General features: G+C 65.1%; 58 protein-coding genes and 1 tRNA gene (2 of these 59 running past the window's edge). 33 read left to right on the top strand and 26 right to left on the bottom strand.

Features of this window, described 5'->3' with window-relative positions; translation table 11 throughout:
- Positions 1 to 283: the 5' portion of a hypothetical protein gene (locus tag C489_RS15200; RefSeq protein ID WP_006432202.1), read on the bottom strand. It extends 47 nt beyond the left edge of the window; 283 of the gene's 330 nt are visible here — the first part of the coding sequence; the start codon lies at positions 281 to 283; its stop codon lies off the left edge, out of view.
- Positions 284 to 542: 259 nt separating this feature from the next.
- Here C489_RS15200 and C489_RS21630 point away from each other — a divergent pair, with 259 nt between their 5' ends.
- Together C489_RS21630 and C489_RS21625 are read left to right on the top strand one after the other, a co-directional pair.
- Positions 543 to 1,175 (top strand): hypothetical protein, encoded by a 633-nt coding sequence (locus tag C489_RS21630; protein ID WP_152423169.1) that lies wholly within the window; start codon positions 543 to 545, stop codon positions 1,173 to 1,175.
- Positions 1,176 to 1,594: 419 nt separating this feature from the next.
- On the top strand, positions 1,595 to 2,332 hold the full coding sequence (locus C489_RS21625) for a hypothetical protein (RefSeq protein WP_152423168.1): 738 nt from the start codon (positions 1,595 to 1,597) through the stop codon (positions 2,330 to 2,332).
- Between the two features lie 566 nt (positions 2,333 to 2,898).
- On the opposite strand, the gene C489_RS15195 is transcribed toward C489_RS21625, so the two are convergent.
- Positions 2,899 to 2,973: transfer RNA gene (locus C489_RS15195), tRNA-Arg, on the bottom strand.
- A 373-nt stretch (positions 2,974 to 3,346) separates the two neighbouring features.
- Here C489_RS15195 and C489_RS15190 point away from each other — a divergent pair.
- Complete coding sequence (locus tag C489_RS15190; RefSeq protein WP_049890937.1) at positions 3,347 to 3,931, top strand: AAA family ATPase; 585 nt, start codon at positions 3,347 to 3,349, stop codon at positions 3,929 to 3,931.
- On the top strand, positions 3,928 to 4,341 hold the full coding sequence (locus C489_RS15185; RefSeq protein ID WP_006432199.1) for an RNA-binding domain-containing protein: 414 nt from the start codon (positions 3,928 to 3,930) through the stop codon (positions 4,339 to 4,341). Before C489_RS15190 ends, C489_RS15185 begins: the two co-directional genes overlap by 4 nt.
- A gap of 142 nt (positions 4,342 to 4,483) precedes the next feature.
- Here C489_RS15185 and C489_RS15180 read toward each other — a convergent pair whose 3' ends face one another.
- Together C489_RS15180 and C489_RS15175 are read right to left on the bottom strand one after the other, a co-directional pair.
- The gene (locus C489_RS15180; RefSeq protein ID WP_006432198.1) at positions 4,484 to 4,675 is read right to left on the bottom strand and encodes a hypothetical protein; all 192 of its coding nucleotides are present in this window, start codon (positions 4,673 to 4,675) and stop codon (positions 4,484 to 4,486) included.
- Between the two features lie 339 nt (positions 4,676 to 5,014).
- Complete coding sequence (locus tag C489_RS15175; RefSeq protein WP_006432197.1) at positions 5,015 to 6,019, bottom strand: hypothetical protein; 1,005 nt, start codon at positions 6,017 to 6,019, stop codon at positions 5,015 to 5,017.
- A 119-nt stretch (positions 6,020 to 6,138) separates the two neighbouring features.
- Here C489_RS15175 and C489_RS15170 point away from each other — a divergent pair, with 119 nt between their 5' ends.
- Positions 6,139 to 7,335, top strand: coding sequence for an outer membrane protein assembly factor BamB family protein (locus tag C489_RS15170; protein ID WP_006432196.1), 1,197 nt, complete (start codon positions 6,139 to 6,141; stop codon positions 7,333 to 7,335).
- 80 nt (positions 7,336 to 7,415) lie between these two features.
- The gene (locus C489_RS15165; RefSeq protein ID WP_049890924.1) at positions 7,416 to 8,672 is read left to right on the top strand and encodes an outer membrane protein assembly factor BamB family protein; all 1,257 of its coding nucleotides are present in this window, start codon (positions 7,416 to 7,418) and stop codon (positions 8,670 to 8,672) included.
- 41 nt (positions 8,673 to 8,713) lie between these two features.
- Here the strand turns inward: C489_RS15165 and C489_RS15160 are convergent, their stop codons facing one another.
- The 3 genes from C489_RS15160 to C489_RS15150 all read right to left on the bottom strand — a co-directional run bounded on the left by C489_RS15160 (position 8,714) and on the right by C489_RS15150 (position 11,666).
- Complete coding sequence (locus C489_RS15160; protein WP_006432193.1) at positions 8,714 to 9,328, bottom strand: PH domain-containing protein; 615 nt, start codon at positions 9,326 to 9,328, stop codon at positions 8,714 to 8,716.
- Positions 9,325 to 10,161, bottom strand: a complete 837-nt coding sequence (locus C489_RS15155; RefSeq protein ID WP_006432192.1) for a hypothetical protein — start codon at positions 10,159 to 10,161, stop codon at positions 9,325 to 9,327. Before C489_RS15155 ends, C489_RS15160 begins: the two co-directional genes overlap by 4 nt.
- A 110-nt stretch (positions 10,162 to 10,271) precedes the next feature.
- Positions 10,272 to 11,666, bottom strand: coding sequence for a signal recognition particle protein Srp54 (locus C489_RS15150; RefSeq protein WP_006432191.1), 1,395 nt, complete (start codon positions 11,664 to 11,666; stop codon positions 10,272 to 10,274).
- A 138-nt stretch (positions 11,667 to 11,804) separates the two neighbouring features.
- Between C489_RS15150 and C489_RS15145 the strand changes: the two genes are divergently transcribed.
- Together C489_RS15145 and C489_RS15140 are read left to right on the top strand one after the other, a co-directional pair.
- Positions 11,805 to 12,026: a type II toxin-antitoxin system HicB family antitoxin gene (locus tag C489_RS15145; protein ID WP_049890935.1), complete on the top strand. Its 222-nt coding sequence runs from the start codon at positions 11,805 to 11,807 to the stop codon at positions 12,024 to 12,026.
- A gap of 92 nt (positions 12,027 to 12,118) precedes the next feature.
- Positions 12,119 to 13,552: a dihydrolipoyl dehydrogenase gene (locus C489_RS15140; protein ID WP_006432189.1), complete on the top strand. Its 1,434-nt coding sequence runs from the start codon at positions 12,119 to 12,121 to the stop codon at positions 13,550 to 13,552.
- A 67-nt stretch (positions 13,553 to 13,619) separates the two neighbouring features.
- Here the strand turns inward: C489_RS15140 and C489_RS15135 are convergent, their stop codons facing one another.
- A complete protein-coding gene (locus tag C489_RS15135; protein ID WP_006432188.1) occupies positions 13,620 to 14,432 on the bottom strand; it encodes an aldo/keto reductase in 813 nt (270 codons plus the stop codon).
- A 73-nt stretch (positions 14,433 to 14,505) separates the two neighbouring features.
- Positions 14,506 to 15,309, bottom strand: coding sequence for a sulfurtransferase (locus C489_RS15130; protein ID WP_006432187.1), 804 nt, complete (start codon positions 15,307 to 15,309; stop codon positions 14,506 to 14,508).
- 278 nt (positions 15,310 to 15,587) lie between these two features.
- Here C489_RS15130 and C489_RS15125 point away from each other — a divergent pair, with 278 nt between their 5' ends.
- Complete coding sequence (locus C489_RS15125) at positions 15,588 to 16,445, top strand: sulfurtransferase (protein ID WP_006432186.1); 858 nt, start codon at positions 15,588 to 15,590, stop codon at positions 16,443 to 16,445.
- A 270-nt stretch (positions 16,446 to 16,715) separates the two neighbouring features.
- On the opposite strand, the gene C489_RS15120 is transcribed toward C489_RS15125, so the two are convergent.
- Positions 16,716 to 17,936: a polysaccharide deacetylase family protein gene (locus C489_RS15120; RefSeq protein WP_006432185.1), complete on the bottom strand. Its 1,221-nt coding sequence runs from the start codon at positions 17,934 to 17,936 to the stop codon at positions 16,716 to 16,718.
- 160 nt (positions 17,937 to 18,096) lie between these two features.
- On the opposite strand from C489_RS15120, the gene C489_RS15115 reads away from it, so the two are divergent.
- The gene (locus tag C489_RS15115; RefSeq protein ID WP_006432184.1) at positions 18,097 to 18,732 is read left to right on the top strand and encodes a ferritin family protein; all 636 of its coding nucleotides are present in this window, start codon (positions 18,097 to 18,099) and stop codon (positions 18,730 to 18,732) included.
- Positions 18,733 to 18,921: 189 nt separating this feature from the next.
- Here C489_RS15115 and C489_RS15110 read toward each other — a convergent pair whose 3' ends face one another.
- The 5 genes from C489_RS15110 to C489_RS15090 all read right to left on the bottom strand — a co-directional run bounded on the left by C489_RS15110 (position 18,922) and on the right by C489_RS15090 (position 22,822).
- A complete protein-coding gene (locus C489_RS15110) occupies positions 18,922 to 19,194 on the bottom strand; it encodes a DUF7553 family protein (RefSeq protein WP_006432183.1) in 273 nt (90 codons plus the stop codon).
- Positions 19,195 to 19,284: 90 nt separating this feature from the next.
- Positions 19,285 to 20,115, bottom strand: coding sequence for a hydroxyethylthiazole kinase (gene thiM / locus C489_RS15105; RefSeq protein WP_006432182.1), 831 nt, complete (start codon positions 20,113 to 20,115; stop codon positions 19,285 to 19,287).
- Positions 20,112 to 20,777: a thiamine phosphate synthase gene (gene thiE, locus C489_RS15100; RefSeq protein WP_049890921.1), complete on the bottom strand. Its 666-nt coding sequence runs from the start codon at positions 20,775 to 20,777 to the stop codon at positions 20,112 to 20,114. Before thiE ends, thiM begins: the two co-directional genes overlap by 4 nt.
- A 64-nt stretch (positions 20,778 to 20,841) precedes the next feature.
- The gene (locus C489_RS15095; protein ID WP_006432180.1) at positions 20,842 to 21,447 is read right to left on the bottom strand and encodes a GNAT family N-acetyltransferase; all 606 of its coding nucleotides are present in this window, start codon (positions 21,445 to 21,447) and stop codon (positions 20,842 to 20,844) included.
- Positions 21,448 to 22,057: 610 nt separating this feature from the next.
- Positions 22,058 to 22,822 carry a creatininase family protein gene (locus tag C489_RS15090; protein ID WP_006432179.1) on the bottom strand — a complete coding sequence of 255 codons (765 nt, stop codon included), beginning with the start codon at positions 22,820 to 22,822 and terminating at the stop codon, positions 22,058 to 22,060.
- Between the two features lie 163 nt (positions 22,823 to 22,985).
- Here C489_RS15090 and htpX point away from each other — a divergent pair, with 163 nt between their 5' ends.
- The 11 genes from htpX (at position 22,986) to C489_RS15035 (ending at position 38,527) form a co-directional block, all read left to right on the top strand.
- The gene (gene htpX, locus C489_RS15085) at positions 22,986 to 23,885 is read left to right on the top strand and encodes a zinc metalloprotease HtpX (RefSeq protein WP_006432178.1); all 900 of its coding nucleotides are present in this window, start codon (positions 22,986 to 22,988) and stop codon (positions 23,883 to 23,885) included.
- 24 nt (positions 23,886 to 23,909) lie between these two features.
- On the top strand, positions 23,910 to 24,560 hold the full coding sequence (gene pspAB / locus C489_RS15080) for a PspA-associated protein PspAB (protein WP_006432177.1): 651 nt from the start codon (positions 23,910 to 23,912) through the stop codon (positions 24,558 to 24,560).
- Positions 24,561 to 24,916: 356 nt separating this feature from the next.
- A complete protein-coding gene (locus C489_RS15075) occupies positions 24,917 to 26,542 on the top strand; it encodes a receiver/sensor box histidine kinase (protein WP_006432176.1) in 1,626 nt (541 codons plus the stop codon).
- Between the two features lie 100 nt (positions 26,543 to 26,642).
- Positions 26,643 to 27,848, top strand: a complete 1,206-nt coding sequence (locus C489_RS15070) for an outer membrane protein assembly factor BamB family protein (RefSeq protein ID WP_006432175.1) — start codon at positions 26,643 to 26,645, stop codon at positions 27,846 to 27,848.
- A 200-nt stretch (positions 27,849 to 28,048) separates the two neighbouring features.
- The gene (gene radA, locus C489_RS15065; RefSeq protein ID WP_006432174.1) at positions 28,049 to 29,080 is read left to right on the top strand and encodes a DNA repair and recombination protein RadA; all 1,032 of its coding nucleotides are present in this window, start codon (positions 28,049 to 28,051) and stop codon (positions 29,078 to 29,080) included.
- Positions 29,081 to 29,562: 482 nt separating this feature from the next.
- Positions 29,563 to 30,936, top strand: a complete 1,374-nt coding sequence (locus tag C489_RS15060; RefSeq protein WP_006432173.1) for a diaminobutyrate--2-oxoglutarate transaminase — start codon at positions 29,563 to 29,565, stop codon at positions 30,934 to 30,936.
- Positions 30,933 to 32,522 carry a pyridoxal phosphate-dependent decarboxylase family protein gene (locus tag C489_RS15055; RefSeq protein ID WP_006432172.1) on the top strand — a complete coding sequence of 530 codons (1,590 nt, stop codon included), beginning with the start codon at positions 30,933 to 30,935 and terminating at the stop codon, positions 32,520 to 32,522. Before C489_RS15060 ends, C489_RS15055 begins: the two co-directional genes overlap by 4 nt.
- Positions 32,519 to 34,432, top strand: coding sequence for an IucA/IucC family protein (locus C489_RS15050; RefSeq protein ID WP_006432171.1), 1,914 nt, complete (start codon positions 32,519 to 32,521; stop codon positions 34,430 to 34,432). The genes C489_RS15055 and C489_RS15050 overlap by 4 nt, the downstream gene beginning before the upstream one ends.
- Positions 34,429 to 35,094, top strand: coding sequence for a GNAT family N-acetyltransferase (locus tag C489_RS15045; RefSeq protein WP_006432170.1), 666 nt, complete (start codon positions 34,429 to 34,431; stop codon positions 35,092 to 35,094). The genes C489_RS15050 and C489_RS15045 overlap by 4 nt, the downstream gene beginning before the upstream one ends.
- Positions 35,087 to 36,628, top strand: a complete 1,542-nt coding sequence (locus C489_RS15040; protein WP_006432169.1) for a lysine N(6)-hydroxylase/L-ornithine N(5)-oxygenase family protein — start codon at positions 35,087 to 35,089, stop codon at positions 36,626 to 36,628. Before C489_RS15045 ends, C489_RS15040 begins: the two co-directional genes overlap by 8 nt.
- A 3-nt stretch (positions 36,629 to 36,631) precedes the next feature.
- Positions 36,632 to 38,527 (top strand): IucA/IucC family protein, encoded by a 1,896-nt coding sequence (locus C489_RS15035; RefSeq protein WP_006432168.1) that lies wholly within the window; start codon positions 36,632 to 36,634, stop codon positions 38,525 to 38,527.
- A 91-nt stretch (positions 38,528 to 38,618) separates the two neighbouring features.
- Here C489_RS15035 and sufU read toward each other — a convergent pair whose 3' ends face one another.
- The 7 genes from sufU to C489_RS15000 form a co-directional block, all read right to left on the bottom strand.
- Positions 38,619 to 39,041 carry a Fe-S cluster assembly sulfur transfer protein SufU gene (sufU, locus tag C489_RS15030; protein ID WP_006432167.1) on the bottom strand — a complete coding sequence of 141 codons (423 nt, stop codon included), beginning with the start codon at positions 39,039 to 39,041 and terminating at the stop codon, positions 38,619 to 38,621.
- A 204-nt stretch (positions 39,042 to 39,245) separates the two neighbouring features.
- Positions 39,246 to 39,695, bottom strand: coding sequence for a response regulator (locus C489_RS15025; protein ID WP_006432166.1), 450 nt, complete (start codon positions 39,693 to 39,695; stop codon positions 39,246 to 39,248).
- Between the two features lie 152 nt (positions 39,696 to 39,847).
- A complete protein-coding gene (locus tag C489_RS15020; RefSeq protein ID WP_006432165.1) occupies positions 39,848 to 41,095 on the bottom strand; it encodes an aminotransferase class V-fold PLP-dependent enzyme in 1,248 nt (415 codons plus the stop codon).
- A gap of 360 nt (positions 41,096 to 41,455) precedes the next feature.
- Positions 41,456 to 42,316, bottom strand: coding sequence for a sensor domain-containing protein (locus C489_RS15015; protein WP_006432164.1), 861 nt, complete (start codon positions 42,314 to 42,316; stop codon positions 41,456 to 41,458).
- A complete protein-coding gene (locus C489_RS15010; RefSeq protein ID WP_006432163.1) occupies positions 42,313 to 42,741 on the bottom strand; it encodes a DUF7521 family protein in 429 nt (142 codons plus the stop codon). The genes C489_RS15015 and C489_RS15010 overlap by 4 nt, the downstream gene beginning before the upstream one ends.
- A gap of 7 nt (positions 42,742 to 42,748) precedes the next feature.
- The gene (locus C489_RS15005) at positions 42,749 to 43,072 is read right to left on the bottom strand and encodes a DUF7521 family protein (RefSeq protein ID WP_006432162.1); all 324 of its coding nucleotides are present in this window, start codon (positions 43,070 to 43,072) and stop codon (positions 42,749 to 42,751) included.
- A gap of 5 nt (positions 43,073 to 43,077) precedes the next feature.
- Complete coding sequence (locus tag C489_RS15000; RefSeq protein WP_006432160.1) at positions 43,078 to 43,419, bottom strand: ArsR/SmtB family transcription factor; 342 nt, start codon at positions 43,417 to 43,419, stop codon at positions 43,078 to 43,080.
- A 102-nt stretch (positions 43,420 to 43,521) separates the two neighbouring features.
- On the opposite strand from C489_RS15000, the gene C489_RS14995 reads away from it, so the two are divergent.
- On the top strand, positions 43,522 to 44,505 hold the full coding sequence (locus C489_RS14995; RefSeq protein ID WP_006432159.1) for an ABC transporter ATP-binding protein: 984 nt from the start codon (positions 43,522 to 43,524) through the stop codon (positions 44,503 to 44,505).
- Entirely contained in the window at positions 44,502 to 45,377 is an 876-nt protein-coding gene (locus C489_RS14990) for an ABC transporter permease subunit (protein WP_006432158.1), read from the top strand. The genes C489_RS14995 and C489_RS14990 overlap by 4 nt, the downstream gene beginning before the upstream one ends.
- Before the next feature lie 59 nt (positions 45,378 to 45,436).
- Here the strand turns inward: C489_RS14990 and C489_RS14985 are convergent, their stop codons facing one another.
- From C489_RS14985 to C489_RS14975, 3 genes are all read right to left on the bottom strand, one after another.
- Positions 45,437 to 45,730 carry a DUF424 domain-containing protein gene (locus C489_RS14985; protein WP_006432157.1) on the bottom strand — a complete coding sequence of 98 codons (294 nt, stop codon included), beginning with the start codon at positions 45,728 to 45,730 and terminating at the stop codon, positions 45,437 to 45,439.
- A gap of 4 nt (positions 45,731 to 45,734) precedes the next feature.
- Positions 45,735 to 46,724 carry a tetratricopeptide repeat protein gene (locus C489_RS14980; protein ID WP_006432156.1) on the bottom strand — a complete coding sequence of 330 codons (990 nt, stop codon included), beginning with the start codon at positions 46,722 to 46,724 and terminating at the stop codon, positions 45,735 to 45,737.
- A gap of 88 nt (positions 46,725 to 46,812) precedes the next feature.
- Complete coding sequence (locus C489_RS14975; RefSeq protein WP_006432155.1) at positions 46,813 to 48,480, bottom strand: hydroxysqualene dehydroxylase; 1,668 nt, start codon at positions 48,478 to 48,480, stop codon at positions 46,813 to 46,815.
- 129 nt (positions 48,481 to 48,609) lie between these two features.
- On the opposite strand from C489_RS14975, the gene thpR reads away from it, so the two are divergent.
- The 5 genes from thpR (at position 48,610) to C489_RS14950 (ending at position 51,526) form a co-directional block, all read left to right on the top strand.
- The gene (gene thpR / locus C489_RS14970) at positions 48,610 to 49,167 is read left to right on the top strand and encodes an RNA 2',3'-cyclic phosphodiesterase (RefSeq protein ID WP_006432154.1); all 558 of its coding nucleotides are present in this window, start codon (positions 48,610 to 48,612) and stop codon (positions 49,165 to 49,167) included.
- A gap of 147 nt (positions 49,168 to 49,314) precedes the next feature.
- Positions 49,315 to 50,298 (top strand): hypothetical protein, encoded by a 984-nt coding sequence (locus tag C489_RS14965; protein WP_006432153.1) that lies wholly within the window; start codon positions 49,315 to 49,317, stop codon positions 50,296 to 50,298.
- 126 nt (positions 50,299 to 50,424) lie between these two features.
- Positions 50,425 to 50,577, top strand: coding sequence for a 50S ribosomal protein L39e (locus C489_RS14960; protein WP_004267621.1), 153 nt, complete (start codon positions 50,425 to 50,427; stop codon positions 50,575 to 50,577).
- Between the two features lie 2 nt (positions 50,578 to 50,579).
- A complete protein-coding gene (locus C489_RS14955) occupies positions 50,580 to 50,858 on the top strand; it encodes a 50S ribosomal protein L31e (RefSeq protein WP_006184873.1) in 279 nt (92 codons plus the stop codon).
- A 2-nt stretch (positions 50,859 to 50,860) separates the two neighbouring features.
- Positions 50,861 to 51,526 (top strand): translation initiation factor IF-6, encoded by a 666-nt coding sequence (locus C489_RS14950; protein ID WP_006432152.1) that lies wholly within the window; start codon positions 50,861 to 50,863, stop codon positions 51,524 to 51,526.
- A 152-nt stretch (positions 51,527 to 51,678) separates the two neighbouring features.
- Here the strand turns inward: C489_RS14950 and C489_RS14945 are convergent, their stop codons facing one another.
- Positions 51,679 to 51,990: an ASCH domain-containing protein gene (locus C489_RS14945; protein ID WP_006432151.1), complete on the bottom strand. Its 312-nt coding sequence runs from the start codon at positions 51,988 to 51,990 to the stop codon at positions 51,679 to 51,681.
- Positions 51,991 to 52,141: 151 nt separating this feature from the next.
- On the opposite strand from C489_RS14945, the gene rpl18a reads away from it, so the two are divergent.
- The 5 genes from rpl18a to C489_RS14920 form a co-directional block, all read left to right on the top strand.
- Positions 52,142 to 52,318, top strand: a complete 177-nt coding sequence (gene rpl18a, locus C489_RS14940; RefSeq protein WP_006432150.1) for a 50S ribosomal protein L18Ae — start codon at positions 52,142 to 52,144, stop codon at positions 52,316 to 52,318.
- Positions 52,315 to 52,761: a prefoldin subunit alpha gene (gene pfdA, locus C489_RS14935; protein ID WP_006432149.1), complete on the top strand. Its 447-nt coding sequence runs from the start codon at positions 52,315 to 52,317 to the stop codon at positions 52,759 to 52,761. The genes rpl18a and pfdA overlap by 4 nt, the downstream gene beginning before the upstream one ends.
- 28 nt (positions 52,762 to 52,789) lie before the next feature.
- Positions 52,790 to 54,445: a signal recognition particle-docking protein FtsY gene (gene ftsY / locus C489_RS14930; protein ID WP_006432148.1), complete on the top strand. Its 1,656-nt coding sequence runs from the start codon at positions 52,790 to 52,792 to the stop codon at positions 54,443 to 54,445.
- A 65-nt stretch (positions 54,446 to 54,510) separates the two neighbouring features.
- Positions 54,511 to 55,143 (top strand): hypothetical protein, encoded by a 633-nt coding sequence (locus tag C489_RS14925; RefSeq protein ID WP_006432147.1) that lies wholly within the window; start codon positions 54,511 to 54,513, stop codon positions 55,141 to 55,143.
- A gap of 313 nt (positions 55,144 to 55,456) precedes the next feature.
- A protein-coding gene (locus C489_RS14920; RefSeq protein WP_049890918.1) for a nitrite/sulfite reductase crosses the window boundary here: on the top strand, positions 55,457 to 55,747 show its beginning. Its footprint extends 1,410 nt past the window's final position; only the first 291 of its 1,701 coding nucleotides appear in the window; its start codon is at positions 55,457 to 55,459; its stop codon lies beyond the right edge, outside the window.

Genomic DNA, 55,747 nt, shown 5'->3' with positions numbered 1-55,747 from the left:
TGCCCACGAACGCGATCAGCAGGAGCACGGCGAGGACGGCGAACCCGAGCGACAGTCTGCGTCGGGCCGTCCTCAAGAGATCGAACCGGTCACCGGCCCAGTCGGTCGCGAACAGTCCCGAGAGCACCAGCGAGAGACCGATCGCGGCGATCCAGCCGCCGCCGAGCAGCGACGTCTGAACGAGCAAGACGCCGTAGCCGGCTATCGCCGCTCCGACGAGTATCGCCAGCACGGCAACGATACCGAATACCCCGCCGAACGTGGCAGATTCGTTGGTAGTCACGCCGAAACAAATGGCTGCAACCGATATAACCGTTGTGTAGCCGATGGTACTCGCTGAACGTGTAGGATAGTGACATAGAAGATTGTCTGCTCGAGTGAGGTCACGCTGTTGCGCTGGCACGGCGGCAGCAATCACCGCGGAACACGGCAGGCTGCGATCCCGATCAACTCTGTCTTTTAGATTTAATTTTCGAGCCTTCGCGGACTATACACTCTTTCCTACCGAAATGTCTTAGAAAACTGGGTCGAGATCAGTAGTAGTGAATATCCCTGACCGAAATCAGAACGAGAGCCAAGAGGAGAACAAACTATCCTTTGCACCCGTAATAACGGCAACCAACCGACTGAGTCAGTTTCTTGAAGACAATCATCATCTCTTCACCTTAGTCGGAGTATTTGGAGCGATATCTGTCTATTTAACACAGATAAGCAACCAAGGAGAAAAAGCACGCCTTTCGGGAAAGGTTGGGGCTGTTCTTGCGCTTCTACTAACTGGATTGATTTCAATAGTCATACTCTCAAATCTCCTTCAACAGATAAAGATATTCAAGACATATACCAACAAGACCACCAAAGGATTGTTCTTGACATTCGGTGTCCTATTTTATTCCTTATTTGGAATGATTTTCAACATCACTCTTGAGTTTGGAGAGGCATGGAACGCTCTTATCCCCTTATTCTCAATGATGCTATCATTGGTCACCTTACATATGATAGCAAACTTATTCCACACTTCATTCTACAACAATAGAACTGTAGTCAGTATTGAACGTTCGTACCTCCTAGGTGGATTATTACTGGCTGTCGTTTGCTCTGGTATATTATCCATTTTGGTATACAACGATCTGTTGATAATAAACCAGTTACTGAGCAAAACCCAACAGAATTTATAATGTACTCATTATTCATATACTCGTCATCCGGAACTATTATGGGGATTCTATTGACGATCTCGGGGGCAATAATCGAGTTAGCCAGATTTATTATATACTTCTCATTATCAATATTTGATGTTCGTGGGTCTGCGTAGTCGCCATCGGTTCTAATTCGCATATTCGTACATACGACCCCCCAATTCCTAGTTTTTCGGCTCACTGAACGGCCCCATTTCGGTTCAAAACCGACAGAACGTATCACCCATCTATAGAAGAACAGCGGCGCAAGCAATGGATCGGCTCGCGATATGCACACGACGAGTCGCAACTCATGTCCATATTCAGAAAACGGATTCTGCTGATGTACAATCCCGAGAGTCCAAGTAAGAAAACTATTAGACTAACCTCTATATGCCCGGAGTAACATTTTGAGTGAAATGAGAGATATTAATGAGGATTGGAATCTCAGGGGACAGATATGGCAAAAGATGAGGGATTCGTTACCAGAGGGGGTCTCTCGGATTGATGAGCTACCAGGTGATAAAACGATTGAGATAGAGTTGACTAAGGACGAGTTGTCTATTCTTGATTCAAGTACCCAACTTTCCACAGAACGTGATGGAGCATTTTCAAGCAGTATAACGTTAATCCGGTTAGCAGCGGAAATATTAGAGACGTATAAGAAAATGGAGGAGGGCGCAAAAGAAGCATTCTCATATGATTCGTCACCTGAAGTATCAAAAAGAGAAATTTATGAGATACAACAAGAAGCGTTAGAAAATGGTGTCCTCAAGGAATTGTCTGACGAGATTATCTTGTTTTTCACATTATCGTCCGGCGTTATAGAGGATTATTGTATAGATTTGATCAACAGGGAGATGATCGATAGTGAATATAGAGATTCTAATAAGACAGATACACTATTACAGAACAAACTAAATCAAAAAACCCGAGAAGAGTTGCTGTTAAGATGCGGAATTATAGAAAAGTCGCTTCATGACGAGATCAGATATATTCTTCAAATAAGAAATAGGCTCGTGCATGACGTAAAAGAACAACAGCAGCTCAATCCAGTTGAAGACGTTCAATCAGATATCAGGCGGGCGGTGAAAGTAGTCAATTCGCTATATGAGTTGAACGGAGGGGATAGCATAATTTGGCCGGAGGACATGTGAGAAGAACCTTAATCAGGTTTCCATATTGGGGCGCATTTCATGTTCTTCAACTGAAAAATGCGTACGGAGGCGGGGGCGGGGGCGGGGGCGGGGGCGGGGCGCTGTAATTTTTCGGCGCTGTCCCCTTGGGGACACCCGGCAAGGGGCGTTTCGCGCGAAGCGAGAAACCGACCCGCAGCAGTTCGGCACGACTGTGCCGCCGACCCCCTCCTCGAGGAATCGACTACAACCTAAGTTCCAGACGTAGCGGTGATAGTCAAGCAAACGTATAGAAAAAAGCGGGAACGACAGTGGTGCCACCGTCCGAGCCGATTCAGCGGTTGGCGACTGCGCCGACGAACCCGGTTTCAGTCTCGCCGCCGGGCGTCTTTCAGATCGCTTTGAGCCCACGAAGTGCCGTCGGATCGGTCCCCGATTTCGACCACTTCTCGAGGCGATAGTTTTCGCATGAGCACGATGGGATTGTGAACTACGCCCGAGAACCTGCGCTTCGCGCAGAACCTCGGTCTCGTTCAAATCCCATCTCAGTATACTGCTGTCGCTCACGGAGTGTTCGCGACAGCAAGCGGGCACGATGGGATTTGAACCCACGACCGTCGGATTAGAAGTCCGACGCTCTTTCCGGACTGAGCTACGTGCCCTCGAGTCAGAATCCACGACGGAACGGCATAAGCGGTTGGGATTTCCAGTCACAGTTCGAGCGGGTTGCAGAGCCGACTTGAGCACCGTTTCGGCGCGCGAAATCGACCGGCGGGTGGCCGATAGCCGACGGCTAAGGCGACTCGCCTCGAGCGAACCCAACGGCAGGCTTGTCTCCCGTCTCGAGGGCCGATTCGACCCGAAATGCGACACACAACAACGGTTCGGCGACCGTTGCAGTGAGAGAACGGAAAACAACGAGCGCGTCGGTGAGTCAGCACTCGAGACACCCGGAGACGGGCCACAGCGGCTCGCTCACGGACGGGTGAACGGCGAGCACAGCGTTTATGCACGTCTCGCCGGTAGATGAAGTCGATGCACGTCATCGGAACGGTGGGACTCCCCGGGAGCGGCAAGGGCGAGGCCGCCACCGTCGCACGCGAGGACGGGATCCCGGTGGTGACGATGGGCGACGTCGTCCGCCAGGAGACGGCCGACCGCGGGCTCGACCCCGCGAAGGATCACGGGACGGTCGCGCAGGCGCTGCGCGAGGAAAACGGCCCGACGGCGATCGCCGAGCGATCGCTGCCCATGATCGAGGACCGCCTCGAAGGCCACGACACCGTCCTCGTGGACGGGATTCGCTCGGGCGACGAGGTCGACGTCTTCGAGGAGCGGTTCGGCGACGCGTTCACGCTGGTCAGTATCGAGGCCCCCTTCGAGATCCGGGTCGAGCGGATCGACGAGCGCGGCCGGGACGCGGGCGAGGCCGACGGCGGCGAGGGGCTGGCCGCTCGCGACGAGCGCGAACGCGGCTTCGGAATGGACGACGCGATGGATCGGGCCGACGTCGTCGTCGAGAACACGGACACGCTCGCGGCCTTCCACGAGCGGATCCGCGCGATCGTCCGGAACGGAACCGATGGACGGAAACCCGCCGAAGCGGATGCTGACTCATGAGCGAAATCTACCGCGTTGACGTCGAAATCACGGCCCCGATCTACGACACCGAGGTCACGAACCGCGTGCTCGACGCTGTGGCGAACGTCTTCCCCAACGCCGACCTCGAGGAGGAGTTCGGCGAGGTCAGCGGCGAGACCCACACGCTCGATCACTTCTCGGAACTGCTTCACAAACAGGAGATCCTCGACACCGCTCGTGGCGAGTTCTTCGCCAACCGCGAGGGCGACACCTTCACCTTCGCGCTGAAGAAGCAGGCGGCCTTCGAGGAGTACGTAAACTTCTCGGTGGGGAAACCGGACGAACTCGGCGAGATCGCCGTTCGGGTCCGCGTCGAGGAGCCGACCCTCGAGGAGTACGTCGATCACATCGCGCCGCCGACGGAGGACGGGCGGCCGGTCGACGCCTAATCAACTCGAGTGTTTGCGGTTGCGCGTAACTGCGGTTCTCATCGAGCGTTGAATCGGCGATCCGAGTTCCAGTCCGGCTCGAGCCTCGTCTCGGAACGATACTGCGGAGTAAAGGGAGCGAACTGCCCGTAGCGTACACCCCTCAGATCTCGTCGTTGTCTTCCGTTTGGAGTTCGCGGACCTGTGTCTCTAACTCGTGACGACGGTAATATTGTTCACCCATTGAAAATCCAATTAGTAGGCTGAATGCAGCCCCGAGAACGTTAAAAATGACAAATCCGATGATCATACAAATCACGCCGGGAATGAGAATTGAATGGGTTTTCGAGGTCATATTTCAAATACTACAATTCGTGCATGTATTCGTTTCTGTATAGCGAGAAACCACTGTGGTATCTCACTTATCCCCGCGTGCGTTCGAGCAGTCGGGTCGCTACTGCGAACAGCTCTCAGCACGCGCCACACACGATGGGCAGTCGGGTCGACGTGAGACATGTATACCTCACTGACGCCGGCCGTAGGGTACCGACTACTGATAGGGGTCGGCCGCGTAGTGGAGTCAGATACACGACACGATACCCGTTTCGGAGGTCATGCTCGAGGACACCGTCACCCTGTCGCCGGACGCGGCGGCGAGTCAGACGGAGTTGCCGTTAGTCAGTCGAGATAGTCGTCAATTCGTACAGGTCCCGACGTTGTCGAGAGCGGTTTCGCCGTCGTCTTGCCGGCGTTTCGCGGTGACTGCGTCGCCGTCAGCCGCGGCTCCGGCCGACTCGGTGAACGCCGCCGCCGCGTCCCGCAGATGGCGAGTCTGACACTCCGCCGTTTCGAAATGACCCGCGAGCCCGTCGGGTGCGTCCGCGGTGCCGTCCTCGAGTCGCTGGCGCGCCGTCGAGAACGTCGATTCGGCGGTCTCGAACGCCGCCTGTGCGTCCTCGTACGCGCCGTTTTCGAAGTCGTCCCGACCCTGCTGGAGCGCGCCGTACCCCTCGTCGGGGTCGAGCGTCGCGTCGTAGGCCGCGGCGAGCGTCTCGAGCGAGGTGACGACGTCGCCGAGGGCGGCGGCTCCCTCCTCCAGGTCGGCGATATCGATGCCGGCCAGATCGTTGAGCCTGTCGCCACCGAGGTCCTGAATCGTCGCGTTCGCTTCGTCCCAGCGCTCGCGGGCGTCGGCCATCTCGGTGTGGCGTTGGCCGACGGTCTCGCTCGCTCCCTCGATATCGCCCTCGGTTTCGATCGCGGCGGTGACCTCGTCGATGTCTTCGGTGATCCCCTCGTCGGTGACCGTCGCCGTGACGGCGACAAGCCCCTCGAGAGCGTCCGCGTACGCCCGGAGCGTGTCGATATCGGCCTGCCGGTCGTCGCCCAGTTCGGACTCGGCGGTCTCGAGGTGGTCTCTGGCGTCGGCGATCCCCGTCCGCGACGCTTCGGGATCAAACTCGACCGCCTCGGGGTCCTCGAGGTTCCCGAGTTCGTTCAGCGGCTGGGCGGCCTCGTTTAGCCTGCCGGCGGCACGGTCGAGCGCGCGTTCGCCGGTCCGGCTGCCGGCGTCGCCACCCTCGGCGTCGTTCGTCTCGGACGACCCGCCGAGGTCGTCGAGACAGCCGGCAAGTCCCGTAAGAATTCCAACACTCGTACCGGCCGCGCCGGTCCGAGCGAGATACTGTCGACGGTTCATACCGGAGCATACCACTAGACGTTCTTGAAGATACTGTCCGACTGACCGACAGGACCCACACGGTCCCGTGACTGTCTGCACGGCGAACGTTTATGCGATGGCCACCGGAAGACGCCACTATGCGGCGACGAGACGCGTTGGCGACGGTTGGGACGCTCGCACTGGCGGGCTGTCTCGGGCTCGAGTCGCCAGACCAAAACGGGGACGACGAAACCGAGAGCAACGAAAGCGACCTCGAGATCGACGCCGAGGAGGAGACCGAGAAACTCGGCGGCGGCGATCACGAGAACGAACTCGAACTCGATCGCGCCTGGGCGACGGCGTTCGACGTAGAATACGGGGGCCGGCTCGTCGACGAAACGATCTACGTGGCTGGAGCGGTGGACGGAGACGAAGGGATCGTCGCGGTGGACCCGAGCGGCGGCGAGATCGAGTGGACCTGCGATCTCGGCGACGTACCGTATGGCTTCTATCTCTCTGCCGGACCCGAGCTGGTGTACGTCGGGTCCGCACAGCAAGACCGGATTCGCGCGATCGACCGCCGGAGCGGGACGATCGAGGCGACCGCAGAGTACGGAACGGCCGGCGGCGACAGTGCGATACACGACGGAACGCTCGTTACCGGGACGAGACACGCGGGCGAGAACGACGTCCTCGTCGGACTCGACGGTGGGACGCTCGAGGAGCGATGGCGGCGGTCGGCGGAACTGGCCGGCTTCAGCGGAGCCGTCGTCGCGGACGGCGTCGTCGTCGCGTCCTATCGAAACGGGGAGCTAACGGGACACGATCCCGCGGACGGGTCCGAGCTGTGGGCTACCGAGTTTTCGATCGCGGGACACGGGTACGGACCGTTCGTCGACGACGCGGGACGCGTGTTCGCGGTCGATTCGGAGCGGCGAGCGATCGCGAGGATCGATCCGACGAGCGGCGAGCAGTCGTGGACGATCGGGTTCGAGACGCAGACCGGAGAACTCCCGACGATAGGGCCGCCCGCGTTCGACGGCGACGCCGGCTGGATCGTGGCCGGGCGACGGGTCATCGCGTTCGACTCGGTCGCCGGAGACCGACGGTGGAGCATCGAGATCGACGGCGAAGTGACCTCGCCGGTCGCGAAAACGGGCGGCACCCGGTGGGTCCACGCGGTCGGTTCCGATTCCGGACGGCTCTACGGATTCGGCTCGACCGATGGAGAACTGCGCTACGCCGGTGAGGGACCGGCGGACGACAGCGATCACGAACTGTTCGCCGTCGAAAACCGGCTTGCCGCCCTCGAAAACGGAACGCTGGTCGGATACGACGTTCGCAGCCTCGAATGAGGCGACCGCTCCTCGAGTGGTAGCGAAGGGGAGAGTCATCGAAGCTGATGGTTTTTATCGATACCGTCGCATTGGCCGGTATGGAAGACCGATCGATCCGGGGATCGCTGTCCCGTCGAACGCTGGTAGGGTCGGTTGCCGTCGGACTCGCCGCGGGGACCGCGGGCTGTCTCCGACCGCTGCTCGAGGAGGGAGGGCAAACGGCGGGGAACGAGACGACCGAAGACGGCGCGAACGGAGCCGGTACCGAAACGGAAGCGTGGCCGGCGTTCGGCGCGGATCGGGGCGGGAGCGGCGCTGCCGACGTGACCCCGCCTGGAGACGATGTCTCGGACGTGTGGACCGCCGATCTGAACGGCGGGCGCGGCAATCCAGTCGTCGCGGATGGGACAGTGTACTGCGCCGCCAGATCGACAGTGCGCGCGTTCGAAGCCGATTCGGGCGAAGAGACGTGGTCGAGCGAGGTCGGTCTCACCGGCGGGCTGAGTCCCGCGCTGACGGTGGCCGGCGGCGTCGCATTTGCGACGCCGGGAGACGGCTTCCTCTACGCGTTCGACGCCGGCGACGGCGAACGGTTCTGGTCCGAATCCCTGACCGGCGGCAGCGGAAGTTCGTTCGCGTCGCCGCGGCTCCTCGACGACGTGCTCGTCGCGGCGGACGACGATCGTGTGAGCGGGCACGATGCGTCCTCGGGAGAGCAACGGTGGTCGAAGGAACTCCCCAACACCGTTCTGGGAACCGTCGTTGACGACGGAACGGCGTACCTCGGCATACTCGCAGCAGGGGCCGAACCGTCCGTGTACGCGTTCGACGCGGAAAGCGGCGAGCGGCGGTGGACCTACGACGGGGTGAGAAACGGGTCGAACGAGCCGACCGTCGTCGACGGGACCGTGTACGGTGGCGGGGCGGGCGACACCGGGACGGAGGGATACGTCTACGCGGTCGACGCGGAGAGCGGGGCGGAACGGTGGGGAACGGAACTCGAGAGCCCGATCGTCACGTCGCCGGCCGTGACCGACGGGAGCCTCTACGTGACCGACGAGGACGGCGGGTTCTACGAACTCGGAACCGAACGCGGAGACGTCCGGTGGCGCGAGAGCGTGTGGGACGAGTCCGACCGGGACGGGAACCCGCCGAAGATCTCGGCACCCGCCGTCGCGGACGGACGGATCCACCTCGGTACGTTGGACGGGCGCGCCCTCGCAGCCGACGCGAGCGACGGCAGCGTGACGTGGTCGTTCTCCGCGGCGACCGAAATCCGTGCTTCACCGGCGGTCGCGGACGGACGGGCCTATATCGTCGCGGCCGAGACCCTCTACGCGCTCGGGACGGCCTGACCGACCGCGGAAACGAATCCCCCCCGAGAGGGCGGTCGCGGCTACCCGTTGCGGATCGCGTCCCGGACGGTCTCCGGGTCGGGGACGTTGCTGAACTCGACGTAGCCCAGACTCGCGTTCGTTCCGCCCGTAAGCACCGTGACCGTGCCGACGCCGAACAGCCGCTGGATCCGGTCCCGCTCGAGTTGGTAGGCCCGGACTTCCGAACGCGGTACCTCTCGAGACCGCGTTCGGAACCACAGCGAGAACTCGTAGCGGATGCTCGAGGCCGTGATTGTGTACGTCGTCCGCGTCAGGACGTAGATCTGGGCGATCAGGCGGCCGATAACGGCGACGACGACGAACGCGACCGCCATCGCGGCGATGACCGCGAGCTGTCGGTCCGGAAGGCCGAGGACGTTCGCGAACAGCGCGACGGCGATCCCACCGCCGACGAGAACGGTGAGCGCGATCCAGGCGAGTTGGGGCCGGATCGTCGGACGGGCTCGGTGCTGGACGCGTTCGACCGGCCGATCGGCGCTCTCCGATCGCGGCCGGTCCGTCGAAGCGCCGTCGGCTGTCGCGGCCGAATCCGGGTGCTCGCTCGAGTCGTCGGGGACGGCGGATTCGGTCGACGGTTCGTCGGACTCCGGTGGCGCTGGGTGTGAGTTTGTCATAGCGGTAGTGAATCGATCGAGAGGGCGACCGTCGCGAGGGTGCCATCGGCAACGACCGTAGTCGCGACCGAGCCGATGACGAACAGGGCCGGCGAGACGACGACGAAACCGACTGCGAGCGCGCTCGCGAACCGGGACGAATCGTGATTGATTCTCGCGCCGAGATACAGCGAGTAGAGGTAATAGATCCCCGTCGCAAACAGGGCACCGAGAGCGACTGTGCCGGTTCGCGTCATCCCGTCGAGGCCGACGGCAGCCGGCCGGCCACCGGGCAATACGAGGTCCGTTCCCGTGAGGTCGATGACCGCATAAATGAACTCCGCCTGTACCCAGACGAGCCAGTCGCCCGCGACGGTGATCTCCGGCGAGGTCGACAGATACCAAGCGAGGCTGAAGATCGCGGCGAGGTAGATGCCGGTACTGTAAACGACGGTATGAATCGACTGGAGGACACCGAGCGATTCCCGCGTGAGCGAGACGCCGACGTGGAACGTTGCGAACGTCAGTACGGACGCGAGAAAGAGAAACGTGCAGTTCTGCACTGTCGCGAGGAGGAACTGCCACGTCGCGTCCGCGTTGGTACCGACGACGGCCGCAACTGAGGCGACGGCTGCGGGTGGCTCCCCGCCACTGGTCGTCCCGAACCCGGCATACGTGAGCGGGATCGCGTACAAAAAGAGGTTGAGAAAATAAAACAGGGAGAGCCGAACTGCCCGTCGAACCGTGGCTCGCCGGTCGAGAGTGTACTGGTTTTCCCTGCCAGAGACGATCGCAGCCGGGTCGAAGACCGCGTTGAACGCGTATCGCACGATCGAGAGCGGAGACCCGACCATCGTCCGCACTGATTGAACGTCAGTTTCTTAAATATATCGGAGAACGCGTCTATCCGAAGTGATCGACGGCCAGCGAGAACGGTTCGTCGGCAGTTCCGACGGTAACGAGGTTATCCGAACGGCCCCATCCCGCCCATGCCGCCGCCTCCGCCACCGCCGCCCTGTTGCATCTGTTGCATCATGCGCTGCATCTCCTGTTCGGAGCCCATCCCTTGGAACTGCTTCATCGTGCGCTCCATCATCTTGTACTGCTGGAGCAGTTCGCGGACCTGTTCTTCCTCGGTCCCGGAGCCGCGAGCGATGCGTTGGATCTGGCTCGCGCCGATGGCCTTCGGATACTCCTTTTCGGCCTCGGTCATCGAGTCCATGATCACCGTAAACGTCTGCATCCGCTCTTGGGTGACGTCCATGGCGTCCTCGGGGAGCTGGTCTTTGATCCCGCCGCCGATTCCGGGGATCATGTCCATGACCTGATCGAGCGGCCCCATGTTGTTCATCGCCTCCATCTGCTTTTGCATGTCGTTTAAGGTGAACTGGCCCTGCAGCATGTCCTCGGGGTCCCAGTCCTCTTCTTCCATATCCGTCTGCTCCATCGCGCGCTCGACGCGCTCGGCGAGCTGACTGAGATCGCCCATGCCGAGCAGCCGCGAGATGAAGCCGTCGGGCTCGAAGCGCTCGACGTCTTGGACTTCCTCGCCGGTCCCGAGGAAGGCGATCGAGGAATCGGTCTGGTCGACGGCAGTCAGCGCACCGCCACCTTTCGCCGTCCCGTCTAACTTCGTAATGACGACGCCGTCGATCCCGATCGACTCGTCGAACTGCTGGGCCTGATCCTTCGCGCCCTGCCCGATCGCCGCGTCGAGGACGAGCAGCGAGGTATCGGGGTCGACGACGTCCTCGATCTCCTCAATCTCGGCGATCAAGTCATCCTCGAGCGCGTGGCGACCCGCCGTGTCCACGATGTGGACGTCGGCATCGCTCGTCTCCTCGAGGCCCTCGCGGGCGATTTCGACGGGGTCCTCGCTGTCGGGGTCACCGTAGAAGTCGACTTCGGCGCGCTCGGCCATCTCCTCGGCCTGGTCATACGCGCCGGGGCGGAAGGTGTCCGTCTGGATGACCGCCGGGCGCAGCCCCTTGGTCGAGAACCACCACGCCATCTTCGCGGCGGAGGTCGTCTTCCCGGACCCTTGCAGCCCGGCAAGGAGGATCGTCTGTTCCTCGAGGGGTAACTCGGTCGAGTCGCCGATGAGATCGACCAGTTCCTCGTAGACGATGCGGAGCACGAAGTCCCGCGCGGGGGTGCCGGCCGGCGGTTCTTCCTCCAAGGCGCGCTCCTTGATGTTGTCCGACAGCTCCATCACGAGCGAGACGTCGACGTCGGCGGAGAGCAGCGATCGCTGGATCTCCTTGACGATCTCCTCGATGTCTTCTTCGCTGAGTCGCGACTTCCCGCGGAGCTTGTCGAGGGTGCCCCGCAGAGAACTCCCGAGATCGTCGAGTACCATTTGCTCGGTATACGGGGCGATGGCGTTAAAGGCTTTTTCTACGACCGACACGAACGGGCCGGGTCGAACGGGACCGAGACACGGCGGACCGCGTACGTCGTCGATGCGTATTTCACTCGAGCGGGCCAATCCCCGCCCATGAGTTCCGACGCAGACGTCGACCCCTCGGAGTACGAGGCCCTCGCCGATGCGGACGTGACGATGCGACAAAACGACCACGGGCTCCACATCGCCGACGACGAGGTCACCGGCGTCTCGAGTCAGGGGCAGACGCCGGCTGAGGCCCTCGAGAATCTCGCGGCGGCGGTCGAGACGTACACGGAAGCGACGAACGACGACACAGGAGACGACTGGCTCTAGGGGAAGCCGGCGGGCGCGAGGACCACTCTGTTCGTATCGCATTCCCATCGCAGGCTTTCGTTTTAGGCGGCCACCCGTGGTCGGGTGAGGATATGGACGCGTACGATATCGTCGTGCTCGGCGGCGGCTCGGGCAGTCAGATCGCGACCGCGGCGGCCGAGCAGGGTCTCGAGGCGGCCGTCGTCGAACCCGGACCGCTCGGCGGTGCCTGTATCACTCGCGGCTGCGTGCCCTCGAAGGCGCTCATCCACCGCGCGGATATCATGGAGGAGGTTCGAGGGGCCGAGAACTTCGGCGTCCCCGCGGCGTTGAACGACGCCGAGTACGGCGAGATCACGGCCTCGGTCCACGACACCGTCTACGAGAAGGCAGAGAACCAAGAATCGAGCCTACAGGACAGCGAGAACGTTACTCTCTACCGCGGTGAGGGGCGGTTCGTCGACGACCGAACGATCGCGATCGACACGGGAGACGGCGAGGGAGAGGACGACCGAATCCGCGGCGACACCGTCGTCATCGCCGTCGGCGGCCGCCCGATGGTCCCGCCGATCGACGGCCTCGAGGAGACTGAGTTCCTCACTAGCGACGACGCGCTCTTCCTCGCGGAGCAACCCGACGAACTCGCGATCGTCGGCGGCGGCTACATCGGGGCCGAACTGGGTTACTTCTTCGGCGCGCTGGGCACCGACGTGTCGATCGTCGGCCGCAGCGACCGGTTCGTGCCGCGGGAGGACGACGATGTCAGCGCCGCCGTGACCGAATCGCTCGAGAGCTACTGCGACGTCTACACCGGCTACGAGGCTGCCGAAGTCGAGGCGGGAGACGAGGAGGGGGTCGTCGTTACCGCGGAGCCAAGCGACGGCGACGGCGGTGAAACGGTCGAACTCACCGCAGACGAACTCCTGCTCGCGACCGGCCGGCGACCCAATACCGACACGCTCGACCTCGAGGCCACCGGGGTCGAGACCGACGACAAGGGGTCCATCGAGACCGACGAGACGCTCGCGACGACCGCCGACGGCGTCTGGGCGGTGGGCGACGTGCTCGGCGAGCAGCCGTACAAGCACGCGGCGGACTACGAGGCGAAAGTCGTCACGGCGAACGTCCTCGACGACGCCGGGCGAACGGTCGACTACGAGGCGATGCCCCACGCGATCTTCACCGACCCGCGGGTCGCCAGCGTGGGCCGAACAGAAGGCGACCTCGAGGCCGAAGGTCGCGACTACGACGCCGTAACGGTTCCCTACGGCACTGCGCCGATGGGGATGATCCTCGAGGCCGACGACGGGTTCGTCAAGGCCATCGCCGGCCCGGACGGCGAAATTCTGGGCTGTCACATCGTCGGCCCGCAGGCCGCGACGCTGCTCCACGAGGTGGTCGTCGCAATGGACGGCGGCGGCACCGTCGACGACGTGGCCGAGCCGGTCCACGTCCATCCCGCGCTGAACGAGGTGGTCTACGCGGCGTTCGACGACCTCTCGGACGCGGCGTACTCGACGGCACCGGACTGGCGAGACGTCTCGTGATCACCTCGGGAGAAGGCGATTCGAGGACGGCCGCTGACGGGTCCATCTCCCGGAGAATCGGCGCGGCCTACCAGTTCCACGGCCCGTGGTCGGGGTCGATCATGCGCTGCCGACGATCGATCGAGTCGATCAGTTCGATGTCGTCATCGTCGAGTTCGAGCGCCCGCGCAGCCAAGTTCTGCTCGAGGTGCTCGCGACTGCTCGCTTTCGGGATCACGGCGACGTTGTCGTGATCGAGGAGCCACGCGAGAGAGACCTGCGCCGGCGTCGCGTTGCGCCTCTCGGCGACCCGCTGAATTTCGGGCACGTCGAGTATCTCGCCGTTGGCCAGCGGCGAGTAGGCGACGAACCGGTAGTCGTGGTCCTGTGCGTGGGCGACCAGTTCCTCCTGTGGCAACAGGGGATGCATCTCGGCCTGATGGGCGAACAGCGGCGCGTCGAGGACTTCGAGCGCCTCGTCGATCAGGTCGGGCGTGAAGTTCGAGAGGCCCACGCGGCGAGTCTTCCCCGCCCGGTAGGCCTCGTCGTAAGCGGGCAGGACCGCCTCGTGGTCGTAGATCCCGGAGGGCCAGTGCACGTACAGGAGATCGACGGTCTCGACGCCGAGGCGCTCGAGGCAGTCGTCGATCGCGTCGGGAACGGCTCCGGGTTCGGGCGGGACATCGTGGTGGACCGTCTTCGTCGAGAGAAAGACATCCTCGCGGTCGACGGACGCGGATCGGAGCGCCTCGCCGACGTACCGTTCGTTCTCGTACACCTGTGCCGTATCGACGTGGCGGTAGCCGACGTTCAGCGCCGTCTCGACGGTGTCGCGCCACTGCTCGCGGTCGTCCTCGGAATAGGTGCCGAGGCCGATGCTCGGCAAAGAATCGCGGGCCATCGATGCGGCGTACTCGATACCGGTGGATGGGTCTTCCGATCACCTGCACGGATGCCCGCTACCGATTCGGGGCTCACTCGGACGCGACCGGGCCGCTCTCGACCTCGCCGTCGTTGGCGAGCCACTCGGTGAGGCTCCCCTCGTAGAAGTGGACGTTCTCGTAGCCGAGCGCTCTGAGCACGACGTAGGTGTGGCTGATCCGCCGGGCGGTGTTGCAGTAGAGGACGATCTCGCGGTCCGGCGTGATCCCGTGGTCGGCCAGTAACGCCTCGAGTTCGGCCTCGGGTTTCAGTCGTCGCGTCTCGTCGTTGACGACTTCGCGCCAGTCGAACAGCACCGCGCCCGGCAGGCGGGCTTCCTCGAACTCCTCCTGTTCGCGCGTGTCCACGAACACGGCGTCGCGCTCGAGGGCGTCCGCGACGGCGTCGTAGCCGACCAGCGGGCTCTCCTCGGGGGAGCGCGGGTCGGCTTCGTACTCGACCGGCTCGATCTCGGGAGTTTCGCTCGTGGTCTCGTGGGACTGGTTCCACGCGCTGTAGTCGCCGTCTAACAGGCGCACGTCGTCGTGGCCGTACTCGAGGGCGGTGAGCACGAACCGGGCGGCGAAGACGCCGTGGGTGTCGTCGTAGGCGACGATCGTGTCCTCGGGACTGATCCCCGCGTCACCGAGCAGGGCCGCGAAGGCTTCCGCACCGGGCAGGGTCCCGCGGTCGACATCGCTCTCGTCGCGGTAGCTGTCGAACGGGATGTTCACCGCGCCGGGCAGGTGCCCGATCCCGTCGAACTCCCAGGCGTCTCTGACGTCGACGACGCGGACCTGCGGATCGTCCAGACGCGATGCGAGCCAGTCGGGGGAAACGACGACGGAGTCGTCCATTAGGCCGTCGTTCGGAACGGAGACTCGAGTACGCACCGATTTCCGTCGACTTGCGGGTACCGGGACAGTGGCAACTCTTGCTTGTTTTTGGTGGGGGAGCTGACCTGTGTATACGCCTATATATCAAATGCCGCGCGAATCCGACGAATACAGCGCCTGTACGAACGGTGATTTCGATCGGTTTCGTCGAATGCGGCAAGTGTTTCCGTCAGAGTCGATCAGTGTCCGAATTGACCGGTTAAGTAGTCCCTTTGTGTGTCGCCATCGAAGGGGTGGGTATGGCAAACGACTACGCCAACGACGTACTCGTCACGGCCGATTGGGTCGCCGACCGACTCGACGACTTCCAGGACGACGATTCCGACCACCGACTGGTCGAGGTCGACGTCGACACGGAAGCCTACGAGAACGAACACGCACCCGGCGCAATCGGATTCAACTGGGAAACCCAGCTTCAGGACCAGACCCAGCGAGACATCCTCGACAAGGAGGACTTCGAGGATCTCCTCGGCAGTCACGGCATCAGCGAGGACGACACGGTCGTCCTCTACGGTGACAACTCCAACTGGTTCGCTGCCTACACCTATTGGCAGTTCAAGTACTACGGTCACGACGAGGTCTACCTGCTCGACGGCGGCCGCGAATACTGGCTCGACAACGACTACCCGACCACGGACGAGGAGCCCGACTTCTCGGCAACCGAGTACGACGCCGCCGGCCCGCGCGAGAGCATCCGCGCGTACCGAGAGGATGTCGAGAACGCGATCGAGCGCGGCGTCCCGCTGGTCGACGTTCGCTCGCCCGAGGAGTTCTCCGGCGAGATCCTCGCGCCCTCCGGCCTGCAGGAGACCGCCCAGCGCGGCGGCCACATCCCCGGCGCGAAGAACATCTCGTGGGCCGCCGTGACCAACGACGACGGCACCTTCAAGGACTACGACGAACTCGAGGAGCTCTACGCCGAGGAAGACATCGACGGCGACGAGACGACCGTCGCCTACTGCCGCATCGGCGAGCGATCCTCCGTTGCGTGGTTCGCACTGCACGAACTGCTCGGCTACGAGGACACCGTCAACTACGACGGGTCCTGGACCGAGTGGGGCAACCTCGTCAACGCGCCGATCGAGACGGGCGAGTAAGCGTAGCGCCGTCAGGTGAACCGCGGAACAGGCGAAACAACGGAATCGGCTTCGAGAGAGCATCGACACGTCGGAACCGCTATCCGAGGCAGCGCCGATTCCTGTTTCTGCTACACTCGAGCGGAGAGCCCGCAAAAAGTAATCTTCGCCCACAGTGGCGACTAACAGATACCAACCGAAGCACTCGCGCTGTTTGTGGCACCAGACTCCGTGCAAAATAGTACGTAATCCGAACCGGACCGCCTTCTCGGCCGATACCGTCTCGAGCGATTACGCGTCTTGGATGTAGTCCGAGGCGAGGTCGTCCGGCGTGATGACCTCGAGGTCGCCGGCCGACTCGAGATCGGTGAGCGTCGATACCATTCCCTCGAACGCGGCCGCCGAGTCGCCGGAGAGATCCGAGTAGGTGAGCGTCGTGATCGTCCGGAACTGGGCCGTCCACTCGAGGAGTTGCCGCGCCTCGTCGGCGGACGGGCTGACCGTTCGCGGCGCGAGCGCCGGATTCAGCAGGCTGCCGTGGCCGGCGTAGCCGCCGACGAAGCCGACATCGTGGGTCTCCTCGACGATGCCCAGCGTCGTCTCGTCGTAGCGGTTGAGCGGGTACGAGAAGTAGTTGGCACCGTCCTCGAAGCCGTTGTCCTCGAGCCACGCGACGGCACCCTCGATCTGGTCGCGCTGGGCGGACTCGCTGTCGCCGGCGAGCCCGCTGCCGGTCGTCGCCTGACTGCCGATCGTCCAGCCGTCGCTCTGGAGGGTCTCGAGTTGGTCCTGATCGAGGTAGCCGCTGCCCCCCACGCGGTCGGTGGGGACGAAGGCCGTCGCGGGGTAGTCGTACTCCGACAGCGTCGAGCGGGCCTGCGTGTAGGCCGTCTCGGTGCCGCCGTCGAACTGGATGAGGACTTTTCCCGTCTCCGGTCGGGAGACGAATTGGAGGTCGTCGACCCAGACCGTGATCGAGCGGTCATCGCTCGCCCACGCGGAGATTTTGATGTGTTTGATCGCGCTCAGGTCGAGATCGCCGACGGTGTCGATAACCCCGAGGTCGTGGTGTGCGAACGGGAGTCCGGGCTCGACGTTGCACTGGAGGAGCAGCCGGTTCCCGTCGGTATCGGAGAGTTGGACGACCGGATCGACGTCGTCTTCGGTCGCGAACGCCAGCGCGGGGAACTCGTCGGAGAGATTCCGCGGCGAGTCGAACCGGCGTTTGATCATGACCCGCTCTTCGGACTCATCGGCCGTCATGCGGCCGGACTGGTCGCCGACGTACGCCCGCTCCTCGTCGAGTTCCAGCGCACCCTCCATCACCTCCCACATCGAGAGGTCGTCGAACTGATCGAACGAGCCGGGTTCCTCGTCGATCGTGTCCGACGGATCCGATGAATCGGTCTCGTTCTCATCGTCGGGGTCGTCGGACGTTTCCGAATCGCTCAGGGCGGAACAGCCACCGAGGGTCGCCGCGGCGGCCGTCACGAGATACGCGCGTCGTTTCATTCTGCTCGAGGAAAGTCCAAGTACGGTAATTGTTATGCTGCCGTTGGAGTTCAATGGTCGAACAGTAACCGTCCCATATCGATGTCGGAGGCGGGGACGACGGTCGGATTCACGGACCCGTCACGATAAACCTAACCCGCGGCCGCCCGAAGCACACCCCATGACCGATTCGGAGACGTTCGTCGAGACCGTCAGCGAAGACAACCAGACCGCGCTCTCGCGGCTCGGCTCCTCGAAGTCGCTGTACGCCGACACCGGCGGCGAGATCGACACCGAACCCGTCCTCGAGGCGACGGCGGACGCCGAGTACGCCGCCTGGCAGACCTTCCTCGAGTGGGCCGACGACGAGGCCGACGACGAGGCCCGCGAGGCCTTCGAGGCCACGGCCGACGAGGAGCAAGAGCACTACGAGACCGTCGACAGGAAACTCGACGACGACGAGTACGAACCGGCGAACACTCCGCAGCTCCACGAGTACCTGCGCGCCCGCGAGGACACCGTCGAACGAACCGGCGCGCTCGTCGGCCGCATCCTCGCGAGCCAGCGCTCGAAAGAGCAGGTCGTCGGCTACTTCGTCGGCGACGCCGACCCCCAGACCGCCAGCCTGTTCCGCGGCTTCGGCGAGGACTTAGACGACCAACTCGAGCGCGCGACGGAACTGCTCGGGACGGTCTGTGAGAGCGCCGAGGACTGGGAGCGCGCACAGGAGGCCGCGACTGGCGCGATCCAGGCCGCCTACGACGAGTACGTCGAGACCCTCGAGGGGATGGGTGCGAACCCGAAGCCGGTCTGCTAACGCGGGAGAGATCCGTGTCCATCCGCGAGCGTAGAAAGCGGGCCGCTCGCGGCTGTCAGATGGACGCCAACGCCAGCGCAGACCCCTCTATTCGGATAGCAAGGCCGCGGGTCAGGGATCGAAGCTTCGGGGTCCGTCGCTCGGCACCCGCTATTCTCCGACCCGCGAAAGAAGATCGTTCTCGAGCCCTCAGACGCCTTCGAGCGTCGACCGGTGCTCGGTAATCGCCTCGAGCGCGTCGTCGATCGCTGCCGCGGCGTCGCCGCCTTCGTCGTCGGCGATGTCTTTCAGGATGTGTTCGTGGCGCGCGAGTTGGCCGTGATCCGGGCCGCTATCGGCCGTGGCGTAATCCTCGAACGTCGCCGCTTGGTTCTGAAGCCGGTCCTGTGCCTCGTCGTCGGACGCGGCCGTCGCCGCCTCCTCGATCGACTCGGCCGCGTTCTCGAGTTCGTCTCGAGCCATGGGCAACTGTTCACGCGGCGGTATTAAAACGGTTTCAGTACGCTCCCGGGAACTGGAAGTTCCGACGAGCCGACAGACTCCCGATCCGTTTCAGCGGACCCGTTCGATCCGCTCCTCGAGGTCGAGGTCCGCGACGACTTCGCCGGTGACGCCGGCGACGGCGTCGCGGAAGTTCGTCGAGTAGCTGCCCGGCCCCGCGTGCTCCATCTCGGCCGCGCGCTCGCCGGCGACACCGAACGCGAGCGTGGCGTGGACGGCGGCCTCGCGGTCGTCCTCGAGCGCGCCACAGAAGGTCGCGACGGTCGCGCCGAGCATGCAGCCGGTACCGACGACCTCGCCGAGCATGTCGTGGCCGGCGGCGACCCGCACCGCGCCGTCGGCGTCCGCAACGACGTCCGTGACGCCCGAGGCGACGACGATCGCGCCGGTCGACTCGGCGAGCGATTGCGCCGTCTGCTCGATCTCGTCGTAGTCGCCGATGGATTCGACGCCTTGCACGTCGGCTTCGACGCCGGCGAGCGCGCTGATCTCGCCGTAGTTGCCCTTGATGACGGCGAAGTCGATCTCCGAGAGGAGGCTCTCGGCGACCGCCTCGCGCGAGGGCGTCGAGCCGACGCCGACGGGGTCGAGGACGACCGGGATGCCGCGCTCGTTCGCTTTCCGGGCGGCCTCGTGCATGGCCTCGACGCGGGCATCGGGGACCTGTCCGATGTTGATCGTGATCGCGCGCGCGAGCTCGGCCATCTCGCCGGCGTCCCCGAAGGAGTCGGCCATCACCGGCAGCCCGCCCCAGTGCAGCGTCAGGTTCGCCACGTCGTTGATCGTCACCGTGTTGGTCAGGTGCTGGACGAGCGGCTCCGTCTCCCGAACCGCTCGAACCGAGTCCGCGAGGTCGTCGGCGGTCGCGTCTGTAACGCTCATCGTCCGTTCCCTCCGGCGTCGACCGCCTTCGTCGTTTCGGCGGCGCGAGCAAGCGCTTCGGTCGCACCTTTCGGATCCGGGGCTGCCGTAATCTCGGAGATGGCGGCGACGCCCGCCGCACCCGCGTCGACGACCGGGGCGGCGTTGTCGGCCGTGATACCGCCGATCCCGACGATCGGGATCGAGACCGCGTCGGCGATGTCGGCGATCCGTTCCGGCCCCACTCCGTTCTCGTCCGGCTCGACGTCCTTCGAGGACGTTCCGTAGACCGCGCCGACGCCGAGGTAATCCGCCCCCTCGGCTTCCGCGTTCCGGGCGTCCGCGACCGTCGACGCCGAACAGCCGACGATCGCGTCCGGCCCCAGCAGATCGCGGGCGACCGCGACCGACAGGTCGGACTGGCCGACGTGGACGCCGTCGGCGTCGATCGCCCGCGCGATGTCGACGCGGTCGTTGACGATCAGCTCGACGCCCGCCGCGGCCGTGAGCTCGCGCACCTCGAGGCCGAGTTCGTACCGCGATCGGGCGCTCGTGTCCTTCTCGCGCAGTTGGACGGCGTCGATACCGCCGTCAATGGCCGCGCGGACGATATCGGGCGTCGACCGGTCGGCCGACAGCGACGCTTGGGTCACGAGATAGGTCCGCCAGTTCGAGGGATTCACGGAAGATACCAGTGGGTGGTCGCACTAAGTGACTTCGGTCGAGACGTACCGCTCGGAGGTTGCGCTACGACCGCTCGAGCGACTCGAGACCCGTCCGCACGAGCGACTCCCAGTCCTCGTCCTCGCGAACCGCCGGAAACGGGCGCGGCCGATCGGGCGCGTCGGACTTCTCGGCGAGGGGGCGTCGCCACCACGCCACGTCCTGCCAGTGGTCTTGGGTGTAGCCGATCCGCGGGAAATCGACCAGTCGCTCGAACCCCATCCGCTCGTGGAACCGCTCCGTTTCGGGGTTCGGAACCGTCGTCACGGCGTAAGCGTCCCGGATTCCCTGCCGCTCGAGGACGGCGAACAGGGACTCGTAGAGCGCGCGACCCACCCCGGACTGGCGAGCCGACTTGGCGACGTAGACCGATAGCTCGACGACCCACTGGTAGGCGCGGCGCTTGCGCAGCGGGCCCGCGTAGGCGTAGCCGACAACGTCGCCGTCGATCTCGCAGACCAGCCACGGATGGTCCTCGAGGGTCGACTCGATCCGATCGGCCAGTTCGGCCTCGCCGGGCGGCGTCTCCTCGAAGGTGACCGCCGTGGATTCACAGAACGGGGCGTAGATGTCTCGGACGGCGGCCGCGTCCGCCGCGGTCGCGACGCGAATCCGCGTGTCGGACTCCATGGTCGCCGGTTCCCGCGGGCGGAAAATAAGTTCGCTGAAGCCGGCTCGAGGACTCGTGGAGAGTCGGCGCTGGACGGTGGTCGCCGCGACTCACAACGAATAGGATGCTGGACGCTGGTGGATCGTAGCTGCCTCGAGAATGGCCGCTCCTCCGTCGTATCTTCACCTTGTAACCAGAGGTACTTAAAGGGAGATCGTGGGGAGCGCGGACTTGCCGACTGAGAGAGAGAGAAAGCGTTGTGACTGCAGAAGTTGTGAAGTGCAGCCGAGAACGACGACCTCCCGTCATAGCTCCACCTTGTGACCAGAGACACTTAAAGAACGAGCGGTAGCGCGGACGAGATGGGATCGGACTCGAGTCGACTGCGACACGTCTCACAGCCCGCGATCGGTTCCGGCTCGGAACGGTCACGCCGCGCTACGCAAAACGGCGGGGTGTCTGGCAGAAGCGGCGGGCCTGTGTCATATACCACGCCGCTGTGCCGTCGTCAGACGTGACCGCGTCACGGGGTCTCCATCCGAAACGAAGGGGTTCGCGAGATCGGTTGTGAGCAGGTGTGTTCGGATCTCCATGAGGGGATCTGTCATAGACTTGCCGTCAGTACACCCTCTACTCTCGGACCGCCTCGCGCTCGGCTTCGATCCGTTCGACGTACGCATCGGTGACGGCGTCGAAAATCGCCTCGCCGGCGTCGGCGGTGCCTTCACCGGGATCGCCCAGCACGCCGTTCTCAGTGATCGACTCGAATCCGTCGCTGAGGAGGCGGGCGGTGGAGATGGCTCCCTCCGGCCCCGTCTCGAGTCGATCCGTCCGGACGAACCCCTCCTCGATCGCGAGGATCATGGCCGTTTCGGCGGCCCCGGCGTGGATCACGTCCTGTTGGTACTCCACGCCGGCCGCGCGGAGCCCCTCGTTGAGCAGTTCCATGTGGTCGTCGAGGTCCGCGAGGGCGATCACGGACGCGTCTATCTCGCGGGCGATCTCGGGCGCGACGGTCGAGACCGGCGCGAAGTTCCCGCCGTGGGTCGGGACGAGGACGACGTGCTCGAACCCGTGCTCGTCCAGCGACCGACAGTAGGCGTGGATCACGTCCATCAGCGTCTCCGGTGGCATCGTGATCGTTCCCGGGAATTCCATGTGGTGACCCGAGCATCCGGGCCGAATCGTCGGCGCCGCCAGTGCATCACCGAGTTCCGCGGCGATCCGTCGCGAGAGTTCGTCGCCGTCGAGAGTATCCATATTCAGCGGCAGGTGCGGCCCGTGTTGCTCGATCGAGCCGACCGCCACGATCGCCGTCCGCGTTCCGTTCTCGAGCGCCGTTTCGACTTCCGGCCACGCACACTCCTCGAGGAGTACCGAATCGGGGGAGGACATTCGTCGTTTCGACGGAACCAGTCAACACAAATATAACTCGGGGACGACTGCCGAGACGCCGCTCCATCGCTGATCTGTTTGAGGAATATTCGCTAGCAACGGTCGAGGGAGTCGAGAGCGTATCGTCAAGGTACTTATTTCTCCGGAGCCCGTTCGTCCAGGTATGAACTGGCAGGCGGACTGGGGATTGCGACTTCGAATGTTCGTGACGATGTTTCTGCTGTTCGCGCTGTACATCGTCTTCGCCGGGGTGCTTACGGCGTACATTGCGGGCGGTGCGAACCTGCTCATCTTCGGGATGCTCTTCGGCGGGTTCTCGCTCGTGCAGTACTACTTCAGCGACACGCTCACGCTGCGGAGCATGGGCGCGAAGACGGTCTCGGCCGACGAGTACCCGCAACTACACGCCTCGATCGAACGGCTCTCACAGCAGGCCGACCTCCCGAAACCGAAGGTCGCGGTCGTCGACTCCAAGGTGCCAAACGCCTTCGCGACCGGGCGCAACCAGCGCAACGCGGCCGTCTGCGTGACGACCGGGATCATGAACACGCTCGAGCAGGACGAACTCGACGGCGTCCTCGCCCACGAACTCGCCCACGTCAAGAACCGCGACATGATGGTGATGACCATCGCCTCGTTCCTCTCGACCATCGCGTTCATGATGGTCCGCTGGGGCGCGTTCTTCGGCGGCGGCCACAGCCGCGGCGGCGGCCGAGAAGGTGGGGGCGGCGGCATCATCGTCGCCATCCTCGTTTCGCTGGTCGTCTGGATCATCAGCTACCTGCTGATTCGGGCGCTCTCGCGGTACCGCGAGTACTCCGCCGACCGGGGCGCGGCCGCGATTACCGGTAATCCGTCGGCGCTCGCCTCCGCACTCCTGAAGATTTCGGGCGAGATGGACAAGGTCCCGAAAGACGACATGCGCGAGGAAGCCGAGATGAACGCCTTCTTCATCATCCCGATCAAGTCCGGCGTCATCGGCCGGCTCTTCTCGACACACCCGCCGACGGAGAAGCGCGTCGAACAACTCCGGAGCCTCGAGCGCGAAATGCAGACCTTCTAAGGGGTGGCCCTCGCTACTCGAGACATGGGACTACTGGACGGACTCCGCGCTATCCTCGGGTCGCGCGCCGAGACCGACGCCGGACGCGACGCCGATCCGGACGATCTCTTCGGGATGAGCACCGCCTACCTCACGATGGAGGCCGATCTCGGCTACGAGTCGCTCGACGTCGGCGCGCTCTGCTTTTCCGGCGTCGACTCGAGCGACTTCCGGGAGGCCGTCGACGAGGTCGAAGCGATCCTCGAGGCCGGCCGCGAGGAGACCGGCACGGAGTTTTCGGTCACCAGCGACGATCACGGCTACCACTGGGTCGTCCTCGCGGACGACGATCCCGAGGATCTGATCACCAGCATGCACTTCGCGACGGACACGTTCATCGAACACGGCTACGGCTCGCGGCTGCTGGCGGCCGTCTTCGCGTACGCAAAGCGCGGCGGCGCGTTAAGCACCCGAGACGACGGCGAAAGCACCAGCACGGGCGAGTCGGCGTACTGGATCTACTCGTTCCGCCGTGGGGCCTTCTACCCCTTCGTCCCGAAATCCGGCCGGGAACGGGACTCGAGCGCGGAATTTACCCTCGAGTCGGCCTTAGACGGCGAACTCGAGATCGAGCGCGAGAAGGAGTACTGGTACCCGCTCTGGCCCAGCGAGGGCGGGACCCATCCGTGGGAGTGACGGCTCGCGAGTCCGGCGTGTGGATTCGGCTCTGACGCGACCGGTGTTCCGTCTCCCGGTTTCGTCCGCCCGGCCGGCGGACTCCCAAATCGTGTAGGAGTCACCGGTATTGCGGACCCGCGCATACGGAGACGTACGCGGCAGGAAGCCACATCAAACCCACATCATCACAACTGCGCCATACACCAGTTGCTCCCGTTTCCTGCCGCCCTCTCATTTCCGACCAGTCCCGGACTCGGACAGCGTCATCCGGGTCCATCACAGAAAGTGTCGAGCCGACTGGTCGTTTATTTCACAGCAAGCCAGAGAGCCTATATTCGCGGCTCTATATATCCGATTAACATCCGAGGACTTCGATGACGGTCACTTCCAATCGGTTCGTCGGCCGGCTGATCACCGTGATCGGCGGCCTCCTCACCACCCTTCATCTCGTCAACGTCGTCAGGTTCGAGACGACGCCCGTGCGGGTGCTCATCGACGGTGCCCCGATTCTCCTCTCGATAGTCGTGGCGATCGCTGGCGCGTTGCTCGCTCGAGACCGACTGGTCCCGAATCAGTTCGTCGGCCGGCTGCTGGCGTGGGCGGGTGCCGGCGTGCTGGCGGTCTCGACGCTGGGCACATGGCTGCTCGGGTCGGCCGTCATTATCGGGATCCCGCTGGTCAATCCGTTCGTCCCGATGCTCAACGTCGCGACGTTCGGTGCCCTCGCCGGCCTGCTGGTCGGCGTCTACGACGTTCGGGGACTGGAGCGACAGCAGTCCATCAAGCGGCTGAATCGCATCAACGACACGATCCGAATCGCGACCCAAGAGGTAGTGAACAAGACCGATCGGGCCGACCTCGAGCAGGCCGTCTGTGACCGGTTGAGCGAGTCCGAGCCCTACGAGGGCGTCTGGATCGGACGGTACGAAGACGGCACAGAGCGCGTTCGCCCCGCCGCATGGGCCGGCTTGGACGACGAATACGTCGAGTCGATCACTGTCACCATCGACGACAGCCCGACCGGCGGCGGTGCCGGCGGTCGCGCCATCAAGACGGGGGAGATACAGTGTGTCCCCGACGTGTTCGCGGACCCGACGATGGAGCCGTGGTGGGACTTACTCGAGAGCCGCGGCGTGCAGTCGCTGGCGGTCGTCCCGATCGTCCACGGCGAGACCGTCTACGGCTTTTTCAGTATCTATGCGGACCGTCAGAACGTCTTCGACGAACACGAACAGGAGGTGCTGACGGAACTCGGCGAGACGATCGGCCACGCCGTCGCGTCGATCGAAGCCAGACGGCGGCTGGCAGACCACGAGCGCGAACTCGCCAGACAGAACGAGCGGTTGGACGCGTTCGCCGGCGTCGTCTCCCATGACCTCCGAAACCCGCTGAACGTTGCGACGGGACATCTCGAGCTCGCGCGCGAACAGCGAGACGGTGATGGGAACGGGAATGGGGAGAGAGTGGACGAGAACCTGTCCCAGGCCGCGGAGGCGTTAGACCGCATGGAAGACCTCATTCAGGACCTGCTAACGCTCTCGCGACAGGGGAAGACGGTCGACGAATGCCGCTCCGTGCCGCTTCAGCCCACCGTCGACAGGGCGTGGTCGACGATCGAAGCGTCCGAGGCGAGACTTCGGATCGACGGCGATCTCGGGACGATATCCTGCGACCAAAAACGGCTGCGACAACTGCTCGAGAACCTGTTTCGCAACAGTATCGAACACGCGGGCCCGGACGCGACTGTTACCGTTCGCCGAACGAGCGTGGGATTCGTCGTCGAGGACGATGGACCCGGAATCCCACCGGAGGAACGGCAGACGGTGTTCGAGATGGGGTACACGACGAACGACGACGGGACCGGGTTCGGACTCAACATCGTCCGAAGCATCGCCGACGCCCACGGGTGGGACGTCTCGGTCGGCGAAAGCCCCGAGGGCGGTGCCCGCTTCGAGTTCGCCGGCGTCGAGGAGGCCGACTCCCCTGTGCGCGCCGCCTGACGTCTTCGGTTCGACTCCCGACTCGATCGGCCACCGTCCGATCGTCGGCCCGGTCGCCGTTCCACATCCATTATACCGGTTCGGTCGGTACTCCCGGCCAGTGACGGAGTGGAACCAGTACAAGGGCGATTCGCGAAACTCGGGGCTCCGGCGCGACATCGAGGGACCCGCTCGGCTCGAGGAAGCGTGGACAGCCGACCTCGTCGGCCCGGTCGGCTCGCCGGTCCTCGACCGCGACACCGTCTACGTCGGAACGAGCCGCGGAAACTGCTACGCGCTCGAGCGGGAGACCGGTCGCCGTCGGTGGGTGTTCGAGACGCAAAGTGGGACCGACACAGCACCGGTCGTCGGCCGCGATCGGCTGTATTGTGCGACGGCGGACGGCACCGTCCGCGCGCTCGATGTCAGTACCGGCGAGACGGAGTGGCGGGCGGAGCTTCCGGGGGCGCTCGAGTCCCCGCTCGCGCTCTCGGAGAGTCGGCTCTACGCCGGCCACGGGGGCGGTCTCTCCGCGCTCGAGGCCGAGACGGGGACCGAACTGTGGACCCACGAGACCGAGTCTGCCGTCATCGGTTCGCCCGCGATCGCCGACGGGCGGGAGGGAGAACAGCGCCGGTCGGCACTGGAGGGAGCGGACGAAGACGTCCTCGAGTCGATGGATTCCGGCCTGCTCGCGGCCGAGCGCGACCAGGAGCCGGATCGTCGGTGGGCGGCGACGGAGGAGCGAGTCTTCATCGGGACCGCGGACGGGGCGGTGGTGTCGCTCGAGGCAACAACCGGCGAAGAAGTCTGGACGGCACCGGTCGGCGGCACGGTCGCGGCCGGGCCGACGATCGCCGACGGGCGGGTCTACGTCGGTGACGACGAGGGGACGATGGTCGCGCTGGATGCCGCCACTGGCCAGACGTGGTTCACCTACGAGATCCGCGACGGCTTTACCACCTCCGCGACCGTGCTCCCGGCCGCGGAGACCACCTTTATCGGGGCCGCGGACGGCTACCTCCACGTCACCGATACGACCGTCGGTCGGCGCAAACTGCGCGGCTGGCTGTTCTCGCGCAAAGGGATCGAACTCGACGGCGCGGCCAGTTCCTGTCCCGTCGTCGCGGGCGACGTGCTCTGTGTCGGGGACGCGAGCGGGTCGCTCTACGGCATCGACGTCACCGATCCCGACCCCTACTGGCACTTCGCCGCCGCCGACGCCATCAGGGGAACGCCAGCGATCGCCCCGGAACGGCTCTACGTCGGCAGCGACGACGAGCGCCTCTACTGCCTCGAGTGGGACGCCGACGAGCAACTCCACTGAGCCGCCAGTGATTCGCAGTCCGACACGAAGCCGCCACACCGTGCCGTACTGAGCGATCGGCTCCGAGACGCGTCGCCGACGCGCGCCTTTCCTTCTAAACCCACTGCTGCCGTCTCGGTTTCCCCCGCTGCCTGCCGGCACTTTCACTTTCACTACCCTGTTAACGAGGGTTTATGGGGGGTCCGGCACAAGCAGGGAGTATGCCCGAATCAGATCTCGAGGAACTCCCCGGCGTCGGACCGGCGACCGCAGACAAACTCCACGATGCAGGGTTTGACTCCTATCAGAGCCTCGCCGTCGCCGCCCCGTCGGAACTGTCGAACACGGCCGATGTCGGCGATTCCACGGCCGCAGACATCGTTCGCGCCGCCCGCGATGCCGCCGACATCGGCGGCTTCGAAACCGGCTCGACAGTACTCGAGCGACGGAACGAAATCGGCAAACTGAGCTGGCACATCGACGAGATCGACGACCTGCTCGGCGGCGGGATCGAGACCCAGTCGATCACCGAAGTCTACGGCGAGTTCGGTGCCGGCAAGTCCCAGGTCACCCACCAGATGGCCGTTAACGTCCAGCTCCCACAGGAGGTCGGCGGCCTCCACGGCAGCGCCATCTTCGTGGACACCGAGGATACCTTCCGCCCCGAGCGGGTCGACGACATGGTCCGTGGCCTGCCCGACGACGCGATTGACGCGACCCTCGAGGACCGCGAGATCGAGGGCTCGGCCGACGACGAGGAGGCAGTCGACGCGCTCGTCGAGGACGTCCTCGAGAAGATCCATGTCGCGAAGGCGTTCAACTCCAACCATCAGATGCTGCTCGCCGAGAAGGCGAAGGAACTCGCGGGCGAACACGAGGATTCGGAGTACCCCGTTCGACTCCTCTGTGTGGACTCGCTGACCGCCCACTTCCGCGCGGAGTACGTCGGCCGCGGCGAACTCGCGGACCGACAGCAGAAGCTCAACAAGCACCTCCACGACTTAGACAAGGTCGGCAACCTCTACAACGCCGCCGTCATCGTCACCAATCAGGTCGCCTCGAACCCCGACTCCTACTTCGGCGACCCGACCCAGCCGATCGGTGGCAACATCCTCGGCCACAAGTCCACGTTCCGGATGTATCTGCGCAAGTCCAAGGGCGACAAGCGGATCGTCAAACTGGTCGACGCGCCGAACCTCGCCGACGGGGAGGCAGTCATGCGGGTTCAGGACGAAGGCCTGAAGCCCGAATAGAGCGCGACCGGTCGCGGCGGATTCCTGATTTCGTTTGTTCTGCTCGAGAAGGCAATCCCCTCGAGCGAAAGGTATACCTGTAGTTACAGATCGCCGCGGTTCGACGCCACTCGCGTTGCGACCTAGTTAAACGAATCTCCCGTGTAGAGCCCATCCTATCAACCTAAACATATTTGTCTCTGGTCTCCGTTCCGGTCAGTTTCCGCGTATCGTCGCCTGTTCGTCCCGATATCGGAGTTGACACTGAGCCATCAGTACGCGATCAGCCGGTGATCGAGGCGTCCATCGATCGCGATCGCGACCGCCACACCGTGTCGCTACGCGCCGCATTCGGCCCGCTCAGTGCTCCGGGCATAAATTTTAGGTTAGCCTAAAATCCGATACGCTTTTATTGTTTTAGGTTGGCCTAAAGATCGCATGCCGCAGAGACAATTACCATTAGACCGAACCGCTGATCAGGCATCCGACGGTGGTGAGTTGCCGTGACCGATGGCGGGTCGTCGGCCGAGGGACTCCTCGCACAGCAGGCGCGGCGGGAGTCGAACGCACGGACCTATCCGCGCTCGCTACCGCTCGCGATCGAGCGCGCCGAGGGAGCGATCCTCGAGGACGTCGACGGAAACGAGTATATCGACTGCCTGGCGGGCGCGGGAACGCTCGCGCTCGGCCACAACCACCCCGCGGTCGTCGAGCGAATGGAAGCCCTACTCGAACGCGAACGGGCCGTCCACACGCTCGATCTAACGACCCCGATCAAGGAACGGTTCGTCGACCGGCTGCTCGAGAGTCTGCCCGACGAGTTCGCCGAGACGGCGAAAGTACAGTTCTGTAGCCCGGCCGGCACCGACGCCGTCGAGGCTGCGCTGAAACTCGTCAAGACGGCGACGGGAAACCGGTCGATGCTGGCGTTTCAGGGCGGCTACCACGGGATGACCACTGGCGCGCTCAGCCTGATGGGCGATACGGCAGCGAAGGAGCCGGTTCCGGGACTAATGCCGGACGTCCACCACCTGCCTTACCCCTACGAGTACCGCTGTCCGTTCGGGCTCGGGGGCGAGGACTGCTGGCGGACGAGCGCGGAGTACGTCGACCGCACGCTGTCGAATCCCGACGGTGGAATCGTCGATCCCGCGGGGATGGTCCTCGAGCCGGTCCAAGGCGAGGGCGGTGCGATCCCGGCACCCGCCGAGTGGCTCCGGGAGATGCGCCGGGTGACCCGCGAGCGGGACGTGCCGCTGATCGTCGACGAGATCCAGACCGGGCTCGGCCGTACCGGCGAGCTGTACGGGTTCGAGCACGCCGATATCGTCCCGGACGTGCTGACGCTCTCGAAGGCGATCGGCGGCGGGCTCCCGCTATCGGTCGTCGTCTACGACGAGTCACTCGACGTCTGGGAACCCGGCGCACACGCCGGGACGTTCCGGGGCAACCAGCTCGGGATGGCCGCCGGTACCGCGACGATCGAACACGTCCTCGAGCACGACCTCGACGAGCACGCGGCGGCAATGGGCGACCGGCTCCGGGCTCACCTCGAGGAGACGGCCGCGACGTTCGAGGCGGTCGGCGACGTTCGCGGGCGCGGATTGTTGCTCGGAATGGAGGTCGTCGATCCCGCCGGGGATCCGGACTCGCTGGGTCACTTCCCCGCCGACGGCGATCTCGCGTCGGCCGTCCAGTCGGCAGCGTTCGATCGCGGGCTCGTGATCGAGACGGGGGGCCGCCGCGGGAGCGTCGTTCGGTTCCTCCCGCCGCTGACGATCTCGGCGTCGCGGATCGACGAGGTCGGCGAGATCGTTCACGAGAGCGTTCGCGCGGCCGTCGAGGGCGGGCAACGCCGGGCGGAGGCACCCGCATGACGGGTAACGAGTTTGCAGGCCGGGTCCGTTCGGACCCTGACGAACCGACGCCGCCGGACGCCGCGAGCGCGTTCCTCGGCGACGAAGCGGGCAACGCCGCCTACGAGGACGCGATCGACCGGGCGCGCGAGCATCTCGTCGAGTCGTTCGCAACCGCGACGGACCCCTACGAGGGGACCGACCACGAGACGCTGCGCGAGCGCATCGACGACCTCGCGGTCTTCCCGGACGAGGGCGACTCGCTCGAGAGCGTCCTCGAGACGGTCGCCGACGAGGTGCTTGGGGATTCAGTTCGGGTCCACGACCCCGGCTGCATCGCTCATCTCCACTGCCCGCCAGCGATCCCAGCGCTGGCCGCGGAACTGCTGCTTTCGGGGACGAACCAGTCGATGGACTCGTTCGATCAGGCCCCTGCGGCCTCGGTCCTCGAGGAGCGCGTCGTCGACGCCTGCTGTGCGCTGTTCGGGTATCCGGCCGGCGCGGACGGCGTCTTCACGGGCGGGGGCACGGCGTCGAACTTCCTCGGGCTCTTGCTGGCCCGCGACTGGTACTGCGAGACGGAATTCGACCGGACCGTCCAGACCGACGGACTGCCGCCCGAGGCCTCGGACCTTCGCGTGCTCTGTTCGGACGCCGCCCACTTCACGGCCGAGCAGGCCGCCCACCACCTCGGGCTCGGCGAGGACGCGGTCGTCACGGTACCGACCGACAGCGACCGCCGTATCGATCTCGTGGCGCTGGACGAGACGCTCGAGCGCCTCGAGGCCGACGGCCGGCACCCGTTCGCGCTCATCGGCACCGCCGGGACGACCGACTTCGGCAGTATCGACCCGCTTCGCGCGCTCGCCGATCGGGCCGCCGATCAGGGCCTGTGGTTCCACGTCGACGCCGCCTATGGCGGTGCGTGTGCGATCAGCGACCGCCTCCGATCGAAACTCACGGGCATCGACTGCGCCGACTCGATCGCCGTCGACTTCCACAAGCTGTTCTACCAGCCGATCAGCTGCGGCGCGTTTCTGTTGCGCGACGGCGACAAGTATCGGTTCCTCGAGCGCAACGCGGCCTACCTCAACCCCGAGCGCGACGACGCGGCAGGGGTGCCGAACCTCGTCTCGAAATCGACGCAGACGACGCGCCGATTCGACGCGCTGAAGCCGTTCGTGACGTTCAACGCGCTGGGCCGGGCCGGCGTGGCCGACTGCGTCGAGTACGTCTGCGAACTGGCCGACGCGGTCGCCGACGAGATTCGAGCCGAGCCGGCGCTGGAACTGTGCTGTGAGCCCGAGCTGAGCGCGGTGGTCTTCCGGTACCGCTCGGACCGGCTGACTCGAGCGAGCGAGGCCGGCGGGCGGGACGCAGGAGACGAACCTGCCACCCCGCCCGTCGACCGCGTGAACCGCGCGATTCGCGACGAGCTGTTGGCCGACGGCGAGGTCGTCCTCGCTCGCACCGAAGTCGACGGTACCGCCGCGCTGAAGTTCACCCTTCTGAACCCGAAGACGACCGTTTCCAACCTCCGCGAGGCCCTCGATTCGATCGTCGACCGCGGCGAGGCCCTCGAACGCGAGGTGATCGATTCCGCATGACACAACCACATTCACCCACACCGACGACGGCGACCGACGAGCGCGATGTCGACGCGACGCGAGTCGCCCGCGAGGCGACGGTGCATAGCTTCCTGAACTGCTACTGCCACGAGACCGGGACCGGCGAGTTCGTCGCCGCCGTGGACGTTCCGATCGACTGCCAACCGGCGAGCGGGCTCGTCCTGCGGTGCCCGCTGCCGAATCAGGGGATCGAGCTATTCGTTCCCGTCGCGTACCGCTCCCCGACTGGCCGCCATCTGTTCGAGCTTCCCGCGTCCTATCGGGCCGGTGGTAGCGGCGAGCCGGTCGAACTCGACTACGCCACGCTCGCGGCGCTCGCGACGAAGGAACTCGAGATCGAACGCGGCGCGGACGGGAGCCGCGACGATCTCCTCGAGCGAGTGGTGCGATCCTGTCGGAGCATCGAGCGGTACGTCGACGCCCGTTCGGGGGACGAAGACGCTCTGTACGGCACCGACTTCACGTTCCGCGAGGCCGAGCAGTCGCTCGTCTTCGGCCACCTCCGGCATCCGACGCCGAAGAGTCGTCGGGGGATGGAGCGCGACGCCGAGCGCTACGCGCCGGAACTCGAGGGCTCGTTCCCGCTGCACTACGTCCGCGCGGCTCCCGAAATCGTCGAGAGCGAGTCCGCCCGCGAGGACTCCGCGGCAGAATGGGTCCGCAAGGCGCTGCGAGAGGATCCGGCCGTCGCCGAGTCCGTCCTCGACGGATACCTCGCTGAGGACGACGTTATTCTGCCCGTGCATCCGTGGCAGGCCGAGCGGCTATTCGAGCGCGACGCAGTGCAGGAACTGGTCGCCGCGGGCGAACTCGAGTCGCTGGGGGAACTTGGCCGGGAGTTCTACCCGACGACGTCCGTGCGGACGCTGTACGCGCCAGACTCGCCGTTCATGGTCAAGGGCTCGCTCGCCGTCGAGATCACCAACTCGTTGCGGACGAACAAGCGCCCGGAACTCGAGCGCGGGGTCGCGATCTCGGACCTGCTGGCGACCGACCTCGGCGACGACCTGCGCGAGCGATACCCCGGATTCGACGTGGTCCGAGACCCGGCCTACCTGACGATCGATCCGGACGCGCTGGGCCTCGAGGGCGACGAATCCGGCTTCGAGATCGTCCTCCGGGAGAACCCCTTCCGCGGTGCGGACGCCCGGCGGGCGACGCCGGTCGTCGCGCTCTGTCAGGACGGGATCGGCGACAGCGACTCACGGCTCGGCCGCGTCGTCCGCGCCATCGCCGACCGCGAGGGTCGCGACGCCGCCGCGGTCAGCGAGGAGTGGTTCCGGCGCTATCTGTCGATCTCGGTGCGGCCGCTGCTATGGCTCTACCTCGAGCGGGGGATCGGCCTCGAGGCCCACCAGCAAAACAGCATGCTCACGCTGGACGAGGCGGGCTACCCCGACGAGTTCCGCTACCGGGACAATCAGGGCTACTACTTCCCCGAAAGCGCGTACGAGCGACTCGAGTCCCTGCTGCCCGGCGTCGGCGAGCGGGCCGGCAGCGTCTGTCCCGACACGGTCGCCGACGAGCGGATTCGGTACTACATCATCCTCAACAACGCGTTCGGTGTGATCAACGCCTTCGGGACCGCGGGACTAGTCGACGAACACCGGCTGCTCGCCGTCCTCCGGGCGGAACTCGAGTCGCTCCGGGAGTTCGACCGGCCCGGCACGTCGATTCTGGACCCGCTGCTTGAGTCGGCGACCGTGCCGTGCAAGGCGAACCTGCTGACTCGCTTCCGGGGGTTAGACGAACTCGACGCGCCCTCGCTCGACGAGCAGTCGGTCTACGCCGACGTACGGAACCCGCTCGTCGACGCAGAGACGCCGGAAGCGGCGGAGTCACACGGTTCGGCCGCGGCCGACGACGCCGGGACGGAGGTGAGTCGATGACGGCGCGAGAGCCGTCCCGCGGCCCGCACGCCACGGTCGTCTCGGAATACGACTTCGAGTACTACGACGAGACGATCGACCGCCACATCGGCTTCCGGCCGGTCTCGCTCGAGCGTGATCTCGGCCGGCTGCACGCGTGGCTCGGCTCGGATCACGTCAAGCCCTCGTGGGATCTCGACGAGCCGTTACCCGCGTTCCGCGAAACGTTCCGCGAGAAACTCACGGACGACCACCAGACGCTGTATATCGGCTGTCTGGATCACGTCCCGGTGAGCTACTGGGAGCGCTACTGGGCCGTAGAGGACGAGCTGGCGGCGTACTACGACGCCGAGCCGGCCGATCAAGGGGTTCATCTCCTGTTCGGTCCGCCGGAGTACGTCGGCGAGGGGTACGCGGTGGCCCTCCTCCGCGCAATGGTGGCCTTCCAGTTCGGCCACCCCGAGACCGATCGGGTCGTCGGCGAACCCGACGCTCGCAACGACGCGGTCCTCGCGACCGCGGAGCGCTGTGGCTTCGAGTCCCGCGGCGAGTTCGCGTTCCCCGAGGAGTCGAAGACGGCGAATCTGATCGTCTGCTCGCGCGAACGATTCGAACGCGAGATCTGGCCACCGACCGCCGACGGCGAAGCGACGGACCCCGCCGAGGTGAGCGGCAATGACTGAGCAGGGCAAATCGATCGCCGTCGTCGACGGCGATCGAGACGACGGGGACGCCGTCGACCGAGACGACTCCGACACCGTCATCGACCGCGGCCGCTACGACGTGCTCGGCGTCGGCCTCGGCCCGTTCAACCTCGGCCTCGCGGCGCTGCTCGACGGCGCGGACCCGGCTCTCGACCTCGACGCGATCTTCTTAGAGCGCGACCCTGAGTTCGCGTGGCATAAGGGGATGCTAATCGAGGGCGTCACGCTCGAGGTGCCGTTCATCGCGGATCTGGTGACGATGGCCGATCCCACGAACCCCTACAGCTTCCTCAACTACGTCCGCGAGCGCGATCGGATCTACGAGTTCTACTTCTACGAGACGTTCCAGCTCCCGCGCCGGGAGTACGACGAGTACCTGCGCTGGGTGGCCGAGACCGTGCCGACGACCCAGTTCGGACGGGAGGTGACGCACGTCGAGTACGTCGAGGCGGGCGCGAGCGGCGGACGTGACGAGTCCGACGGGACGGAAAGCGACGGAACGGACGACGACGGAATGTTCATCGTCGAGGCCGTCGCCCCCGAAACGGGCCAGCGCTATCGCTACCGCGCCGATGACCTCGTGATGGGCGTCGGCTCCCGGCCCGCCGTACCCGAGTTCGCCCGCGAGTACACCGACGCCGACGTGCCGGGAGACGATCGCGTGTTCCATACCGCCGACTACCTCGAGCGCCGCGCGGACGTCCTCGCGGCCGACTCGATCACCGTCGTCGGCTCCGGGCAGAGCGCCGCCGAGGTCGTCCTCGACCTGCTCGAGCGCCAGTCCGCCCGCGACTACCGGCTCGACTGGCTCACCCGTTCGGACGGCTTCTTCCCGATGGAGTACTCGAAGCTCGGGCTCCAGCACTTCACGCCCGAGTACACGGCGTACTTCTATGATCTGCCCCAGTCGCGCAAGGACGACCTGCTGGCCGAGCAGGACCTGCTGTACAAGGGGATCGACCCCGAGACCAGCGAGCGGATCTACGACACCCTCTACGAGCGGTCGATCGGCGACCGCGACCCCGACTTCGGCATGCTCGCGACGACCGCGGTCCGCGACCTCGAGCGAATCGAGGGCAGCTACTGGCTCGAGTGCAAGCAACGACAGCAAGAACAGCAGTTCGCCCTCGAGACCGACGCCGTGATCTTCGGCACGGGCTACCAGCGACCGACGCCGACCTTCCTCGAGCCGATCGCCGACCGGATCGCGTTCGACGACCGGGGCCGGGTCCGCGTGACCGAGGACTACCGCCTCGAGGGCGAGTTCGGCGGCCCGGACGGCGGCGGCCGCGTGTTCGTCCAGAACGCCGAGATGCACACCCACGGCGTCGGCACGCCGGACCTCGGACTCGGCTGTCACCGAAACGCGGTGATTATCGATCGGCTCGCCGGCCGCGAGGTGTATCCGATCGACCGCGACACCGTCTTCCAGGATTTCGACGTCGAACAGTTCGCCGACCACGCGCCGGTTCGCACGGACGAGGCGCGACCGCGACCGCTCGATACGGAGTAATTCATGCAGAACACACCACACACTATCGACCAAGACGAGACCGAGTACGGACTCGACGGAATCGACACGCTAGACGACGTGCTGACCGCGGACCGCTGGGCCGACGCCGGGCGGGAACTGCTCGCCAAGATCCTCCGGGAGTTTACCTACGAGGACATCCTCGAGCCGGAACGGATCGCGGACGACTCGAACGACCCGGCTGCCTACTCGACGGAGTGGAGCACTTACGAAGTCGACCTCGAGGGAACGCGCTATCGCTTCGAGGCCGTCGAGCGGTTCTGGGACAGCCTCAGCGTTCGCGTCGACTCGATCGAACGTGACGCGGGCGACGGGTTCGAACCCGCCGACGATCCGCTGCAGTTCGTCGTCGACCTCGAGCCGACGATCGACATGGACTCGATCACGGCCAGTCACCTCGTCCGCGAGTACACGAACACGCTGCTCGCGGACGCCCACATCGACGCCGAGAACGCCGACAACGGCGGGGATGGCAGCTCAACCGACGACGGTAAATCGGTCCTCGACATGTCCTACCCCGAGATCGAGGGCGAGATGACCGGTCACCCGTGGCTCACGTTCAACAAGGGCCGGGTCGGCTGGGGGTACGACGACTACCGCGACTACGCGCCCGAGCGCGGCGAGTCGATCCGGCTCTCGTGGTGTGCCGTCTCGCGCGAGGCCGCCGAGTTCGTCAGCGTCGAGGGGCTCGATCACGAGGCGCTGCTCGAGTCGGAACTCGGGAACCGGTACGACCGGTTCCGCGCGGAACTCGAGGGCCGCGACCTTGACCCCGACGAGTATCTCTTCTTGCCGGTCCACGACTGGCAGTGGGAGAACGCCATCGTGCCGCTGTTCGGCAGAGAGCTCGCGACGGACGACATCGTCCCGCTGGGCGAAGGGCCGGACGACTACCTGCCCATGCAGTCGGTCCGAACGCTCGTCAACGCCGACGAGCCGGCGAAGCACAACGTCAAGCTCCCGATGCAGATCATCAACACGCTCGTCTGGCGGGGGCTGCCCGGCGAGCGGACCGAAGCCGCGCCGCTGGTCACGGAGTACGTCAAGGACGTGCGGGACTCGGATCCGTTCCTGCGCGAGGAGTGCGAGGTCGTCCTCCCCGGCGAGATCGCTGGCGTGAACTTCGATCACCCGACGTTCGACGCGCTCGAGGCCCCGGCCTATCAGTACAACGAGCTGCTGGGGTGTGTCTGGCGCGAGAGCGTCACGGACCTGATCGACGAGGGCGAGCGCGCGATGACCCTCTCCGCGCTACTGCACGTCGAGGACGGCGAACCCGTGATCTCGAAGCTGGTTGAGCGCTCCGACCTCGAGCTCTCCGAGTGGCTCGACGAACTGTTCGCCACGATGCTCCCGCCGCTGTTGCACTACCTCTATCGGTACGGAACCGCCTTCTCGCCCCACGGCGAGAACACGATCCTCGTTCTCGAGGACGACCGGCCGTCGCGGCTCGCCGTCAAGGACTTCGTCGACGACGTCAACGTGGCCGAAGCGCCCCTCGAGGAACTACAGGGGCTTCCGGAGGATCTCGAGGACGTGTTGCTGTCCGTGCCGCCGGAGGAACTGCGCCTGTTCGTCGTCTACGGCCTGTTCGTCGGCGTCTATCGGTACCTCGCGGACCTGCTGGCCCGCCATCACGACTACCCCGAAGAGCGCTTCTGGGAGCAGGTCCGGGACGCCGTCAAGGACTACCACGCGCAGTTCCCCGAACTCGAGGACCGGTTCGAACTGTTCGACCTGCTCGAGCCGACGGTCCCGAAGCTGACCCTGAACCGCAACCGGATCGTCGACATCGGCTACGGCGACCGCCCCAAGCGCCCCCACGCGGTCGAGCACGGCACCGTTCCGAACCCGCTGTACGAGGTCCGTCCTGAGCGGTAACGGCACCAGCAACGCGCTTCGAGATCGGCAGCGACGATCGGGAAAAGAGAACGCGGCTCTCGATTTTGGTTGCCGCCGGAGACGAGCGGCGTCAGTCGTCTTCGGTCGTCGTCTTGTCCACGTCGAGGTCGCCCTGGTAGATCTCCGCGCCGTCCTGTGCGACCTTCTCGGCCAGCACCGCACACTTGACTCGCATCGGCGAGATGTCGACGCCGAGCATGTCGATCACGTCGTCGCGATCCATCTCGTGGAGTTCCTCGAGGGTCTTGCCGGCGAGTTTCCCCGAGAGCATGCTGGCGGAGGCCTGACTGATCGCACAGCCGTCGCCTTTGAACGCGACCCGCTCGATCGTCTCCTCGTCGTCGTCAAGGACGACGTCCATGCGAATCTCGTCGCCGCACATCGGGTTTTCGCCGATGTGGGTGAAGGTGGGATCCTCGAGTTCCCCGTAGTTACGGGGGTTCTTGTAGTGGTCGAGGATCTGCTGTCGGTACATATCGGAGCCCAGTCCCATCGTTGGAAACGGATAGGTGAGTGAATTGTAAAAGGGTTCCGGGGGGCGACACGGGCGGTCACGTCACCTTCTGCGGCGTCAGTATCCGCCCGCGATGTCCGGACTCCGACGGTCCGGTTAGCGGTCACTGGACTCGGATTCATCGAGCGTGGCAGGAGGTTGTCGGTTCGTCCGAGCAGGTACGGAAGACGAGTCGACAGGGTACTACGCCGGCTTCTGCACGATCGCGAACCAGAAGTCCTCGATCGACTGCACGAACTCGACGAAGTCCTCGGGTTCGACCGGCTTCTGAATGTAGGTGTCCGCCTCGAGGCCGTGGGACTGAACGATCTTCTCGCCGGCGTCCGAACTCGTGAGCACGACCACTGGGATCCCGTCGAGCGTCGGCTCGTTTTTCAGTTCCGAGAGGACGTCGATCCCGCTCTTCCCGGGGAGCTGTGGCTCGAGGAGGATGATGTCCGGGCGCGGTTCGTCCGTATACTCGTTTCGCTGGCGGACGAAATCCAGCGCGGACTGCCCGTCGGAGACGGTGTGGATGGTGTTCAGGAGTTTCGCGTCCGTGAACTTCTCTTCGAAGAGCCGACTGTCGCCGGGGTTCGGTTCGACCAAGAGGATATCGATCGGTTCGTCCACCTGTTCGTCTTCCGTAGTCATCTGCACCAGTTATCGTATCCGGAGGTAAAACGCCGATGTAATCTCCAGTGAACAGTCCGTTTTCTCGATGCTGTGAGAGCGTGTTTCCAAAAGAGGGGTGCTCACTTCGGTCGCGAAGACATCATCGACAGCTCCTCGCAGTCAGTGTTCGCTTACGCGAACAGCTGACGCGCGTCGTCGATGGCGTCGACCAACTTGTCGACTTCTTCTTTCGTGTTGTAGACGTAGAAAGACGCTCGAGCCGACGCGGCGACGCCCAGCTTGTCGTGGAGCGGCTGGGTACAGTGGTCGCCAGCGCGGATCGCGACCGCGTGGTCGTTCATGATCGAGGCGAGGTCGTGGGCGTGGACACTCTCGAGGTTGAACCCGACGAGTCCGCCGCGTTCCGGCCCCGGTTCGGGGCCGTAGACCTCGACGTCCGGTTCCGCGGTCAGCCGGTCGTAGGCGTAGCGGGCGATCTCCTCCTCGTGGGCCTGAATGCGCTCCATGCCGATCTCCTCGAGCCAGTCGATCGCGGCGACGAGGCCAACGGCCTCGGCGATCTGAGGGGTCCCGGGCTCGAATTTCCAGGGGAGGTCGTCCCACGTCGAGTCCTCGAAGGTGACCTTGCGGATCATGCCGCCGCCGTAGAGGTAGGGCTGCATCTCCTCGAGCAGGTCCCGCTTGCCGTAGAGCGCGCCGATGCCGGTGGGACCGGACATCTTGTGCCCGGAGAACGCATAGAAGTCGGCGTCGATGGCCTCGACGTCGACGGGCCGGTTGGGGACGGCCTGTGCGCCGTCGATGAAGGCCAGCGCGTCGTGGTCGTGGGCGATGTCGACCAGTTCGGAGACCGGGTTGACGGTGCCGAGGGTGTTCGAGACGTGGACCGCCGAGAGCATCGCGGTGTCGTCGGTGATGCACTCGCGGGCGTGGTCCATGTCGAGGCGGCCGTCTTCCGTGACCCGAATATACTTCACGTCGGCACCGGTGCGCTTGCCGATCTGTTGCCACGTGACCAGCGAGGCGTGGTGTTCCATCTCGGTGAGGACGATCTCGTCGCCGGGGCCGAGTTCGTTCAGGCCCCACGAGTAGGCGACCAGGTTCTCCGCCTCGGTCGTGTTCTTGGTGAAGATGACTTCCTCGCGGCCGCCGCTCGCGCCGATGAACTCGGCGACGCGGTCGTGGGCCTCCTCGTAGGCGACCGAAGCCTCCTGGCTCAGGTGGTGGATGCCGCGGTGGACGTTGGCGTTGAACTCCCGGTAATAGTCGCTCATCGCATCGACAACCGAATCGGGCGTCTGCGTCGTCGCCGCGTTATCGAGATAGACGAGTTGCTCGCCGTTGAACTCCCGCTGGAGGATCGGGAACTCCTCTCGGATCGCCCCGACATCGAGCGACTCGAGGTTCTGTTGACTCATTGGTGAGTACCACGGACCGCACACAAAACACTCCTTCGGTCCGAACGTGGCCGATTTTTCCGGAATCGCGTCGAACCGGCTCCGCTTGCCTCCGCGAGCGGAGCCGGACGACGGAGCGGGTGCTACTCGAGCGCGAAAACGGAAGGGGTGGAGTGGGGAGGGGAGGATGGGGATGGGGAGGTCAACGGCAGGGGGGGAGTGGTGGGGGTACCCTGGTGGGTGCCCTGCCGCAATAGGGACTTGGAGAGCGTCGGGGAAACCGGTATCTCCAAACAAGTTTGGTATCCGCCAGTCGGACAGCAAGTAACTACTGGCCGTGACTCGACTCGGACCGCAACCCGTGGGAGTCACTGCGACGCGTTACGTCGGCGGATCGGTAAAGAGCGAGGGCTGTGTGTTCCGAAGCAGGAGTGCCGTGTACCGCGCGTACAGCCACGCGACGGCGTTGAACAGGTGGAGGACGACGAGACCGACGAGGACGCCGACCGCCGAGACGGCCAGTGCCGCGCCGAGCGAGTCGACGTACAGCGAGATCAGTTCGCCGTCGGCGACCGAGAGCGTGACCGGGGCGATGTCGATGATCCAGCCGTCGTGTTGGTACGTGAGTTCCGGGACGAACTCGATCGGGTCGCCGATGTGGATACCGACCAACTGGTTCCGGTAGTGCAGCGGCGCGGCGACCAATGCGTACGTAAACGCAGCCCCGAAGGCGAGCAGAACGAACGAGGCAATTCCGAGCACGAATTTACTGAACAGGTACCCGACGCCTTTCCACGTCCCCCGATCGAAGACGAGTCGGCGAACCCGCTCGCGGATGCTCGTGGCCGGCTCGGACAGCGGAATCTCGAGCGCGAGCAACCGATCGGCGAGGACCCGCTCGAGGGCGGTCAGTTCGATCGAGGCCAACAGGACGATAGCGACGAGCGGGCCGCCGATACACAGCAGGACCAGCAACAGCGGAATCCCGGCGAAAAGCAGCGCGAGCGGCTCCGAGACGGCCATATCAATGAACGCGAATCCGAGCCCGATCGGGATCGCCGCGCCGGTCACGAGGACGGTGAAGTAGCCGATCCCGAGCGGGAACGACAGCAACAGGTACGCGATGTTGGCGTAGGTCTGCTTACGGGCGACGACGCCGAAAAACCAGCGGCTCCACGCCCGAAGGCGGTCGAAAACGGTTCCAACGGTGTCGAGTGACGATGACGTAGGCGTTGATTTCATGTCGAATCAGGCCTCCTGAACGAGCGGACGATCGCGAGCAGTCCGAGCAGATGACAGACGGTGACGACGAGCAACACCGACGCGTCGGTCGCGTCGGTCGCCTGGTCGAACGCATGGGAGAGCGCGAACGGGACGACGGTGAGGAAGGCGACGCCGACGGCCAGAAACAGCATCGGCCGGCTATCGTTGCGGGTATAGCCACGGTAGGCCGTCCACGCCACGACGGTGCCGAGCGCGGCACTGGCCAGGCCCGCAAAGAAGATCGTCGTCGTCTCGTCGAGACCGAGCACCGTCGACATCGCCATCTCGAGGACGGCAGTTGGGTCGCCGCCGAGTCCGCCGACACTCGCACTCATCTCCTCCACCTCGAGCGCGTTGGGCGCGCCGTGGTCGACCGGTCGTACCTCGATATCAGAGGGCCGCACCTCGATGTCATGGCCGGCCGTAGACCGTATAGAGGATCGCCACGAGGCCGGCGATCTCGCTGCTGCTCGCGAGAACGGTCGTCGTCACCGACGACGCACCGAGCAGCGTCGGCAACAGGAACCGAAGGACCGTCGGCACCGCGGCGAGCAGCGAGATGCCGAGCGCGAGCCAGAGCAACGAAGGCCGGCGGGCGTCCCGGTAGCCGTCGTAGGACCGCTTTGCGATCCAGCAGGCGATCACGAACGCGGTCGCCTGTCCGAGGAAGACGGCGACGGCGATCGTCGTCGACCCACCCTCGCTCTCGACCGTCTGCAGTAGGGGTCCGAACATGGCGATCACAGGTCCTCGAACAGCCGGGTAAACCGGTCGGCCGGATCTTCGTCGCGGCGGTACACGTCCATCTCCATCGAGCCCTCGGCGATCTCGATCGCCACGTGCTCGAGTCGCGTGCTGTAGGTCTTGTAGTGGTGTCCATCGGGATCGAGCTCTTGGTACTCCTCGAGGAACCCTTGGTCCGCGAGCCGCTCGATCCGCCGGTAAATCGTCGGCGGCGACGCGTTACAGCGGTCGGTGAGTCGGTCGACGGACATCGGTTCCTCGCTGGCGGCGATGAGGATGCGACGCGCATACTCGTCTTCGAGCAAGGCGAGCACTTCTCGGTCCTCATCGTCTGGCATTGCGTCGTTCGTATGACAGGACGATATAAAAGACCCCACAATTTCCCGCGGTGAAATCGTGGCCCGTGGATTATACAGCGGGATGGTGAAGGGGTTCTCGAGATGTCCGCGATTGAAATATCCGGCTTGACGAAGGAGTACGGCGACCTCACGGCCGTCGACGACCTCGACCTCACCGTCGACGACGGCGAGGTGTTCGGCTTTCTCGGCCCGAACGGAGCGGGGAAGTCGACGACGATCAACATGCTGCTGGATTTTACCCGTCCGACGGCGGGGTCGGCGACGGTGCTCGGCTACGACGCACAGGCGGAATCGGATTCGATCAGTCCTCGCGTCGGCGTGCTCCCGGAGGGGTTTGACATCTACCCGCGGCTGTCGGGGCGACGCCACATCGAGTTCGCGGCCAAGACGAAAGCCGCCGACGACGATCCCGAGGCGATCCTGCGCCGAGTCGGGCTCTCGGCCGACGACGCCGACCGCCCGGCCGGCGACTACTCCAAGGGGATGCGCCAGCGGCTCGCGACCGGCATGGCGCTGGTCGGCGACCCTGACCTGCTCATCATGGACGAACCCTCGACCGGGCTCGACCCCCACGGCATCCGCGAGATGCAAGACCTCGTCCGCAGCGAGGCCGAACGCGGCACGACCGTCTTCTTCTCGAGTCACATCTTAGAGCACGTCGAGGCGGTCTGTGACCGCGTCGGCGTCTTGAACGAGGGGCGACTCGTCGCCGTCGACACGATAGATGGTCTCCGCGAGGAGATCGGCGGCGGCGCGACGATGACGCTGACGCTCGCCGATGGGACGGCCGAGGCACGGGAGGTCGCCGGCTCGGTCCCGGGAGTAACCGAAGTCACCGCGTCCGGGCGCACGCTCGAGTGTACGATCACCGATCCGGCGGCGAAAGCCGAGGTCGTGACCGCGCTCGCGGGCGCGGGGACGACGATCGAAGACGTGCGGATCGAAGAGGTCTCCCTCGAGTCGCTGTTCACCGCGCTGACCAACGGCGACGAGGCCGACGCGGCGGGCGATGCCGAGGGGATCGGTGCCGGCGGGCCGGAGACGGAAACGGAGGTGGCCCGATGAGTTCGCACATCCCGATCGTCGCGCGCAAGGAGTTCGACGACGCCGGCCGGTCGAAGCTCCTCTGGTCGCTGATCGGACTGCTCGTCGGCCTCGTCGTGATCGGCTACACCGCGATCTGGTACACGGTCGACGATGTGACCGCGGCCGAGGCGCTCAGCTTCGTCGGGACGCCGCTGCAGGTAATCATCCCAATCGCGGCGCTGATCGCCGGCTACATGGCCGTCGTCGGGGAGCGGCGCTCGGGGAGCATCAAGCTCCTGTTGGGGCTCCCGCCGAACCGGACCGACATCGTCTTCGGCAAGCTGCTCGGCCGCACGGCCGTCGTCGGGCTCGCCGTCGGCCTCGCCTTCCTCGTCTCGCTCGTCCTCGGGGCCGTCTTCTTCGGCTCGGTCCCGTTCGTCGACTGGCTCGGCTTCGCCGCGGTGTCGGTGCTCTTTGGAACGACGTTCGTCGGACTCGCCGTCGGCGTCTCCGCCGGTGTCGCCACGCGGGGAAAATCGATGGCCATCGTCGTCGGGCTGTACATGGTGTTCGTCGCCCTCTGGGAACTGCTCACCGCCGGGCCGTACTACCTCATCTACGACGAAGGACCGCCGGTCGAACCCGAGACGTGGTATCTCGTTCTCGACCAGTTCAATCCGATCTTCGCCTACACCAATCTGGCCAACACCATCGTCGAGGGCTCGATCTTCCCCTTCCAGTTCCAGTACGGACTGCAGTCGACGGAAGCCTACGGGCTGACCCCCGCCGAGCGCTATCCGGGCGACGCGCCGTTCTACCTGCAGGACTGGTTTGGCGTCGTCGTCCTGCTGTTCTGGCTCGTCGTGCCCGTCGCGATCGGCTACTATCGGTTCCAGCGAGCGGATTTGTAGGTCACTCGAGTCGAGTGCGAAAAATCAATCGCCGGCACTCGCGGCGCGGTCGGGCCGCCTTAGGACATCCGCAGCAACTGCGCGTGCAGCGTCTGGCCCACCTCGAGGACGTTCGCCTCGTCGACGAACCCCTCCTCGACGGCGAGTTCGACGGCACGGGTGCCGACGATGTTGGCGACCGCTGCCCGGGCGAGGCTCTCGACCACCGCGTTCTCGTCGACCGTCTCGCCGCCGTAGAACTCCTCGGTGACGGTCAGGGAGAGGTCGTCCTCCTCGAAGGTCTCGCCGAGGACGTCCTCGTCGCAGACGGCGACCAGCAGCCCTTCCTGTGTCTCGCGTTCGTTGACGATCATCCGATTACTCGCGTTCCCGCTCGCTCTCGTCCTCGTCGTCGAGATCGATGCCGAGGTCGGCGACGCCGAGGTCGTCCAAGCCGATGTCACCCCCGCGAGGCGACTGGCCGCCCATGCCGCGGCCGCCGGCACCGGCACCGCCGCGTCCAGCACCACCGCGACCGGCTCCAGCACCGCCGCGACCGCCGCGTCCAGCGCCAGCGCCGCGGCCGGCCCCGGCACCACCAGCGCCCTGGCCTTGGCCGTACATCTCTTCGCGGTCGTCGATCATCTCCTGTTCGGCCTGCTCGCGCATCTCGTTCGCCTCCTCGGCGATCTCTTCGGCCTCGTCGAACTCGCCGAGTTCCTCAAGGATCTCGGCTTTCGTCTCGAGGACCTTGGCGTTGCGCAGCCCCAGCCGGATCGCGTTGTCGACGCAGTTCAGCGCCTCCTCGGAGAGGCCGCGCTCCGAGAGGAAGAAGGCGCGGTTAAACCAGCCCGCGGCGAAGCGCTCGTCGATCTCGATGGCCTTCTCGGCGTGCTCTAAGGCCTCGGTCGTCTCGCCGAACTCCCAGAGGGCGTAGGCGAGGTTTGTCTCGGCGGTCGCGGCGTGCTCGCTCGAGTCGTCGATCCGCAGGGCCTCGCGGTGAGCACCGATGGCCTCGTCCCACTCCTCGAGTTCGCCGTGGGCGACGCCCTTGTTGACCCACGCCTCCTGCTCGAGTTTCTCGTCCTCGGCGTAGCTGGCAGTCCGGTCGAAGGCGTCGGTGGCCTGCTCGTAGCGGTTGATCTGCATGTAGTTCAGGCCGACATCGAGCAGTTCGCTGGCGTCGACCTCGTCCTGGTCGATGTTATGCTGGTCGAGCGTGTCGGTGACGACGCGGGAGTCGACGGGGTCGACCTTCGACGGGTCGACGCCGAGTTCCGGCGGATCCAGATCGAAATCGTCGTACGGATCGCCGAATCCCTCTCCTTCGGAGAAGTGATGGTCGCTGTCGTCGTCTCGGTCAGTCATTATCCGAATGTGGCGGTGACGACTGTTAAGGCCTGCGACCCGGGTAGCACCGCGTTGTGTCGGCGTTCGGATCGGCCGCCGAGAGCACTTACACCCGCCCGCCGAGGCGTCTGGTGACGCCCCGTAACGACTGTGTTACTTCCGCCGGGTGGGGAAGCCCGAGCCGATACCGAACCCGGTCCTGCCGTTTGAGCGGCTCGAACACCGCGGGTTCCTCGAGGTCCCAGATCGCCGCCCGGTCCCGGACCCCGCGGCGCTCGAAGATGGCGTTCGCCGCGCGCCGGCCGGCTTCTGCGGCCGACTCCATCGAAGCAAGATCCGAGTTCGTCCGCACGTAGTCACTTGCCAGCGTGAGATTCCCCACGCCGACATCGGCCGGCGGCCGGTTGCGCAGCGAGCCCACGGTGTTGATCAGCAGCGGCGAGCGGTTCTCGACGCCGGCAGCGTCGACGGCTGCGCCGTCTGCTCGTTGCGTCTCCGACGCAACGCTTTCCACGATCGACGGATCGAGGAACCACTCGACGAGCATGTCGTCGCGCAATCGGTCGTCGGGCCCGTTCAGATGAACCTTCAGTTGCGCCCAGATCTCCTCGGCAATTTCCTCGCGCGTACACGCTCGAGCCGGCTTCTCGTGGACGATACCCGGCGTGTCCCAGTCCGAAGCGATCACCGAGAGGACACCCTCGACCGCGTCGGGGCCGCGGTTCTCGAGGTCGACGTCGGTCCAGAACTGCCGCTGTGAGATCGAGGTCAGCGCCCACGGGGAATCGGTGTAGACCTGATGGCCACGAGTCAGTTCGACGTCGTCGGTGAGATAGAACTGGATCCCGTTCATCCACGCCGTCTCGAGCCGGTCGATCCGAGCCAGTTCGGGTGCGGCCCGTCCCAGTTCCGGCGTGACGAAGTCGGGGGCGACCTCGACCGGCACCGCGAGGACGTAGTCGTCGGCCGTGACTGTCTCCCCGCCCGCCAGCGTGGCACCCGTGATCCGCCGGCCGTCGAACTCGAGCCCTCGTGCAGGGGTGTTCGGCCGGAACTCGACGCCGAGACCCTCGAGGTAGTCGAGCCACGGTTCGATCCACGCCTCCGACGTCGGCGCGTTCAAGACGCGCTCGGTCGGCGAGGTCGGATCGAGCTGGCCGAACAGCAACTGCAGGTAGATTGCGCCGACCGTGCGGGCGCTGCCGACCTGCGGCCGGAGCGCGACGAGGGCCTGCGTGGCGTAGGCGAGCCGGTCGCGGAACGCCTGCGAGCGGTGCTCGGCGTCGATGAACTCCCACCACGAGACATCGTCGAGTTCGCCCTCCCGGCGATCGTCGCACGCGGTCAGCAGGTAGAGGAGTCGCTCGAGCAGGAAGCGAACGTCCTCTCGAGGCAGGTCCTCGGCGAACGCGGGGCGAAGCGCCTCAAGCCAGCCCCGCACCGTGTCGGGCGTGCGCGTCTCGGCGATCCGGCTCGGTCCCGTCGAACTCGCGATCAGCGTCGCCTCGGTCTCGACGAGGTTGTCCGCGACGGTTCCAGTGCCGTCCGGAATCCGCTCCATCGTGTCGATGACGTGCCGGTAGAACGCCAGAAAGAACCGGAAGCCGTGTTCGCCGTGTAACGCGGTCGGCTCGTCCGCGATCGGCATCGATCGGGCCTTCCCGCCGAAGCGGTCGTTCGCCTCGAAGACGGTCACCGCGAACCCGCGCTCGGCGAGTTCCTGCGCCGCGGAGAGCCCGCCGATTCCGCCGCCTAGGACGACAACGTCGGTCATTGACTGTGCTCGGCACGCGACGGAAATAACGGGCGTCCCTAACCATGAATCGAGTGTCTACCCTGCCGTCGTTGGAGACGAACCGCCGCCCCCGTTACCCTTGAGTACGCCGCTCACGAGCACTCGCGTATGCGACTGTTCGTCAGCGTCGACCTGCCCGACGACCTCGCGGAACCGGTCGCCGACCTGCAAGACGAGTTCGCCGACGCCAGCGGACTCACTTTCACCGACCCCGAGCAGGCCCACATTACGATGAAATTCCTCGGGGACGTCGAGGAGGACCGACTGCCCGCGCTCGAGCGGGAACTCGCCGCCGCCGTCGAGGATGCGGATATCGACCCCTTTTCCGTTCGCTACGGTGGGCTGGGCGTCTTTCCGAGTCCCGACTACATCAGCGTCGTCTGGCTGGGTGTCGAACAAGGTGGCGAGGAACTCACGCGGCTCCACGAGGCCATCGAAGAGCGGACGACGGCGATGGGGTTCGACGCCGAGGATCACGACTTCACCCCTCACGTCACGCTCGCGCGGATGGAACACGCCGGCGGGAAGGAACTGGTCCAGGAACTCGTCCGGGAGCGCGATCCGACGGTCGGCGAGACGCGAGTCGAGGAACTCCGCCTGACCGAGAGCACGCTCACGGACGAGGGACCGGTCTACTCGACGGTCGAATCGTTCCCGCTCGAGTGACGGAGTCCCCCTCCGTTCGCCACGCCCGTCTGTTTCTAGCAGAGCGACAGTCTCCCGAATGTGACCATTACCCCGCCGCTCCGGGCGATAGTCAAGAAATACAGACCGGGGTATCAAGACGGCGTTCGGCGTAGCGAATCCGGTACCATGGGCTCCGGACTCGAGGATGGGCCGACCGAGCGCGCAGGCGGTCGGTGGCGGGTCACTCGGCGGGAGGCCCTCGCCGCGGTCGGCGGCGCGGCGCTCGCCTCGTCGGTCGGCGCATCGGAGACGGCGATCGATCGCGGCGACGCGCCCGTTCGCATCCGGGTCTATCCCGGCCATGTACCGCTGCAGGCCCGACTGCGGTACGGCCTCGAGGAACTGCGTCGCGACTGGCCGCCCCCGCTTCGCGACGCGTTTTCGGCCATCGACGCGGCATTCGACCAGGTGCTCGCGTACGCCGGCGAGCGCGCACGGCTCGAGTCCCTCGAGATCAGTGTCGAGCGCGGCGATCCGATCCGGTTTCCGCCCTCGGAGACGCCGCTGTCGACCGACGCCGTGCTGCCCTCGCTTGAGGGACTGCTCGACCGGTTTCGCGGGCGGTTGCGGAAACGCGACGCGCTCACCGGCCGGGCCTGTCACGCCCTCCTGTGCTGGTCGCCGCTGAATTACCGGATCGGATACGGGGGAACACTGTCGCCGAACTCTCTTACCGGCGTGACCGCCGACAGCGACGGCGATGACGAACGGGCAAGCGGCGACGCACAGACGGTCGCCAACGTCGGCGCGACCGAGGTCTGGGACTCCAGGGCGGTGACACGGAATATGGCGATCCACGAGACGATTCATACGTTTCTCCCGGACGATATCGTCGAGTCGATCGGTGAGGCATACTGCGATCACGAGCTCGGGACGGCAGTTCGGACCGATGCGAACACGCTGGAGGTGTCGCCGATCGCGACCGCCTACGCCGGCCCGGACCGGATCGGCGGCGGCACCCGTTTTCACGGTACCGGCTGCTGCGATCGGAGCCGGTTCGTTCGCCACGATGGCACCGACGGCATCGAAAACTGGACCTACACGACCGAACTCAGCGACGCCACGTGCGAGGGGGTTACCCGGTTTCTCGAGCGGCGATTCGAGCCCTGAGACCGCTCTCGTGGGCGATCCGATCGCGATTTCGCCGGCGATTCGGCCCGATCGGTCGCCGTTTCGCCCCGCTGCCCCTGCAAGATGGACAAGATTTTAAGCCAGCACGGGCTACGTCGGGCTACTATGGGTAAGAAATCGAAGGGCAAGAAGAAGCGACTTGCCAAACTCGAGAATCAGAACAGCCGCGTGCCTGCCTGGGTTATGATGAAGACGGACATGGAAGTCCAGCGGAACCCGAAGCGACGCAACTGGCGGCGTAACGACACCGACGAATAACGATGAGTGCAAGTGATTTCGAGGAACGTGTCGTCACCGTTCCACTGCGAGACGTCAAGAAGGGAGCCAACCACGAGGCCGCCGACTACGCGATGCGCCTGGTCCGCGAGCACCTCGCGAAACACTTCGCGGTCGACGAGGACGCCATCCGTCTGGACCCCTCGATCAACGAGGAAGTCTGGTCGAACGGGCGCTCGAACCCGCCGCGAAAGCTGCGCGTCCGCGCAGCCCGCTTCGACGAAGAGGGTGAAGCCGTCGTCGAGGCCGAGGTCGCAGACTAAACTTGCAGCGCCTCGCATTCGCCGGGTCGGCCTACGTCGGCGTCTTCGCCCGTGCGACCGACTCGTGCGTACTCGTTCGCCACGACGTCGACGACGACGTTGCCGCCGACCTGTCCGACGAACTCGAGGTGCCCGCCATCCAGACGACCGTCGGCGGGTCCTCGACGGTCGGCGCGCTAGCTACGGGTAACGAAAACGGGCTGCTCGTCAGCTCTCGAGTCCTCGAGTACGAACGCGAGGCCCTCGAGGAATCGGTCGAGGTACCCGTCACCGAGTTGCCGGGCAACATCAACGCCGCCGGCAACGTCGTGCTCGCGAACGACTACGGGGCCTACGTCCATCCGGACCTGCCCCGCGAGGCGACCCAGATCGTCAAGGACACGCTCGAGGTGCCGATCGAACGCGGCGACCTCGCCGGAGTCAGGACCGTCGGTACCGCCGCGGTGGCGACGAACACCGGCGTGCTCTGTCACCCGAAAGCGACCGACGAGGAACTCGACGTCCTCGAAGACGCCTTAGACGTCCGAGCCGACGTCGGCACGGTCAACTACGGCGCGCCGCTCGTCGGCTCCGGGCTGATCGCAAACGAGGCCGGCTACGTGGTCGGCGAGGACACGACCGGGCCCGAACTGGGCCGGATAGAAGACGCGCTGGGCTATCTCGACTGAGTCGCTGCCGGTCGATTTCTCGGCGGCGTCCGTTTCTCGGCGTGATCCGTACTCCGACTCGAGCGGCATCGCTCGCCGCGGGCGGCGACACCCACGCCGGCTCCCGGTTTGGGGACTGAACCCGATTCGCTTGCTCTCGATTTCTCCGCTCCTTATCGCTGCTCGAACCGGTGTAACATGACCTCGCTGTCGTCGTCCCACTCGAAGTCCTCGTGGGCGCGCTCAAGCAGTCGCTCGTAAGCCTCCAAATTCTCCATCCCTTCGGCCCGTGCGTCCTCGTCGGTCAGATCCCCGAGCGTGCGCTCGCGGATGTCGGTCACTTCGAAGATCGTCCCGTCGATCGCGAACGTATCGCCTTCCTCGGCGTACTGGTGGCCGCGGTGGATCTGTGTGACCTCCCCGTCGACGACCTGACTCTGCATTCGATCGCTCGGCAACAACTCGCCGGGCTCGAGTTCGCTCATGCTCCCGGCTTCGATCCGGCGCGGTAAAATCGTTGAGCCTCCGCTCGTCGGGAAACCGGCGACCGGAGCAGGTCTCTCGACATCCCGTGGAGGATACGGCCCTCCGAATGGGAAGGGAAGATTCTTCCGACTGCCTGCCGGATGGAGAGACATGAGTCAATTTACGGTCAGTGGTCGGTTCAAGAGCCGCGACGGCTTCGCGGAATTCGAGACGTCGATCGACGCCGAAAACGAGAACGTCGCCCGCGAACACACCTACACCCAGCTCGGCAGCCAGCACGGGCTCAAGCGTACCGAAATCGAACTCGAGGAGGTAACCCAACAATGAGTCAGCAGCAACTACAGCAACTGTCCCAGGAGCTTCAGGAGCTCGAAGAACAGATCGAAGGCCTTCAGGCGAACGTCGAGGCCGTCCAGCAGGAGAAGACCGAAGTCGACGAGGCCATCGAAGCGCTCGGCTCGCTCGAGACCGGCTCGACGGTGCAGATGCCCCTCGGCGGCGGCGCGTACCTCCGAACGACGATCGAGAACATCGACGAGGTCATCGTCGATCTCGGTGCCGATTACGCCGCGGAGTTCGAGGAAGACGACGCCGTCGACGCCCTCGAGAACAAGAAAGAGCACCTCGACGACCAGATCGACGAACTCAACGAGGAGATCGCCGAACTCGAGACCGAGAGTAGCGAGCTCGAGCAGCAGGCCCAGCAGCTCCAACAGCAGGCGATGCAACAGCAGATGCAGGGCATGGGCCAGGGCCAGCCCGACGAATAACGCGGCGTAGGGACTCCCATCGATACCCATGTTCGACAACCTGAAGGACAAGCTCGGTAGCTTCCGCGACGACGCGGAAGAAGCCGCCGAGGAGAACGTCGAGGAAGTCGACGAGGACGACCTCGAGGACGAGGAGCTCGAGGCGGTCGAGCCGGACACAGCGGCGGCCTCGGCGGACGCGGAAGCGACCGATACTACCGCTCAACCGGCGGCGGCCGAGTCCGCCGACTCGGCGGCCCAGGCGACGGCCGACGTGGAACCGGAGACGGAGTTAGAGTCCGACTCCGAACCGGAATCAGAGACGGGAGCGACGACCGAGTCTGCGACCGCGGATGCAGCCGAGTCTGCGGGGCAGGAACCGGCGGCCGATTCCGATTCCCTCGAGTCCGACGAAGCGGAGCCGTCCGCGGCGGACGTATCCGACGCGGAGGAACCCGATGCGGCGGCTCCCGACGAAGCCAACGAGGCTGAGGAAGTCGACGAGACCGAGGACGACGCCGATGACGGCGGACGGACCGGGATCGGTGCTCGAGCGCGATCCCTCTTTTCGGGCTCGTCGGACGACACAGAGACGGAGACGGACGACGAGACTCCGGACGAGGAGCCGGCCGAGACGCCCGCCGTCGACGAGGCGGCCGCCGAGACGGCGACCGCGGACGACGCGTCGGCCGACACGGCGACGCCCAGCGAGCCGACTCCCGACGAGACGGCGACCGACGATGTCGCGGCCGACGACGAGCCGTCGCCCGACACCGCGGCTGCCGACGCAACCGAGGAAGCCGACGACGGCAGCACCGGCTTCGGTGCCAAGGCCAAATCCCTCGTCAAGGGGAAGTTCGTCATCGAGGAGGAGGACCTTGAGGGCCCGCTCCACGAACTCGAGATGGCCCTGCTCTCGAGCGACGTCGAGATGGGCGTCGCCGAGGAGATCCTCGACAACATCCGCGACGAACTGGTCGGCGAGACGCGGACGTTTACGACCTCGACCGGCGAGGTCGTCGAGGAGGCGCTGCACAACGCGATCTACGACGTGATCAGCGTCGGGCAGTTCGACTTCGACGAGCGCATCGCAATCGAGGACAAGCCCGTGACCATCATCTTCACCGGCGTCAACGGCGTCGGGAAGACCACCTCGATCGCCAAGATGAGCCGCTACTTCGAGGAACGGGGCTACTCGACGGTGATGGCAAACGGCGACACCTACCGCGCCGGGGCCAACGAGCAGATCCAAGAACATGCCGACGCGCTCGACACGAAGTGTATTAGCCACGAGCAGGGCGGCGACCCGGCGGCGGTACTGTACGACGCCGTCGAGTACGCCGAGGCAAACGACATCGACGTCGTCCTCGGCGACACGGCGGGTCGGCTCCACACCAACGAGGGCCTGATGGACCAACTCGAGAAGATCGGCCGCGTCGTCGACCCCAACATGACGCTGTTCGTCGACGAGGCCGTCGCCGGACAGGACGCGGTCAATCGCGCCCGCGAGTTCAACGACGCCGCCGAAATCGACGGCGCGATCCTGACGAAAGCCGACGCCGACTCCAACGGCGGTGCGGCCATCTCGGTCGCCCACGTCACCGGGAAACCGATCCTGTTCCTCGGCGTCGGACAGGGCTATGACGACTTAGAGCGGTTCGACCCCGACGAGATGATCGACCGGCTGCTGGCCGACGAGGACTAGCGCCCAGTCCCGTCAACGGTCCGTGATTTCAGAAGACACTTATTATCCGTCTGAGAAGTTGTCGTATGAACCGCCCTCGCTCTCGGCGAACGCTTCTCGCGTCGATAGCGACGACCGCAGCGGTCGGGACGGGCGGGTTCGAGTACGACTCGAGCGGCGTGTCCGGGACGGATCTCGCGGACGGACTCGTCCCCGCGGACCAATACGAGTGCAGCGACGTCGATCGCCCCGAACCCGACCCGACGACCGACGAGGACGCACTCGAGCCTCGAGCGTACCCGTCGCCACCGTGGAAGACGAGTGCCGGCGAGGACGGCAAGTCGCCGGAAAGCGTGTCGTCGCTGGTGTACGGTGCGAGCCGGTACGTGACGGCGTTCGAACGAGCGTATCGACGGAACGCGTTTCTCGACCGGTACCAGTCCGCGACGCGAACCTTCGACCTGCAGCGAACGGGATATCGAACGATCCCGATCGAATCGGAGACGAACCGAGAGGCCGTGTTGGTAGCGCTCCGGTACGACCTGACAATGGAGACGCAACCAAACGCCGTCACCCCGCGCGACGAGTGGAACATCCGGGTCACCTACTATCTCGATGAGCGGCTGCTGCTCCGAGCGCGGTACAACGGCGTGACCGAGGGGCTGGCGGTCGATCCCGACCCACGTACCCAGGGCGACCTCGTCGCGTGTTTCGACTGAGGGCTCGCGCAGTCAGTGTGGTCCGTCGTTACAGGTCATTGTTGCCGGAATAATCGACGCATATATCACCGGCAGTGGTCCTCGAGGGCGCGTTCCCACGTCTGCCGGCGGTTTTTCGTCGGCACCGTCGTCGATAGCCGAATGATGGGGTAATATTTTCCGGTGAAAACGACCAACGTCATGATTCGCCGAGTTACGGGGGTGTATAGGTGTGGGGTGGTATTACCCGCTAAACAATGGGCCTTCAAAAGAGCACGCAGAACGCCGAAAGCGTAGGTACTTCCGGCTCCGCACGAACCACGAGGTGGTTCGCGTGAATACGACGGAACAATACAAGCAGAACAAGCACCCGCTCGACGTTATCGACGATGTCTACGACTACGCCGACGAGGAGCTCTCCTTCGAGGAAATCGAGGAGCGCGCCGGCGGCGGCGAGTGGGAGCGTCTGAAGTGGGCCGGCATGTACGCCCAAAAGCAGGAGGGCTACTTCATGATCCGGACGAAGGTCCCCGGCGGGAAGCTCACGCCGGAGCAGGCAGAAGTGATCGGCGAGGTCACCGACGACCTCGCAGTCGCCCCCGAGGAGTACGGCGGCGAGGAACAG

The organism is Natrinema versiforme JCM 10478, from assembly GCF_000337195.1.
Lineage (GTDB): Archaea > Halobacteriota > Halobacteria > Halobacteriales > Natrialbaceae > Natrinema > Natrinema versiforme.
Note: the sequence above shows the minus strand (reverse complement) of the source record. Positions and strands in the feature narration are given on the sequence as shown.

Bases quoted from the DNA above. Each gene is read 5' to 3' on its own strand.
- C489_RS21625 (WP_152423168.1), top strand. From the start codon at position 1,595: ATGAGAGATATTAATGAGGATTGGAATCTCAGGGGACAGATATGGCAA.
- C489_RS15190 (WP_049890937.1), top strand. From the start codon at position 3,347: ATGCACGTCATCGGAACGGTGGGACTCCCCGGGAGCGGCAAGGGCGAG.
- C489_RS15185 (WP_006432199.1), top strand. From the start codon at position 3,928: ATGAGCGAAATCTACCGCGTTGACGTCGAAATCACGGCCCCGATCTAC.
- C489_RS15180 (WP_006432198.1), bottom strand. From the start codon at position 4,675: ATGACCTCGAAAACCCATTCAATTCTCATTCCCGGCGTGATTTGTATG.
- C489_RS15175 (WP_006432197.1), bottom strand. From the start codon at position 6,019: ATGAACCGTCGACAGTATCTCGCTCGGACCGGCGCGGCCGGTACGAGT.
- C489_RS15170 (WP_006432196.1), top strand. From the start codon at position 6,139: ATGCGGCGACGAGACGCGTTGGCGACGGTTGGGACGCTCGCACTGGCG.
- C489_RS15165 (WP_049890924.1), top strand. From the start codon at position 7,416: ATGGAAGACCGATCGATCCGGGGATCGCTGTCCCGTCGAACGCTGGTA.
- C489_RS15160 (WP_006432193.1), bottom strand. From the start codon at position 9,328: ATGACAAACTCACACCCAGCGCCACCGGAGTCCGACGAACCGTCGACC.
- C489_RS15155 (WP_006432192.1), bottom strand. From the start codon at position 10,161: ATGGTCGGGTCTCCGCTCTCGATCGTGCGATACGCGTTCAACGCGGTC.
- C489_RS15150 (WP_006432191.1), bottom strand. From the start codon at position 11,666: ATGGTACTCGACGATCTCGGGAGTTCTCTGCGGGGCACCCTCGACAAG.
- C489_RS15145 (WP_049890935.1), top strand. From the start codon at position 11,805: ATGAGTTCCGACGCAGACGTCGACCCCTCGGAGTACGAGGCCCTCGCC.
- C489_RS15140 (WP_006432189.1), top strand. From the start codon at position 12,119: ATGGACGCGTACGATATCGTCGTGCTCGGCGGCGGCTCGGGCAGTCAG.
- C489_RS15135 (WP_006432188.1), bottom strand. From the start codon at position 14,432: ATGGCCCGCGATTCTTTGCCGAGCATCGGCCTCGGCACCTATTCCGAG.
- C489_RS15130 (WP_006432187.1), bottom strand. From the start codon at position 15,309: ATGGACGACTCCGTCGTCGTTTCCCCCGACTGGCTCGCATCGCGTCTG.
- C489_RS15125 (WP_006432186.1), top strand. From the start codon at position 15,588: ATGGCAAACGACTACGCCAACGACGTACTCGTCACGGCCGATTGGGTC.
- C489_RS15120 (WP_006432185.1), bottom strand. From the start codon at position 17,936: ATGAAACGACGCGCGTATCTCGTGACGGCCGCCGCGGCGACCCTCGGT.
- C489_RS15115 (WP_006432184.1), top strand. From the start codon at position 18,097: ATGACCGATTCGGAGACGTTCGTCGAGACCGTCAGCGAAGACAACCAG.
- C489_RS15110 (WP_006432183.1), bottom strand. From the start codon at position 19,194: ATGGCTCGAGACGAACTCGAGAACGCGGCCGAGTCGATCGAGGAGGCG.
- thiM (WP_006432182.1), bottom strand. From the start codon at position 20,115: ATGAGCGTTACAGACGCGACCGCCGACGACCTCGCGGACTCGGTTCGA.
- C489_RS15095 (WP_006432180.1), bottom strand. From the start codon at position 21,447: ATGGAGTCCGACACGCGGATTCGCGTCGCGACCGCGGCGGACGCGGCC.
- C489_RS15090 (WP_006432179.1), bottom strand. From the start codon at position 22,822: ATGTCCTCCCCCGATTCGGTACTCCTCGAGGAGTGTGCGTGGCCGGAA.
- htpX (WP_006432178.1), top strand. From the start codon at position 22,986: ATGAACTGGCAGGCGGACTGGGGATTGCGACTTCGAATGTTCGTGACG.
- pspAB (WP_006432177.1), top strand. From the start codon at position 23,910: ATGGGACTACTGGACGGACTCCGCGCTATCCTCGGGTCGCGCGCCGAG.
- C489_RS15075 (WP_006432176.1), top strand. From the start codon at position 24,917: ATGACGGTCACTTCCAATCGGTTCGTCGGCCGGCTGATCACCGTGATC.
- radA (WP_006432174.1), top strand. From the start codon at position 28,049: ATGCCCGAATCAGATCTCGAGGAACTCCCCGGCGTCGGACCGGCGACC.
- C489_RS15055 (WP_006432172.1), top strand. From the start codon at position 30,933: ATGACGGGTAACGAGTTTGCAGGCCGGGTCCGTTCGGACCCTGACGAA.
- C489_RS15050 (WP_006432171.1), top strand. From the start codon at position 32,519: ATGACACAACCACATTCACCCACACCGACGACGGCGACCGACGAGCGC.
- C489_RS15045 (WP_006432170.1), top strand. From the start codon at position 34,429: ATGACGGCGCGAGAGCCGTCCCGCGGCCCGCACGCCACGGTCGTCTCG.
- C489_RS15040 (WP_006432169.1), top strand. From the start codon at position 35,087: ATGACTGAGCAGGGCAAATCGATCGCCGTCGTCGACGGCGATCGAGAC.
- C489_RS15035 (WP_006432168.1), top strand. From the start codon at position 36,632: ATGCAGAACACACCACACACTATCGACCAAGACGAGACCGAGTACGGA.
- sufU (WP_006432167.1), bottom strand. From the start codon at position 39,041: ATGGGACTGGGCTCCGATATGTACCGACAGCAGATCCTCGACCACTAC.
- C489_RS15025 (WP_006432166.1), bottom strand. From the start codon at position 39,695: ATGACTACGGAAGACGAACAGGTGGACGAACCGATCGATATCCTCTTG.
- C489_RS15020 (WP_006432165.1), bottom strand. From the start codon at position 41,095: ATGAGTCAACAGAACCTCGAGTCGCTCGATGTCGGGGCGATCCGAGAG.
- C489_RS15015 (WP_006432164.1), bottom strand. From the start codon at position 42,316: ATGAAATCAACGCCTACGTCATCGTCACTCGACACCGTTGGAACCGTT.
- C489_RS15005 (WP_006432162.1), bottom strand. From the start codon at position 43,072: ATGTTCGGACCCCTACTGCAGACGGTCGAGAGCGAGGGTGGGTCGACG.
- C489_RS15000 (WP_006432160.1), bottom strand. From the start codon at position 43,419: ATGCCAGACGATGAGGACCGAGAAGTGCTCGCCTTGCTCGAAGACGAG.
- C489_RS14995 (WP_006432159.1), top strand. From the start codon at position 43,522: ATGTCCGCGATTGAAATATCCGGCTTGACGAAGGAGTACGGCGACCTC.
- C489_RS14990 (WP_006432158.1), top strand. From the start codon at position 44,502: ATGAGTTCGCACATCCCGATCGTCGCGCGCAAGGAGTTCGACGACGCC.
- C489_RS14985 (WP_006432157.1), bottom strand. From the start codon at position 45,730: ATGATCGTCAACGAACGCGAGACACAGGAAGGGCTGCTGGTCGCCGTC.
- C489_RS14980 (WP_006432156.1), bottom strand. From the start codon at position 46,724: ATGACTGACCGAGACGACGACAGCGACCATCACTTCTCCGAAGGAGAG.
- C489_RS14975 (WP_006432155.1), bottom strand. From the start codon at position 48,480: ATGACCGACGTTGTCGTCCTAGGCGGCGGAATCGGCGGGCTCTCCGCG.
- thpR (WP_006432154.1), top strand. From the start codon at position 48,610: ATGCGACTGTTCGTCAGCGTCGACCTGCCCGACGACCTCGCGGAACCG.
- C489_RS14965 (WP_006432153.1), top strand. From the start codon at position 49,315: ATGGGCTCCGGACTCGAGGATGGGCCGACCGAGCGCGCAGGCGGTCGG.
- C489_RS14960 (WP_004267621.1), top strand. From the start codon at position 50,425: ATGGGTAAGAAATCGAAGGGCAAGAAGAAGCGACTTGCCAAACTCGAG.
- C489_RS14955 (WP_006184873.1), top strand. From the start codon at position 50,580: ATGAGTGCAAGTGATTTCGAGGAACGTGTCGTCACCGTTCCACTGCGA.
- C489_RS14945 (WP_006432151.1), bottom strand. From the start codon at position 51,990: ATGAGCGAACTCGAGCCCGGCGAGTTGTTGCCGAGCGATCGAATGCAG.
- rpl18a (WP_006432150.1), top strand. From the start codon at position 52,142: ATGAGTCAATTTACGGTCAGTGGTCGGTTCAAGAGCCGCGACGGCTTC.
- pfdA (WP_006432149.1), top strand. From the start codon at position 52,315: ATGAGTCAGCAGCAACTACAGCAACTGTCCCAGGAGCTTCAGGAGCTC.
- ftsY (WP_006432148.1), top strand. From the start codon at position 52,790: ATGTTCGACAACCTGAAGGACAAGCTCGGTAGCTTCCGCGACGACGCG.
- C489_RS14925 (WP_006432147.1), top strand. From the start codon at position 54,511: ATGAACCGCCCTCGCTCTCGGCGAACGCTTCTCGCGTCGATAGCGACG.